Genomic DNA, 55,534 nt, shown 5'->3' with positions numbered 1-55,534 from the left:
CCGCCGCGGCGGCGAGCCGGCGACGGCGGCCGGCAGCGGCCCGGCGGCGGCCGGGGCCGGACCGGGCGGGACCGTCGTGGGGGTCGGTGGGGGCGCTGCCGTCGGTCACGCCGGTGGATGCTGCCGCACCGGCGCGCCCGGGGACAAGCGGGCTAAGCGAAAGCTAAGCCCGCGGCTGCCCGGTCACCAGGCGGCGCCGATGCCGTCCCCCGGGTACCAGTGCCGGGCGGGGGTCTCCCGGTAGGCGAGGAAGCGCCGCCCGGTCCGCTCGGCGTGCTCGGCCAGGACGTTCGTGGCGGTCACGTTGTCGGTGAGCAGCAGCGCGCCGGGGGCGAGGTGCGGCTCGACGGCGGCGAACTCGCTCCGCTCGTGGATCCGGCTGTGGTCGCTGTCGTGCAGGAACAGGTCGACGGGCCGGTCGAGGGCGCGGATCGAGGTGACGGAGTCGCCGATGACCAGGTCGACCACCTCGGCCCAGGGGGTGGCGCGGGCCAGGTAGCCGGCGTCCGGGTTGATGTCGAGGGAGGTGAGCCGGCCGGGGTGACCCTCCGCGGCGTTGCGGAGCAGCGCGGCGGCCAGCACGCAGCTGCCGAGCCCCTTGTCCACGCCGGTCTCCACGACGTGCCGGGGCGTGCGGGCGCGGACGATGGCGTACCAGCCGATCCGGCGGGCGTAGCGGACGTGCCGGTCGGCGAGGCCACGGCGGGACGCGGTGGCGGTGGCGGTCTGGATGTGCCGGCGCAGCTGCTCGTCGCCCTCGATCTCGGCGAACCAGTCGCGCACCCGCCGGACGGGCACGTCGCAGACGAGGCTGACGTACCAGGCCAGGTGGTGCCGGCTCAGCGTGGTGAGGTCGTACGTGTAGTTGTGGTGTTCGCGCGAGGTGAGCAGCCAGCGGGCGGAGGTGGCCAGCACCCGCGCGTCGTGCCGGGCCACCCGGGCCAGCCGCTTGGGGAAGGCGGCGACGGGTGCCAGTGGCGTCCGGGCGACGGCCCGCCGGAGCTTCGATGCGTCCACCTCAGCCGTTGTACCAGTTATGGGGTGCCGGTCGGGCCGGAAGCACCGAACGGATGGGCCGGCCCGACCGGTCGGACGAGGGTCCGCGTGGCCGAGCGCGAATCAGTAGCATCGCGCCCATGTCAGATCCCCAGCGGACCCTCCCCGCGCCGGACACGTCAGACAGCAACTCCGAAGTGGATCCGGGCGGGGCCGGGTCCGGTACCGTCACCGCGCCGCGACGGCGGCGGGGCCGGCGCATCCTGCTGATCACCCTGCTGGTGGTGGCCCTGCTCGGTGCCGGGGGCGTCGGCGCGGCCGCCCTCTACCTGCGGTCGGTGGAGTCGGACATCGATCGGGTCGACGCCTTCGAGGGCGTGCCGCAGGAGGCGCGACCGCCGGTCGCGGCGGCCGGCGCGATGAATATCATGATCCTGGGCAGTGACTCGCGCGACCCGGAGAGCACCGGGGGCTCCCGGTCGGACACCATCATCGTGGCCCACCTGCCGAAGGGCCGGAAGAGCGCCCAGTTGATCTCCATCCCGCGGGACACCTGGGTGCACGTGCCCCGCTCCAAGGACGGCCAGCACGGCAACCGCGACGCGAAGATCAACGCCGCCTACGCCTGGGGTGGCACGCCGCTGATGGTGCAGACCGTCGAGGAGTTCACCAGGGTACGGATCGACCACGTGGCGATTGTCGACTTCGCCGGCTTCAAGGAGATCATCGACGCGCTCGGCGGCATCGACATCGTCTCCGACCGGGATTTCACCTCGATCCACCCGCCGTTCCGGAAGTTCGCCAAGGGCGCGCAGCACATGGACGGTGAGACGGCGCTGGACTACTCCCGGCAGCGCAAGCAGTTCCCGGACGGCGACTTCGCCCGGATCCGCCACCAGCAGCAGGTCATCAAGGCGATCCTCGACAAGGCGGCCTCCGGCGGCATCCTCACCAACCCGGCCCGGCTGAACGACTTCGTCAAGGCGTCCACCTCCTCGGTCTCCGTCGACAAGGGCATGTCGCTGCTGGACATGGCAACCGACCTGCGCAGCCTGCGCGGCTCGAACCTGGCCTTCTTCACCAGCCCCACCAAGGGCACCGGGCGGGTCGGCACGGAGAGCGTGGTGTTCGCGGACACCGCCAAGGTGCGCACGTTCTATGACGCGGTACGTCGCGACGCGGTCCCGGAAATCATGGCCGCCGGAAAGTAGGAGTGCCGACTGTCCAGGCGGCCCTGTGAACGTGGCGGATCAGGCCTTATCCTGCCTTCGCTCCCATCGGTCATCAATGTCGGACGTGGGTGCCACGGGGGAAGGACCAGCAATGCCACGGCAACCGGCGACGGGCCAGCAGACGCCTGCGACCAGGGCACGCGCCGACAGTCCACAGGGGCCGGTCGAGGTGACGGGTGATGCCGGCCGGAGCAGCCCCGGCGTACCGCTGAAGACCTCGGGCCGGCCCGAGGGTGAGCCGCCGGCTGGCGCTGGGCGGCCCGGGCTGGACGCGACGGCGGTCCTGCCGTACGCCGGTTCCCGGGCCTCCCACCGCACCCGCGCGCTGCGGGCCTGGATGATGACGGCGCCGGTCGACGTCGCCGCGCTGCTCGCCCCGCTGCTCATGACCCACCAGTACTGGCGTGGGACGCTGGTGATGGCGGGTCTCACGGTCACCTTCTTCGCGGCGGGCGGGCTCTACCATGCCCGACGCCACGTGAGCATCCTCGACGAGCTGCCCAGCCTCTGCGGCCGGCTGCTGGCCTCGGCCGCCGTGGTGGCGATGATCGCCGCGCTGCGTCACGAGTCCGCCGAGTACGTCCTGGGTTTCACCAGGGGGGTCGGGATCGCCGCCGGGCTGGTGCTCGTCGGCCGGCTGCTGACCCGGGAGTTCGCCACCATCGCCCGCAAGCGGCGGTGGGTGGAGCACAACGCGATCATCATCGGCAGCGGTCCCACCGCCGTGGAGCTGGCCCGCCTGCTGCGTCGCTACCCCCAGTACGGCCTGCGTTTCGTCGGCTGCGTGGATGCCACGTCGCGGCCCGGGTCGGCCGCCCAGCCGCTGATCGGCCGTCTCGACGAGCTGGAGCAGCTGGTCCGGATCGTCGAGTGCGACGTGCTCATCATCGCCGATCCGGAGTGCCCGGAGTCGGTGCTCATGGAGGTGCTGCGCCGGCCCGGGAACGCCGCCTGCGACCTGTGGGCGGTGCCCCGGTTGTGGGGTTCCCGGTCGCACGGCGACCACATCGGCGCGATCCCCATCGTGAAGGTCGGCGACACCACGCTCTCCGGCCCCCGGTGGGCCCTCAAGCGCGCGTCCGATGTGATGTTCGCCTCGCTGGCGCTGCTCCTGCTGAGCCCGGTGCTGCTGCTGTGCGCGCTCGCGGTGCTCATCGACGGCGGGCCGGGCATCTTCTTCCGCCAGGTGCGGATCGGTCGGCACGGCGAGCCGTTCCACATCATCAAGTTCCGCTCCATGCGCCCGGTGGACGAGCACGAGTCCCAGACGAACTGGTCCATCGCGCATGACCGGCGGGTCGGCCCGATCGGTCGGTTCCTGCGGCGCACCTCGCTGGACGAGCTTCCGCAGCTGTGGAACATCCTGCGCGGCGACATGAGCGTCGTCGGGCCGCGGCCGGAACGTCCGTACTTCGTGGAGAAGTTCTCCGCCGAGTACCCGAACTACGCCATGCGCCACCGGGTGCCGGTGGGTCTGACCGGGCTCGCGCAGGTCAGTGGCCTGCGGGGGGACACCCCGATCTCCGACCGCGCCCGGTTCGACAATTACTACATCGAGAACTGGTCGCTGTGGTTGGACGCCAAGGTGCTGCTGCGTACGGTCGCGGAGGTGTTCCGCGCCGGCGGCCGCTGACCCACCGGCGTCCGGGCTGCTCCCCGACCAACGACCATGTTCCGCCCCTGATTCCTGGAGATCTTCTTGCCGGACGTTTCGGTCGTCATTCCCACCACGGGCAGGCCCAGCGTCGCCGAGGCGGTGCGCAGCGTCCGCGCCCAGCGTGCGGTCTCCGTGCACATCGTGGTCGTCTGCGACCTCGCCGAGGTGCCCGCGACCGTCCAGGAGCTGCGCGGTGAGGTGGACGAGGTGGTCTGCACGGGTGGCGGACGGCGCGGCTCGTACGCCCGTAACCTCGGCGTGGCGCACGCCGCGCCGGGCAGCCACGTCGCGTTCCTCGACGACGACGACGCCTGGCTGCCGGGCAAGCTGGCCGCTCAGGTGCCGGCGCTGGAACGACTGGCCGCCGAGGGCTGGCGGCCCGTGGTGTCGTCCCGGATCCTGCAGCGCAAGGCCGGCGGCGCACCGCTGCCGACCGCCGCGCCTGCCACGCTGATCGCCGACGGCGCGCTGCCCGAGGATTACCTGTTCCGCCGGCGCCGGCTCGGCGTCGGCCGGCAGTCGCTGCCCACCTCGACCCTGCTCACCACGGGTGAGCTGGCCAGCGCGTGCCGGTGGGACGAGACCCTGCCCCGGCACCAGGACTGGGACTGGCTGGTCCGGGCCGCGCGCCTACCGGGCGCGAGGATCACCCAGGTGCCGGCGGCCACCGCCGTCTACACCGTGGGCAGCCCGGGGTCGATCTCCGCCGGGGCCGACTGGCGTACGTCGTGGGCATGGGCCAGCCGCTGGGAGGGCGTCTGGGCCCGGGAGACGTTCGCGGACTTCATCGCCGCGCAGACCCTCCGGTACGCCCTGCAGGCCCGCGACTGGGCCGGCGTCCGGGAGATGATGGCGGCGATCCGCCGGAACGCGGCGCCCTCCGCGCCGAACGCCGCGCTGGCCGCACTCGGTATGGTGCCGCGTGCCACCCTCGAGCGGGTCGCGATGCGCCGGTCGCGCACCGCCACCGATACCGCCGTTCCCCGACAGCCGGACGGGTTCCGCTGATGCGCCTGCACTTCGTCCTCCCCCAGTTGGAACCCTGTTATGGGATGGAGCGGGTCGCCGTCCTGCTGATGCGGAGCCTGCGGGCGTCCGGGGTGGCGGTCTCCGCGACCGTGCTGTCCCGGGGGATCCCGCCGGACCTGGACGACCTGGCCGTCGACCGGCTGGCGGTGAGTAGCCGGATCAGCCGGCTCGTGGAGGCCGTCCCGCCGCTGCGGCGTCGGCTCCGGGCGCTGCCCGCCGAGACCGTGATCGTGTCCAGCGGGCTCTGGGCCACGGTGCCCGTCGGGGCGGCGCTGGCCGGCTCCGGCCGCGACTTCATCGCCTGGGAGCACTCCCTGCTGCCGGCCCGGCTCGCCGCCGACCGGAGAGTCCGGGTGCTCGCCCGGATCGCCCGGGCTGCGGCGCTGCGGCCCCGCCTCGTGGTCGCGGTCTCCGAGGGGGTCGCCCGGACGGTTCGCGGGCTCGCACCCGGCCAGCCGGTGAGCACGATCCCGAACCCGCAGCCGGTCGGTGAGTTCGTCCCGCCGCGCCCGGTCGGCTCCGGCGAGGTCCGGCTCGTCACCACCGGCGCGCTACGGCCGCTGAAGAACCACGGGTACGCGCTGGCCGCGCTCGCCCTGCTCCCCGAGCGGTACCGGCTCACCCTCGCCGGGGACGGCGCGGAACGCGACCTGTTGACGAAGCAGGCCGCGGAGCTGGGCGTGACGCACCGGGTCCGGTTCCTGGGCCGGATACCGGACGTCGGAAAGCTGCTCGCCGAGGCGGACGTGCTGGTGCACCCGTCCCGGGCCGAGACCTTCGGGTTGAGCCTGGTCGAGGCGGCCGAGGCGGGCGTCCCGGTCGCCGCCCTGCCGGTGGCCGCGCTGGACGAGCTGGTACCCGCCCTCGTGCCCGGCGTCCTGGCCGCCGAGTCCACGCCGCGGGCACTCGCCGACGCGGTCCTGGCGATGACGGGTGACCGGCGCCCGGGCCGCGCCGACTTCGCGCAGGCCTGGCGGGCACGGTCGGCGACCCTGGACCCCGCCGAGGTCGCCCGCCGGTGGGTGGCGGTGTCGACGCGATGACCATCGCGGACGCCGCCACCGACCGGACCGGGCGGGCGAAGGCCCGGCGGCCCGCCACCGGGCCGCGCGACGGCTTCCTCGGCAAGTCGGCGAAATTCCTCACCGGCACGCTGCTGCGCACCCTCGCCCAGGGCGCGCTCTTCGTCCTGCTGGCCCGCGAGATGCCGATCGGCGAGTACGGGCTCTTCGTCGGCGTCACCGCGCTGATCGCGGTGGTGTCGCCGTTCGCGTCCGCCGGCGTACCGAGCCTGATCTTCCAGAGCCACGCCGACGCACCGGCGGACTGGGCCCGGCACCTCGCCCGCGGCCTGGTGCTGACCCTCACCTTCGGCGCCGGCGCGTCGGTGCTGGTGACCGCCGCGGGCGCCGCCGTCTGGGGCACCCAGATCGATCCGGTCGACGTCGCCGCCCTGGCCGTGGCGGACCTGGTCGCCTGGCGGCTGATCGAGGCGGTGGCCGCCTCCGTCCAGGCGCGCGGAAAGGTCTTCATCGCGTCGGCGATCCCGGCCGTGCTGCACGTGTGCCGGCTGGCCGCCGTGGTGCTGCTCGCCGCCGCCCAGCCGGGACCGGTGACCGTGCACGGCTGGGCCGTCACCTCGGCACTGCTGTCGGCGGTGATCTGCCTGCTGGTGCTGGCGTACGGGTTGCGCGGGGCGGGGCTGCCCCCGGCCACCGGCGCCTTCGGGCAGGTGCGGTCCGGGCTGCTCTTCGCGGTCGGCCTCTCGGCGCAGACGGTCTACAACGACCTCGACAAGGTGATGCTGTCGAAGCTCGGCAGCCCCGAGGGGGCGGCCATCTACGCCGCCGCGTACCGGGTGGTGGACTTCGCCTACACCCCGGGACGGGCCATGGCAGCGGTCGCCTATCCGCGCTTCTTCGAGGCGGGCCGGGACGGCCCACGCGCGGCCCTGCGGCTGACCCGCCGGCTGACGCCCCGTTACCTGGCGTTCAGCGTGCCGGCATCGCTGCTGCTGGTGGCCTGCTCCGGGTTGATGCCGACGGTCTTCGGGGACCGGTACGCGGCGGCCACCACGGCGCTCCAGGGCCTGGCCGCGCTGCTGGTGCTGAAGGCCATCCACTACCTCGCGGCCGACACCCTCTCCGGCAGCCGGCTGCAGGGTCGGCGTACCGTCTGCCAGATCGCGATCGGCGTGATCAACGCCGGGCTCAACGTCTGGCTGATCCCGGCGTACGGCTGGCAGGGCGCGGTCGCCTCCAGCCTGATCTGTGACGCGCTCCTCGGCGTGCTGCTGTGGGGTTGCGTCGTGGTCGCCGTACGGCGTGACCCGGCGCGCGGGCACGGGACGAGCACCATGGAAAGGGCCTGAGTTGACCGTCTTCTTCGCGTTCCTCTTGACGGTGAGCGGCGTGGCGACGGCCGCCTGGCTGGTGGCCGCGCGCGGGAAAGTGGCCGCCGCCTTCGGCGACGGTCGGGGTGCGCTCACGCTCGTCGGCTTCGTGGTGCTGGCCAACGCGGCACCGCTGCTGGCGGGCGAGCACAGCTCCGCGCTGATCGGGCTGCTGGTGCTGGGCCTGCTCGCCTGGGTGGTCGGCACCGGTGGGCGGGACCTGCGCGGCCCGTCCGACGGCTGGTTGCGGCTCGCCTGGTGGTCGGTCGTGCTGCTGCTGCTGTGGTGCCTCGCGGTGGACGCCATCGTCGGCGCCGGCCTGTACGGCTCCCGGCTCGTCTCGTACGCGGCGGCCGGGCTGTTCCTGCTCGCCGGGCTGCTGCTGGCCGCTCGGACGGCGGTGACCACGCGGGCCCTGGCGTACACCGGGCTGGCCGTGCTCGCGCTGCTGACGATCCCGACGCTGTTCGCCGGCACGGACGCCTGGCGGACCTGCACGGGTGGGCAGTTGGAGAAGTGCTCGGTGGCCGGGGCGCTGTTCAAGAGCTTCTTCGAGTCGGAGAACTACGTCGCGATGATCGCGACGTTCACCCTGGTCGCCGGGCTGTGCACGATGCGACGGTGGGAGCTGCTCGCTACGGCGGCCCTCTGCCTCCTGGTCATCGTGGCGACCGGCTCCCGCACCAGCTACCTCGCGCTCGCCGCCGGTGCCGCCTGGCTCGCCGGCAGCTACCTGCTCGAGCGGTGGCGCCGGTTCGAGCGGATCCCGCTCGTTCTCTCCGCCGGCCTGGTCGTGGTCTTCGCGGCCGGCGCCAGCTACCTGATGTGGAGCGCCGACCGTGCCACGCTCAGCAACCGGGGCAACATCTGGGTGCACGCCCGCGAGTACATCGCGGCGCGCAAGGCCACCGGGGTGGGCGTCTCCAAGTGGTACTACCTGCGCGACGTCGGCGAGGCGCCGACCCACTTCTTCCACTCCGGCTACGTGTTGACCATCTTCGCCGGTGGCTTCATCGCGCTGGTGGTCTGGGGGCTCTGGGCGACCGCGCTGCTGCACGGTCGGGTCCGCGACGGCCGGGCGTTCACCGCGAAGGCGCCGTTCGTCCTCCTCCTCATCTACTCGGTCACCGAGGTGGTCTGGAACCCGCTGTCGGTGGACGGGCTGTCCTGGATATTCCTGCTGCTGATGCTGACCAGGGCGGCGGGTAGCCCGCGGGACGCGCTGCCCGCGGTCGGGCCGGTGGACGCCGTGGACCGGCCGGGCGGCCTCGCCGGACTACGCGCGTTCGCCGCCCGCCGTCCCCGCCGGCGGATGACGGCCGGCAGCGCCGGCTGACCGCGCGCTCAGTCCGGCGCCGCGATCGGCAGGCCCTGGAAGGTCAGCAGGCCGACGCCCGAGGCTTTCACCACACACGGCCCCGCACCGGCGTGGCCGAGGTAGCTCACCCCGGTCGCCCCGGTGGCGGGCCCGGACAGCGTCAGCACCAGTTGCCCGCCCGGCCGGTACGTCACGTCGACGACACTCACCCCGCTGCCCTCGATGCGGAAGTCGGCGGCCACGCCGGGCTGCACGGTGAGCGGATCCTCGTCGCGGAGCCGGACCACCACCGCGGTACGGCCCGGGTCGACGAAGGACGCGGAGCGCGGGTTCGGCGGCGCCACCCCGTCGGCCGGCCCCCGGTAGAGGTCGCGGGAGAGCACGGCGAACGCGTGGTCGCCCAGTTCGCGGTAGCCGTGCTCCCAGTCGAAGTGGCAGCCGTCCTGACCGGAGAGCCCGTTCGTGGACAGCACGGTCACCCCGAGGGTGTCGCCCATCCGCCGCTGCGCCTCGCGCAGCCGGGCCGCGCGGCCGTCGCCACACGGCGACGTACGCACCTGGAACACGTAGTAGCGGGTGTCCGGGCCACCGAGTTCCGCCCGCCAGTCCCGCAACAGGGCGGTGAAGCCGGCCACGTGGGCGGCCGCGTTGTCGTTGTCCGCCTCACCCTGGTACCAGAGGACGCCGCGCACGTCGCGAACGACGCCGGCAGCCGTCAGCCGCTGCCGCAGCCTGCCGTAGTTGGTGCGCAGGTCGTTCGGCCTGGTGTCGACCCGCTGGAAGTAGCCGATCGGCCGGCCGTTCTCGGCACCGTTGATGACGGCCACCGGCACCTGGTAGGTGTCCGAGAGCCGGTGCGCCATCCGGATCCCCCACTGCCCGACCGCGCCCGGCTGCTGGGTCAGGTCACCGACGGCGTAGTTCCAGCTCCGGGCCGCCGCGGACCGCGTGCCGTCGACCACCGGCGAGCCGAAACTGCGCAGGTACGGGGACTCCTCGGCCGCCGCCGAGCCGTGCTGCATGGCCGCGACCGCGTTGGACTGTCCCTCGATGACGTAGACGTCGCCGGCCACCACGCCATCCCAGCGGCCGACCCGGCGGGCCACCCCGTCGCCCAGCACCCGCAGCTCGAAGCGGTACTCCCGGAGCGCGGCGGTGATCCGGTGCCGGAGCGAGAACGTGCCGCCGGGGCTGGCCGCCGCGCTGTAATCCCAGCCGTCCGCGCCGCTGGTCACCTTGAGCTGCACGGCGGTCACCCGAGGATCGGTGAACTTCCCGGCCACCTCGACCACGGCGCCGTTCCCGGCGTCCCGGGGGAACAGTTGGCGGTCGGCCGGATGCCGGGTGACGGTGAGGACCGACGGTCGGGCGTACACGGTCAGCCGGCGCTGGGTGAGGCTGCCGGCGTTGGCGGCGAACGTCCAGTCCGGGTTGCCGGTCGGTGCCGGGCCGATGCCCAGCGCGAGCGGGCCGGACGGCGACATGAAGCCGTTGACCGCCAGCACGGTCTGCGGCGACGTGTCGGCCGGTCGGGTTCCGCCGACCAGATGCACCTGGAACGAGCCGTACGCGCGCGACAGCTGCACGTCGTCGTCCGCGTCGTAGCGGTCCGGCGCGGTCCCGGAGATCTGCCCGGTGCCACGCGGGCCGTAGCTGTTGGGCCACATCTCCAGATAGCCGGCGAGCCCGGTGCCGGTGGGCAGCCCCGCGACGTTGGTGGCCACCTCGAGGTCGTTGACCCGCTGCTGCACGATCTGCCCGGCGCGGGTGGGCAGCCCGAGCCGCCGGGCGTCGGTGGTGAACGGTTCCATCGCGGTCCACACCCACTGCGGTCCGGCCGGGCCGTTCAGTTCCAGGCAGTACCCGACCCGGTCGAAGCCGCGGGCCACGGCTGCCGTGCGGTCGAAGACGTACGCCGGGGGCCGCCCGGTCGCCCGCGCCGGCACATCCACCGCGGCGACCGGCGTGAAACCCGCCATGCCGGCGGCGTTCGCCGCACAGCTCGTGCCGTCCAGCGGCACGACCGGCGGCTGCGACCGGGACGCGTCCGGCGCCGACCAGGCAGCCGTCGGCGCTCCCGACCGGTCCGACGGCCAGGCGGCCACGGCGACCGGGGCGAGCAGCAGCACGACCGCTCCCGCCGCGATCCACGCCGTCCGCGGCACAGAACGCAGGCGCTGCGTCACGGAGGGAGCTGAGGGCACCCGTCGAACCTCCAGACCGTTCAGTCAGCGTCGCGGCAAAGGTTATGCGATGGGCGGGCGGCCGGGGGTACGACCGTCGGCACCGTCCGGGCGGGACGTGGCCGCCCGTCGGCGTCTGCCATGATGCGCGCCATGGCCGCAACGAGGACAACAGCACCGGTGGGGGTCCGATCCGCCGGAGTGGACCTGCTCCGGATCGTCGGCATCGCCGCGGTGGTCGTCGGTCACGTGTGGACCGATCCGGTCACCCGGGCGGTCGTCTACCCGTGGCATGTGCCGCTGTTCTTCGTGCTCACCGGCTACTTCTGGACGCCGGGCCGGCCGGTGGCCGGCGAGTTGCGCAAGCGGTGGCGGTCGCTCGGCCTGCCGTACGTCGTCTGGTTCGTCCTGCTGTTCGCGGCGCTGGTGGCGGCCGAACTCGCCACCGGGGAGGTCGCCGACGGTGCCTTCCGCAACGCGCTCTACGGCGGCAGCGCCGCGGTCCGGCCGTTCTCGGCCTTCTGGTTCGTCTCGGTGCTCTTCCTGCTCGCCCTCGCGTACCGCGCGCTGGAGCGGTTTCCGGCGGCCGTCTGGGTGCTCGCCCTGACCGGGCTGGCCGTCGCGTACCTGGCGCCGAAGGTGGTCACCGCGGGTCCGCTCGGCGCCCTCCTGGTGCCGGCCTGCCTGGTGTTCGTACTCGCCGGGCGGCTGCTGCGCCAGCTGCGTCCGCGGCTGTCCGCCGGCACGGCGGTGGTGCTGCTGGCCCTCGGCGCCGGCCTGGTGCTCAGCGGCCTGAGCGACCCGCTGGACGTCAAGGCGGGCGACTTCGGTACGCCCGTGCTCGGCGTGGTGACCGCCGTGCTGATCAGCGGCGGGCTCGTCGTCCTCGCCGAGGAGTTGGACGGCCGGATCGGCGGCGGGCCGGCCCGGACGATCAGCCAGGTGTCCGCCTGCGGGATCGCCGTCGTGCTGAGTCACGCCGCGGTGCTCTGGGTGCTGCACACCCCGCCGACCGGCGGTTGGCCGCACCTGGCCGCCGCCCTGCTGCTGCCCTGGGCGTTCGCGCTGGTGGCGCTCCGCACGCCGGCCAGCCCGTATCTGGTGGGCACGAAGCCGGAGGGCGGCCGCTGACCGGCCGCCCCGTCCGCGCCGCGGGTCAGGCCGCGCTGTTACGCCGCCTGGTCAGGATCACCACCAGGAGGACCAGCCCGGCGACCAGCGCCACGGCCGCCGCGGCGAGCACCGGGACCGCCCAGCCGGGCGCGCCCGACGAGTGCCGCCCGCCGTCGCTGTCGATGGCGGCCTGCCGGTAGACCTGGGCCAGCACGTTCGCCGGCGAGTCCTCGGCCACCTTGCCGAAGCGGTCGGCGGCGGTCGAGTTCTGGCCGGCGAAGTAGGCGTCGAGGCCGCTGCGGTAGAGCTTGTCGCCGTCGCCGAGGGTGTTCTGCACGCCGGCGGTGGAGAGCAGTCCGGCCACGGTGGACACCGGCACGACGAGCCGGTTCGCCTTGTCCGGCCGGAGGATGTCGTTGTCCAGCACGCCCACCACCCGGCCGCTCGGGTCGATGGCGATCCCACCCCACGAGTAGAGCCCGAGGTCGTCGTTGATCCGGTACGCCTGGACCGGCGACTGGGCGTCCACCGCGGTCACCGTCGCCGGCTTGGACGTCACGCTGTAGGTGGCGGAACGGTAGCTGGTGTCGGTGGTGTGGTAGCCGAGGATCAGCAGTGCGGTGTCCGCCGCGATGGTGGCGGAGGGGTTGAGCTCCACCGCGGGCAGGTTGCCCTGTTCGAGCTTGACCAGGGCGAGGTTGCCGGCGTCGAGGGCGAGCGACTGCACGACGGTGCCGGGGATCGCCGGGCTGTCGGTGACGTCTCCCTTGGCGACGTTCAACTGGCCGTAGAGCTTGGCCTCGGGTTCGGTGCCGGGCTCGGTGCCGGTGAAGACGGCCGTCTTCATCCGCGACTTGCTGAAGGCGGCGACGTCCTTGGCGTTGAGGGCGCGCTCGGCGACCATCGCGTTGGCCAGCGCGCCCAGCGCGTTGCCCAGCAGGATGTCCTGGGTGGGACGGACGCACTGGGTGTTGGTGAGGACGTGCCCGTCGGGGTTGACCACGAAGCCACTGCACCGGCGGTTGAAGGTGATCGGGGTCTTGCGCAGCAGGGCATTGTCCGACTTGTTGCGGACGTACCCGGTGAAGATGACCTCGACGAACACCATCGACGGACCCGCCGTCGCCAGCGCCCGCTCCTCCGGGCTGCGCAACGCGGCCTGCGCCCACGGCTTGAGGCCAGGGTTGACCGGGGTAGCGCTGGGGAAGGCGCTGGACGCGGCGGTCGGCGTGGTCGCCGGCGTTCCGCTGTCGTCGCCGGTGACCGCCCAGCCGCCCACCCCGCCGGCCACCACGGCGACCAGGAGGAGCGCGGCGACCGCGGCCCAGAGCCCGGTCTGCCGCGGCGGTCGCGGCGGGGAGGGCTGGATCCGCCGGACCGGTGAGCTGAACGGGTCGACGGGCGGCGCGCTGACCGGCGGCGCGCTGTGCGGGTACGGCTGCTGCGGCGGCCCCGACACCGGGGGCGCCGACACCTGCTGCGGCACGGCCGCCTGGTGCGGCGGCACCGGAACCTGCTGCGGCGGTCCGGAAAACTGCTGGGGTGGCGCGGAGACCTGCTGCGGCGGTCCGGAGAACTGCTGCGGCGGCGCGGAGACCTGCTGCGGCGGTCCGGGCGGCGACGGTGGCCCGGAGACCTGCTGCGGCGGCGCGGAGATCTGCTGCGGCACGGCGGGCTGCTGCGGCGGGACGGGAACCTGCTGTGGCCCGAACGGCGGCTGCTGCACGGGCGCCGGCGGCTGCTGCGGCGGGGACGAGACGGGCTGCGCCTGCCGGGGATCGCCCTGCAGGGCCCACGGGGCGAGCTGCGGTTGCTGCGCGGTGGGCACCTGGAGCATCGCCACCGTGCTGTCCTCGACGGCCTGCTCGCTGCGGATCTCCTGTCCCAGCGCGAAGAAGAGGTGCTCGGCCCCGGGACCGCCGTCGGCGATGTACGCCACCCAGGGCTCCTTCGCCCCGAAGTCCGCGGACAGGTAGGGCCGGCCGCTGCCACCCGGGGCGGCGAGGGTCTCCGCCATGCCGGAGAACGCCTGCCGCCAGGCCGGATCCTGGGCCACCGCCGGGTCGAGCACCGCGACGGTCACCAGCCGGTCCTGCCCGTCGACGGCCCACCAGGCTTTGCCCACCTGGCAAACGCCCATCACCTCGGTGAACCTGTACGGGCCAACCGGCTGCATGCCATGTCTCCTCTGCTTATCCGCCGTGCGGATAGTACAGAGACGATGCCCGCCCGTTCCTCCTCCGGTCGCCCGGCGACCACGCTCCGGGCGGCGCACCCACCGCCCGGTCCGGCCGACGGGTCCGGGCCGCCGTCCGTTCCCTCTCGGAGGCGCGGATTCCGGACGCGCGCCGGACGGCGGTTGCGCGGTGAAAGTTTTCATGCATAGAGTCGCGGCATGAATGAAAGCGGTGCGGCCCCCACCGGCCGCCTGCTCGACCTCTTCCACGGCGTCCGGCTCACCCCCACCCAGCGCCGGATCGCGCACTGCCTGGTGCAGCACGCCGGCGCGGCGGCGTACCTGTCCGCGGCGGAGGTGGCCGAGCTGGCCGGCGTGAGCCAGCCCTCGGTGACCCGGTTCGCGATGGCGCTGGGCCACGACGGCTACCCGGCGCTGCGCCGCCGGCTGCGCGGGCTGACCGCCGCCGACGGCGCCGCCCCGGTCGACGCGGGCAACGCCCTCCAGCGCGCGGTCCGGGCCGAGCTGGGCAACCTGGACCGGCTGGCCGGCGAGCTGGCCGACGCCGGCCGGATCGCCGAGGTGGGCAAGCTGCTCGCGGCCAGCCGGCCGCTGCCGGTGCTCGGCCTGCGCGCCGCCGCACCGCTGGCCGCCTACTTCGCGTACTTCGCCGCGAAGGTGCACCCGGACGTCCGGGTGCTCGACGACGGCGGCAGTCTGCTCGCCGACCGGCTCGACCAGGCCGCCGCCGCCGGGGCCACCGCGCTGCTCGCCTTCGTGCTGCCCCGCTACCCCCGGGAGACCCTGGACGCGCTGCGCGAGGCCCGCGACGCCGGGCTGACCGTGGTGGCGATCACCGACTCCCCGGTGAGTCCCGCCACCGACCACGCCGAGGTGGTGCTCCCCGCCGCCGTCGGCACCGATCTGGTCTTCGACCTGCACACCGCTCCGATGACCCTGGCCATGGTGGTGCTGCAGGCGATCTGTGACGCCACCCCGGCCGAGACCCAGGCCCGGCTCGAGGCGTTCGAGTCGTCCGCCGCCCGCCGCCAGTTGTTCCTCGGCTGAGAGGAGTACGACATGCACCAGCCCGTCCGCGCCGCCCGCGGCACCACACGCACCGCCCAGGGGTGGCCGCAGGAGGCCGCGCTGCGGATGCTGATGAACAACCTCGACCCGGAGGTCGCCGAGCGCCCCGAGGACCTGGTGGTCTACGGCGGCACCGGGAAGGCCGCCCGGGACTGGCCGTCGTACCACGCGCTGGTGCGGACGCTGACCGGGCTGCGCGACGACGAGACGATGCTGGTGCAGTCCGGCCGCCCGGTCGGCGTGCTGCGTACCCACGAGTGGGCGCCGCGGGTGCTGCTGGCCAACTCCAACCTGGTCGGTGACTGGGCGACCTGGCCGGAGTTCCGCCGCCTGGAGCAGCTCGGCCTGACCATGTACGGGCAGATGACCGCCGGCTCGTGGATCTACATCGGCACCCAGGGCATCCTGCAGGGCACCTACGAGACGTTCGCGGCGGTGGCCGCGAAGCTCGCCGGCGCCCGCGGCGACGGGCAGCAGCACGGCGACGGCACCCTGGCCGGGACGTTGACGCTGACCGCCGGGTGCGGCGGGATGGGCGGGGCGCAGCCGCTCGCGGTGACCATGAACGGCGGCGCCTGCCTGATCGTCGACGTGGACCGCAGCCGGCTGGAGCGCCGGGTGCACGACCGCTACCTGGACGAGATCGCCGACGACCTGGACGACGCGGTCCGGCGGGTGCTCGCCGCCAAGCGGGAGCGCCGGGCGCTGAGCGTCGGCGTGGTCGGCAACGCCGCCGTCGTCTTCCCCGAGCTGCTGGTCAAGGGCGTCGAGATCGACATCGTCACCGACCAGACCAGCGCGCACGATCCGCTGTCGTACCTGCCGGTGGGGGTGGAACTGGCCGACGCCCGGGACTACGCGGCGGCGAAGCCGGCCGAGTTCACCGACCGGGCCCGGGCGTCGATGGCCCGGCACGTGGCCGCGATGGTCGGCTTCCAGGACGCCGGCGCGGAGGTCTTCGACTACGGCAACTCGATCCGCGGCGAGGCGCAGCTCGGCGGGTACGAGCGGGCCTTCGACTTCCCCGGCTTCGTGCCGGCGTACATCCGGCCGCTGTTCGCCGAGGGCAAGGGCCCGTTCCGGTGGGCGGCGCTCTCCGGCGACCCGAAGGACATCGCCGCCACCGACCGGGCCGTCCTCGACCTGTTCCCGGAGAACGAGTCGCTGGCCCGGTGGATCCGGATGGCCGGTGAGCGGGTCGCCTTCCAGGGGCTGCCGGCGCGGATCTGCTGGCTCGGCTACGGCGAGCGGGACAAGGCCGGGGTGCGGTTCAACGAGATGGTGGCCTCCGGTGAACTCTCCGCGCCAGTGGTGATCGGCCGGGACCACCTGGACTGCGGCAGCGTGGCCAGCCCGTACCGGGAGACCGAGGCGATGGCCGACGGCTCCGACGCGATCGCCGACTGGCCGCTGCTCAACGCCCTGGTCAACACGGCCAGCGGGGCGTCCTGGGTGTCCATCCACCACGGTGGCGGGGTCGGCATCGGCCGGTCCATCCACGCCGGGCAGGTGTGCGTCGCCGACGGCACCCCGCTGGCCGGGCAGAAGATCGAGCGGGTGCTCACCAACGACCCGGCGATGGGCGTCATCCGGCACGTCGACGCCGGCTACGACGACGCCCGCGAGGTGGCGCGGCGCACCGGGGTCCGGGTGCCGATGGCCGAGGGCCCGGCGTGACCGCGCGACGCGGCCCCGCGGTCACGACCGGCGGGGGCCCGGCGTGACCGACCTGGCCGCGCGCTTCCGGAAGCTGTGGGACGAGATCGCGCCGGTCGGGCGGGACGCGGGCAGCGGCGGTTACCTGCGCTACGCGCTGACCGAGCCGGAGTTGACGCTGCGGCGCTGGTTACGCGAGCAGGCCGACGAGCGGGACATGCCGGTGGTCGAGGACGGCAACGGCAACCTGTTCGCCTGGTGGGGTGACCCGGCCGCCGGGGACGCGGTGCTCACCGGCAGCCACTTCGACTCGGTGCCGCACGGCGGGGGCTACGACGGGCCGCTCGGCATCGTCAGCGCCTTCCTGGCCGTGGACGAGCTGCGGTCCGCCGGGGCCGCCCCGGTCCGGCCGGTGGCGGTGGCCGCGTTCGTGGAGGAGGAGGGCGCCCGGTTCGGCGTACCGTGCCTGGGGTCGCGGCTGCTCACCGGGGAGATTGACGTGGACCGCGCGGCCGGGCTGCGCGACACCCACGGGGTGAGCTTCGCCGAGGCGCTGGGCGACCGGCCGGCGGGCGCCGACCCGGACCTGCTCGGCCGCTTCGCGGCCTTCGTCGAGTTGCACGTCGAGCAGGGCCGGGCGCTGGTCGACCGTGCCGCGCCGGTGGCGGTGGCGAGCGCCATCTGGCCGCACGGCCGCTGGCGGTTCGACTTCTCCGGCGAGGGCAACCACGCGGGTACGACCCGGATGACCGACCGCCGCGACCCGATGCTCACCTACGCGTTCACCGTGCTCGCGGCGAACAAGGAGGCCCGACTGCGCGACGCGCACGCCACGGTGGGCCGGGTGGCCGTGGAGCCGAACGCCACCAACGCCATCCCGACCCGGGTGACCGGCTGGCTGGACGCCCGGGCGGCCGAAACGGAGACGCTGCACGGCCTCGTCGAGGCGGTCCGGGCGAAGGCCGCCGAGCGGGCGAAGCGGGACGGCACCGGGCTGACCTGCACCCAGGAGTCGGCCACCCCGCTGGTGGCCTTCGACGGCGGGCTGGCCGACCGGCTGGCCGGGCTGCTGGCCGCGCCGGTGCTGCCGACCGGCGCGGGACACGACGCCGGGGTGCTCGCGGCACACCTGCCGACCGCCATGCTGTTCGTGCGGAACCCGACCGGGGTGTCGCACTCGCCCGCCGAGTCCGCCACCGACGCCGACTGCGCGGCCGGGGTGACCGCCCTGGCCCGGGTCCTGGAGGAGCTGGCATGCCGCTGACCCGCTGGCTGGCCGAGTACGCCTGGCTGCCCGACCACGCCGAGCCCACTCCGGACGTGCTGATCGAGGCCGAGGACGGCCGGATCGTCGCGGTCACGCCGCTGGTCGGCGGCGGCAGCCCGGCCGCCGGGGTCGAGGTGCTCGGCGACGCCACCCGGCTGCCCGGGCTGACCCTGCCCGGGCTGGCCAACGCCCATTCGCACGCGTTCCACCGGGCGTTGCGCGGGCGCACCCACGGCGGCCGCGGCGACTTCTGGAGCTGGCGGGACGTCATGTACGACGTGGCCGCCCGGCTGGACCCGGACAGCTACCTGGCGCTGGCCCGGGCCACGTACGCGGAGATGGCGCTGGCCGGGATCACCTGCGTGGGTGAGTTCCACTACCTGCACCACGGCCCGGACGGGACGCCGTACGACGACCCGAACGCGATGTCGGCGGCGCTGGTGGAGGCGGCCGCGCACGCCGGCATCCGGCTCACCCTGCTGGACGCCGCCTACCTGACCGCCACCGTGGACGGCGAGCCGCTGGCCGGGGCGCAGCGGCGGTTCGGCGACGGGGACGCGTTGCGCTGGGCGGAGCGGGTGGCCGCCTTCCGGCCGGAGGACGACCACGCCCGGGTCGGCGCGGCCATCCACTCGGTGCGGGCGGTGCCGGCGGAGCAGCTCGCCACCGTCGCCAACCTGGCCGACCGGGCCGGGGTGCCGCTGCACGTGCACCTCTCCGAGCAGCCGGCCGAGAACGACGCCTGCCGGGCCGTGCACGGCTGCACGCCGACCCGGCTGCTGGCCGACCACGGCGTGCTCGGCCCGCACACCACGGCCGTGCACGCCACCCACCCGACCAGTGCCGACGTCGGCCTGCTCGGGGAGAACCGGACCGGGGTCTGTCTCTGCCCCACCACCGAGCGGGACCTCGCCGACGGCATCGGGCCGGCCCGCCGGATGGCGGACGCGGGCACCCCGCTGAGCCTGGGCAGCGACAGCCACGCCGCGATCGACCTCTTCGAGGAGGCCCGCGCGGTCGAGCTGGACGAGCGGCTGCGCACCCGCCGGCGGGGCCACTTCACCGCGGCGGAGCTGGTCGGCGCGGCCACCGTCGCCGGGCACGCCGCGCTGGGCTGGGGCGACGCGGGCCGGCTGTCGGTCGGCGACCGGGCCGACCTGGTCACGGTACGGCTGGACACCGCCCGCACCGCCGGGGTTCCGCCGGTCGGGGCGTTCTTCGCGGCCACCGCCGCCGACGTGACGCACGTGGTGGTGGACGGCCGGACGGTGGTGGCCGACGGCCGGCACCTGACCGTCGACGTGCCGACCGAGCTGCGCGACGCCATCGCGGCGGTGACCTCATGACCGGCTTCGCGGTGCGCCCGGACGGCCCGGCGCGCCCGACCGTGCGCAGCAGCGGCAGCCTGCTGGTGGACAACATCGGCGAGCTGCTCACCAACGCGCCTGGCGCCGAGGGCGACCCGCTGGGCCTGCGCCGGGACGCGGCGCTGCTCATCGAGGACGGGGAGGTGGCCTGGGTCGGGCCGGCCCGCGACGCCCCGCCCGCCGACCGGCGGATCGACGCCGGCGGCGCCGCCGTGCTGCCCGGCTTCGTGGACAGCCACGCCCACCTGGTCTTCGCCGGGGACCGGGCCGCCGAGTTCGCCGCCCGGATGGCCGGCGAGCCGTACACCGGGGGCGGCATCCGGACCACGGTCGGCGCCACCCGGGCGGCCTCCGACGGCGAGCTGCGGGCCACCGTGGCCCGGCTGCGCGGTGAGGCGATGCGGCAGGGCACCACCACCATCGAGATCAAGAGTGGGTACGGGCTCACCGTCGCCGACGAGGCCCGCTCGCTGCGGATCGCCGCCGAGTTCACCGACGACACCACGTTCCTCGGCGCGCACGTGGTCCCGCCCGAGTACGCCGACCGCCCGGACGACTACGTGGGCATGGTGTGCGGGCCGATGCTGGCCGCCGCCGCGCCGTACGCCCGGTGGATCGACGTGTTCTGCGAGCGGGGCGCCTTCGACGTGGACCACGCGCGGGCCATCCTCGCCTGCGGGCAGGCGGTCGGGCTGGGCGTGCGGGTGCACGCCAACCAGCTCGGCCCCGGGCCCGGCGTGCGGCTCGGAGTGGAGCTGGGCGCGGCCAGCGTCGACCACTGCACCCACCTGTCCGACGCCGACGTCGACGCGCTCGCCGCCACCCGGGTCGACTGCATGTGCGCCGAGGGCGGGCACACCGCCACCGTCGCCACCCTGCTGCCCGGCGCCGAGTTCTCCACCCGCTCGCCGTATCCGGACGCGCGGCGGCTGCTCGACGCGGGGGTGACCGTGGCGCTGGCCACCGACTGCAACCCCGGCTCGTCGTACACCTCGTCGATGCCGTTCTGCATCGCGCTCGCCGTACGTGAGATGCGGATGACCCCGGCGGAGGCCGTGTGGGCGGCGACCGCCGGCGGGGCGGCGGCGCTGCGCCGCACCGACGTGGGCCGGCTCGCGCGGGGCGCGCGGGCCGACCTGATCATCCTCGACGCCCCGTCCCACCTGCACCTGGCCTACCGGCCGGGGGTTCCGCTGATCCGCCAGGTCCTGCACAACGGAGTGCCGCAATGTCCACAGTGATCATCCAGCCCACCGGGGTGTCCCCCGCCGACGTGCTCGCCGTGGCCCGCGGCACCGCCAAGGTCGTCCTCGATCCCGCCACGGTGGCGGCGATGGCGACCAGCCGGTCCATCGTGGACGGCATCGAGGCGGCCGGCCGCCCGGTGTACGGCGTCTCCACCGGCTTCGGGGCGCTCGCCAACACCTTTGTGGCGCCGGAGCGGCGGGCCGAGCTGCAGCACGCGCTGATCCGCTCGCACGCCGCCGGCGTCGGTGCGCCCATGCCCCGCGAGGTGGTCCGGGCGATGATGCTGCTGCGGGTACGCTCGCTCGCCCTCGGCCGCTCCGGGGTCCGCCCGCTGGTCGCCGAGGCCCTGGTGGACCTGCTCAACCACGACGTCACCCCGTGGGTGCCGGAGCACGGCTCGCTGGGTGCCTCCGGCGACCTGGCCCCGCTGGCGCACTGCGCGCTGGTGCTGCTCGGCGAGGGCTGGGTGCTCGGCCCGGCCGGCGACCGGCTCCCGGCCGCCGACGCGCTGCGCCGGGTCGGGCTGGAGCCGGTGGAGCTGGCCGCCAAGGAAGGGCTGGCGTTGATCAACGGCACCGACGGCATGCTCGGCATGCTGCTGCTGGCCAGCCACGACGCCCGGCACCTGTTCGCCATGGCCGACGTGACCGCCGCGCTGGCCATCGAGGCGATGCTCGGCTCGGAGCGGCCGTTCCTGCCCGAGCTGCACACCATCCGCCCGCATCCCGGGCAGGCCGCCTCGGCCGCGAACATCCACCGGCTGTTGCAGAACTCGGCCGTGATGGACTCGCACCGCGACGACCTGGCCCACGCCGTGCAGGACGCGTACTCGATGCGCTGCGCCCCGCAGGTGGCCGGGGCGGCCCGGGACACCCTCGACTTCGTCGAGGTGGTGGCCGGGCGGGAGCTGCGGTCGGTGGTGGACAACCCGGTGGTGTTGCCGGACGGGCGGGTCGAGTCGACCGGCAACTTCCACGGCGCGCCGCTCGGCTTCGCCGCCGACTACCTGGCCATCGCCGCCGCCGAGGTGGGCGCCATCGCCGAGCGGCGGGTGGACCGGCTGCTCGACGTCACCCGCTCCCGCGACCTGCCGGCGTTCCTCTCCCCCGACGCCGGGGTCAACTCCGGGCTGATGATCGCGCAGTACACCGCGGCCGGCATCGTCGCGGAGAACCGGCGGCTGGCCGCCCCCGCCTCGGTCGACTCGCTGCCGACCAGCGGCATGCAGGAGGACCACGTCTCGATGGGCTGGGCCGCGGCCAAGAAGCTGCGTACGGTGCTGGACAACCTGACCAGCCTGCTCGCCGTGGAGCTGCTGTCGGCCGTCCGCGGGCTCCAGCTGCGCGCGCCGCTGACCCCGTCCCCGGCCGGCCGGGCGGCGGTCGCCGCGCTCGGTGACGCCATCGGCGAGCCAGGGCCGGACGTGTTCCTCGCCCCGCTGATGGAGGCGGCCCGGGAGGTGGTGCGCGGCCCGGAGCTGCGGGCGGCGATCGAGCGGGAGCTCGGGCCGCTGAGCTGACCGCTCGCCGGGCTCGGCGGCCTGCTCAGGCGACCGGCGGGAGCACCTTTGCGACCAGCTTGGCCAGCTCGCGCAGCGCCTTGCCCCGGTGGCTGATCGCGTCCTTCTCCTCGGGCGTCAGCTCGGCGTTGGTCCGCTCCTGCCCGTCGCCCAGGAAGATCGGGTCGTAGCCGAAGCCGCCGTCGCCGCGCGGGGCGCGCAGCAGCCGGCCGGGCTGGCGGCCGTCGACCAGGTGTTCCTTGCCGCCGGGCAGCACCAGCGCGACGGTGCAGACGAACGCGGCCCCCCGCTGCTCGTCCGGCACGTCGGCGACCTGGTCCAGCACCAGCTGGAGGTTGGCCCGGTCGTCGCCGTGCCGGCCGGACCAGCGGGCGCTGAACACGCCGGGCATGCCGTTGAGCGCGTCCACCGACAGCCCCGAGTCGTCGGCGATGGTGGGCAGGCCGGTACGCCGGCAGCCCTCCCGCGCCTTGATCAGCGCGTTCTCGCCGAACGTCAGCCCGGTCTCCGGCAGCTCCGGGTACTCCTCGACGTCGTCGAGGCCGACCAGGGCGATCCGGTGCGCGCCGAGCGCGCCGTCGAGGATCCGCTGCAACTCGACGAGCTTCTTGCGGTTCCGGGTGGCGAGCAGGACCTTGTTCATGTTCAGCGCCTTCCGCCGCGGGTCAGCCAGGTCATCAGTTCAGCGCCTTCCGCTGCGCGTCGGCCAGTTCATCAGTTCAGCGCCTTCCGCTGCGCGTCGGCCAGCTCCAGGCAGCCCGCCACCCCCAGGTCGAGCAGCGCGTCGAGCTGGTCGCGGGCGAAGATGCCGGCCTCGCCGGTGCCCTGCACCTCGACGAAGTCGCCGGTGCCGGTGCAGACCACGTTCATGTCGACCTCGGCCGCCACGTCCTCCTCGTAGCAGAGGTCCAGCCGTGGCTCACCGGCGATGATGCCGACGCTCACCGCGGCCACCGAACGGTGCATCACCTTCTCCACCTTGCCGGCGAGCGATTTCCGCTCGGCCAGCCAGGTCACCGCGTCGTGCAGCGCCACGTACGCGCCGGTGATCGCGGCGGTCCGGGTGCCGCCGTCGGCCTGGAGCACGTCGCAGTCGAGCACCACCGAGTTCTCGCCGAGCGCCTTCAGGTCGACGCAGGCCCGCAGGCTGCGGCCGATCAGCCGGGAGATCTCGTGGGTCCGCCCGCCGACCCGGCCCTTGACGCTCTCCCGGTCCGAGCGGGTGTTGGTGGCCCGGGGCAGCATCGCGTACTCGGCGGTCACCCAGCCGAGGCCCGAGCCCTTGCGCCAGCGGGGCACCCCTTCGGTGACGCTCGCCGTGCAGAGCACCCGGGTCGCACCGAACTCGACGAGCACCGAGCCCTCCGGGTGGGTGCTCCAGCCCCGGGTCAGCGTCACCGGTCGGAGTTGGTCGGGCCGCCGCCCGTCAGGTCGCGCCATGCCTGCACCCTATGTGGTGCCCGGAGCGAACCGCCCCCGGGTGCCCACCCGGTTCAGTCGTGCCAGCCGACGCTCAACGTCGCGGTGACCGAACCGTCGATGGTGCTCCGCCCGCCACGCGGCAGGGAGGCGACCACGCTGGCGGTGATCTCGAAGCCGTCCCGCTCCCACCGGAAGACGCGGCAGGTGGGCAGGTCGGGATCGGCCAGGCAGGTCCGCATCCGGTCCACGGTGATCGGCAGGCCGGCGTTGACCAGCCACGCCTGGAGGCTCTGCGCCACGTCGACCGGGCAGGTGCCGCGCGGGCAGCGGAGCTCGTAGCTGGCGGCGGCCCACTTGTCGTCCGTCTTCACGCCGGAGGAGGTGAAGCCGGCGGGCACGCCGGCGTCCTCGACCATCTCCTCGCGCTGCTGCTGGAGCTGGCGGGGCTGGTACCAGCCGTTGTAGGTGAACGCGCCGCAGCAGCAGAGACCGAGCAGTAGCGCGCCGACGGCGAGCAGGATGCCCACCACCCGGCCGCCGCCGGAGCGCTTGCGCGGCGCCGGCTGCGGGCCGGCCGGAAAGGGCGCCGGGTACGGCGGGTGCGGCGGACCACCACCCGACCCCGGATACGCCGGTTGCGGCGGCCCGCCGGCCGACCCCGGATACGCCGGTTGCGGCGGACCCCCACCCGACCCCGGATACGCCGGTTGCGGCGGACCCCCACCCGACCCCGGATACGCCGGTTGCGGCGGGCCGGCCGGCGCCGGGTACGGCGGGCTGGCCGGCGCCGGCCTGCCCGGCGCGGGCGGCGGCGGGGCGGGCGGCCAGCCGGACGGCGGGTTCGGGCCGGGTGGGCCGGAGGAGGGGTCGGTCACCCGCGTGATCCTAGGGCGGGTGACCGGGGCGCGGCTGCCCCGCCGGCCGGCCGGCGGCACCACCCCGGCGCGCCGGTCAGATGTCGTAGCAGGCGCCGGGGCGGACCACGTCCAGCGGGCCGGCGTACGCCCCGGCCGCCGCCTCCACCGTGTGCGACTCGCTGCCCCACGCCGGCACCAGATGGGTGAGCAGCAGCCGGCCCACCCCCGCCTTGGTGGCGTACTCGCCCGCCTCCCGGCCGGTGAGGTGCAGGTCCGGCGGGTTCTCCACCCCGTCGAGGTAGCTGGCCTCGCAGAGGAACACGTCGGCGCCCTGGGCCAGGCGCAGCAGCGCGTCGCTAGGCGCGGTGTCCGACGAATAGCAGAGCACCTTGCCGCCGTGCTCCAGCCGCACGCCGTACGTCTCCACCGGATGGTTCATCCGGTCGACCGTGACGCTGAACGGGCCGATCGGGAAGGTGCCCGGTTCGAGGGCGTAGAACTGGTAGACGTCCTCGAGCGTGCCGTCCGGCTGGCCGTAGGCGGCGTTGAGCCGGTCGGGGGCGCCGGCCGGGGCGTACACCGGCATGGGCGGGTACGGGCCGTCCGGGGCGTACCGGCGGACCACCACATAGGTCACCGCGTCGAGCATGTGGTCGCAGTGCAGATGGGTGAGGAGGATCGCGTCGGGCGCGTGCAGCCCGGCGTAGCGCTGGAGGGTGGAGAGCGCCCCGGAGCCGAAGTCGACCAGGAGCGTGAAGCCCTCCGCCTCGACCAGGTAGGCGGAGCAGGGTGACTCGGGGCCGGGGAAGCTGCCCGCGCAGCCCAGGACGGTCAGTCGCATCGGGTTGCCCCGATGTCACGCTTGGTAGTCGACACGCCGGCAATGACTCCGTCGATGATCTCTACCGACGCGTTCGTCACGCTGCGCAGCCTACGCGTCGGCCCGCTCGGGCAAGAATCATCTACCGGAAGTTGTCACTAACGTGACACCCACACACGTCCGGTCCCGGAGCCGGCCGTCGGGCCGGTCGACGCGGTTCGTCGACCGGCCCGACGGTCGGGCGTTCAGGCCCAGAGCTGACCCTCCAGGGCATCCTCGGCGTCGGCCAGGGTGCCGCCGTACGCCCCGGTGGACAGGTATTTCCAGCCGCCGTCGGCGATCACGAATGCGACGTCGGCGCGGCGGCCGTCCCGGATCGCCTCGTGCGCCACCGCCAGGGCGGCGTGCAGGATCGCGCCCGTGGAGAAGCCGGCGAAGATCCCCTCCACCTCGACGAGTTGCCGGGTGCGCAGCACCGCGTCCCGGGTGCCCACCGAGAAACGCCGGGAGAGCACCCCGGCGTCGTACAGCTCGGGAACGTACCCCTCGTCGATGTTGCGCAGGCCGTAGACCAGCTCGCCGTAGCGCGGCTCGGCCGCGACGATCTGGATGTCCTCGACCTTCTCCCGCAGGTAGCGCCCGGTGCCCATGAGCGTGCCGGTGGTGCCCAGCCCGGCCACGAAGTGGGTGATCGTGGGCAGGTCGTGCAGCAGCTCCGGCCCGGTGGTCTCGTAGTGGGCGCGGGCGTTCGCCTCGTTGCCGTACTGGTAGAGCATCACCCAGTCCGGGTGCTCGGCGGCGATCTGCTTCGCGGTGGCGACGGCCTGGTTCGAGCCACCGGCGGCCGGCGAAAAGATGATCTCCGCGCCGTACATCCGCAGCAGCTGGACCCGCTCGGTCGAGACGTTCTCCGGCATCACGCAGACCAGCCGGTAGCCGCGCAGCTTGGCCACCATGGCCAGCGAGATGCCGGTGTTGCCGCTGGTCGGCTCCAGGATGGTGGCACCGGGGCGGAGCCGGCCGGCCTCCTCGGCCGCGCGGACCATGAACAGCGCCGCCCGGTCCTTGATGCTGCCGGTCGGGTTCCGGTCCTCCAGCTTCGCCCAGAGCCGCACCGGCGGCGCCCCCTCGGGCACCGCCGGCGACAGCCGCGGCAGCCCCACCAGGGGCGTGCCGCCGCACGCGTCGAGCAGGCTGTCGTACCGCGTCATGACGCCCGCCCTCAGCGGGCGACGGGCGTGCGGTGCCCGGCCAGGGCGGCGGCCGCCGCGAAGCCGAAGGCGCCGCCGGCCACGGCCGGCAGGATGGTCACGCTGTCGCCGTCGTTGAGCTTGGCGTCGAGCGCGCCCAGGAAGCGGACGTCCTCGTCGTTGACGTAGACGTTGACGAACCGGTGCAGCACGCCGGCGTCGGTGACCAGCCGGGCCCGGAGGCCGCCGTGCCGGGAGTCCAGATCGGTGAGCAGGTCGCCCAGCGTATCACCGCTGCCCTCGACGACCTTCGCGCCGCCGGTGTAGCTGCGCAGGATGGTGGGGATGCGAACCTCGATGGCCATGATGTCTCGTGCTCCTTGTCCGGGTGTGCCAGGTGACGGGTGAGAGTGCGGTGCCGGGCGCTGAGAAGATCAGCGGCCGGAACACTCGTAGTCGACCGTCGCCGGGCTCTGCCCGAACATGTAGGACTGGACGGCGTGCGGGTCCACGGCGGCAGCCACGATCCGGACCGGCTCCTCGGTGACCGCACCGTCGACGATCCGGAAGGAGCGGATCTCCTCGGTGTCGGGCTCACGGGTCGAGACGAGCAGGTAGTGGGCCCCGGGCTCACCGGCGAAGGAGATGTCCGTGCGGGACGGGTAGGCCTCCGTGGCGGTGTGGGAGTGGTAGATGACGACCGGTTCCTCGTCGCGGTCGTCCATCTCCCGCCACACCCGCAGCTGCTCCATCGAGTCGAACTCGTAGAAGGTCATCGAGCGGGCGGCGTTCTCCATCGGGATGTGCCGGGTCGGGGTGTCGCTGCCGGCGGGACCGGCGACCACGCCGCACGCCTCGTCCGGGTGGTCCCGACGCGCGTGGGCCACGATCGCGTCGATGATCGACCGGTCGATGCTCAGCACGCCGCCCAGCCTAGCGCCTGGCCCTCCCGAGCGGCGAGGGTGGCGACCGTCACCACTCAGTCGATCAGGGCGTTGAGCAGGGATTCCTGCAGATAGCCGAGATACGCGTAGACCGACAGTTGGAACACCCGCGACGAGCTGGGGTCCTCGGCGACCGCGTCGTCGAGCTCCTCACCCAGGTCGGTGCCGTCCTTGATCTCCAGGCGTACGCCCATCGCCAGCCGGGCGTCGTTGAGCGCGCGCAGCCACGCCTCGGCCGCCTCCGCGTCGAGGCGTACCTCGCCGCCGGCCTCCCCGTCGGGCAGCGCGGCGAGGATCGCGCCGGCCTGGTCGATCTTCGCGGTCTTCAGATCGCCCTCGGTGTAGCGGCGGAACTCCGCGGTGCTCGCCGCGTCGTCCGGGTAGACCTCGGGGAAGAGCCGGCCGACCACCGGGTCGGTGTGGTCGAAGCCGTCGGTCAGCAGGCCGACCACCTCGGAGGCCACCTTGCGCAGCACCCGCACCTCGTCGACCGCGAAGGTGGCGACGTAACGGTCGCCGTGGCGACGGAACATGCTCACAACGCCGTCCTTGTCCGCACCCGCGGGCCTGCCACCGGCCCTCTCCTCGCCCTCACGACCGCTCCACGGTCGCCCAGAGCCCGTACGCGTGCAGCTGCGAGGCGTCGTGCTCCATCCGCTCCCGGGCCCCGCTGGAGACCACCGCCTTGCCCTTGTGGTGCACATCCAGCATGAGCTGCTCGGCCTTCTCCCGGCTGTATCCGAAGAGTTTCTGGAACACCCAGGTCACGTACGTCATGAGGTTGACCGGATCGTCCCAGACGATGGTCACCCACGGCCGGTCGGAAGCCGGCACCTGGTCGGTGTCCGGCGTCTCGACCGGTGCAACCTGTGGAGCCGCCATGCCCCCCATCGTGCCACCGGATCCCGGGAACCGAGGAACCGGAACGCCGCGCCCGCCGGGATCACCCTCCCGGGCCGCGCACCGCCGCCCGGCCGGTCGGGCGGCGGCCGCCCCGTCAGGCGAGCAGAATGCCGTGGTCGACAGCATCGGCGAGCACCGCGCCCAGCGACAGACGGATCACCTCGAAGCGGCGGGACACCTCGCGGGACAGTTCCAGCTCCACCTCGCGCAGGGCCCGCTGGGCCCAGGAGCGCGCCCCGTTCGGATCGTCGTTGCCGGGCAGCCGCCAGTGCTGCCAGCAGCCACCGGAGAGGGCCACCCCGACCGGGGGCAGCACCTCGTCGCGGTCCGCGCCGGGGAAGCCGGCGAGCGCCTCGAACGCGCCGCCACCGGCCAGCCCGGCCACCCCGGCCGTGCTGGTGACCAGGAGCACCTTGTCCAGCTCCCGGCCGGCCGGGTAGTCGGCGAGGCCCCACCGCACGGCGTGCGTGATCCGCCGGCGTACCCCCTCGGCCAGCGGCGCCCCGAAGGCCCGGGCGGCCGTCTCGTCGACGACGCTCCGGGCCGCCTCGTCGCACTGTGCGGTGGCCAGCAGCGACAGCGCCTCCATCTCGCGGTCGAGCAGCTGCGGCAGGCCGGCGCAGCCGACCCCGAAGACGATCTCCTGCACCACCCGCAGGTGGATGTTGGCCAGCTCCAAGGCGAGGTGCTGGCGGATCCGCTGGGCGCAGGCCCGGGTCCGCCGGTCCAGCCGTTCCACGAGGTCACCGACATCCAGGCCGGGCACGACGGGCACCTTGCCGTGCGCGCCGGGCGGTTCCGGCGGGCGGACGCTGGACCGCCGCAGACCCTCGTCCGCGGCCCAGCCGACCAGCGCCCGGCGCAGCGGCGCGTGGTCGGTCGGCAGCACCGCGTGCCAGCGGGCGGCGGCCAGGTCGGGCACCGCGGAGAGCAGGGCGGCCCGGTGCGCGGCGAGGCAGACCTCCACCGGGTCGACCGGCCGCCCGGCGGAACGGGGAGCGGTGCCGCCCCGGCGGACGGCCGACGGCTCGGACGCCCCCGAGTCGTCCGTCACCGCCGGGCCGTCCACCGGGGCCGTCCAGCCGGCCGCACCGGGGGTGACGGTGAAGTGCACCTCCACCCGGGCCCGGGCGACCTCGCTGAGCAGGGTCAGCTCCGCAGCCGTGAACGCCTGGTCGGCGGAGATGACGAAGAGCAGCGCGCCGGCCCGGCCCACCGTCTCCAGCAGCACCCGGTTGCCGGCGACGCCGAGCGCGCCGGTGTCCGGCGTGTCGAGCATCGAGAAGTGGCGCAGCAGCGGGTTGGGCAGGCTCAGCTCCACCCGGCGCGGCGGCCGGGCCAGTGCCGGCCCGGCCGCGAGCGGGTCGACCCCGTAGGAGTGGGGTTGCCGGTAGCCGGGCACGTACGCCGCCCGGGTCGCCACCCGCGCGTGGTTGACCAGCAGGTAGCTGCCCTCGGGCGCGACCAGCATGCCCGGGTCCACGTCGAGCAGGCCGGCGAGCAGCTCGCGCCGCCCGGCGCCGGCCGGGCCCGCGACGACGACCGCGAGCGGCTCCTCGGGGCTGGGCTCGCCGGCGCCGAGCCGGGTGGGCAGCGGCACGCAGCGCGGCGAATCGCCGGTCCGGCCCGGGTTGGGCAGGTCGACCGGCGACAGAGGACCCGGCTTCATCAGGTGGCCTCCCGATCCGGCGACCGGGGGTGTGGACCGGCCGCATGGGGGGACCCGGTGGTGACACACCGGATGTCGGAAGAGTACGGCTGTCGGGTGTCCGACACCGAACAGGCACGATACTCACCGGTAATCGAGCGATTACTCAACTTCGGTGCGTGACGATGCGACCGCATACGGAACAGCGTCGATATGCTGCAGCGATGAGTCGCTGGGACTTCGTCGGCCGCACGGACGAACTGCACCGCCTGCTGTCGGCGATCGGCGGTCCGGACGGGCGCGGCCTGCTCTTCAGCGGCAGTGCCGGGGTCGGTAAGAGCCGGCTGCTCCGGGAGGGGGTGGCCGCGCTCTCCCCCGACCGGTACGCCATCTGGTCGGTCTCGGCCAGCGCCACCACCGCGGCGCTGCCCTTCGGCGGCCTCGTCCAGGTCCTCCCCGCCGAGCAGCCGCAGGGGCTCTCCCCCGCCGGCATCCTGCGCTGGGCGGTGGACCTGCTCCAGGAACAGGCCGCCGGCCGGCCGATCGTGCTCGCCATCGACGACGCCCACCTGCTCGACCCGCCCTCGGCAGCGCTGGTCCACCTCATCGCCCGCGCCGAGAACACCACCGTCATCGGCACCCTGCGCAACGGCGAGCAGATCCCGCTGCCGATCCGGGCCCTGTGGACCGACGACCTGGTCGACCTGGTCGAGTTGGGCCCGCTCGGTCCGACCGAGACGACCGGGCTGCTCGCCGCCATCCTCAACGGGCCGGTCGACGCGGGCACCGCCGACCGGCTCTTCCGGCTCTCCGCCGGCAACGCGCTGCTGCTGCGCGAGCTGGTGCTGGCGGTCTCGAGCAGCGGCGAGCTGAGCCGCACGTACGGCATCTGGAAGTGGACCGGCCGGCTGGAGCTGGCACCCAGCCTGACCGACCTGATCGACACCCGGATCGGCCAGCTCACCCCCGGCGTGCGGTCGGTGGTCGAGCTGGTCGCCTTCGGCGAGCCGCTCGGCCTGCAACTGCTGCAACGGGCCGTCGACCCGGACGACGTGGAGACGGCCGAAGAGCGCGGCCTGATCAGCATGGTCCACGACGACCGGCGGCTGAACGTCCGGCTCGCCCACCCGCTCTACGGCGAGGTGATCCGGCGGCACTGCCCGGTCAGCCGGACCCGCCGGCTCCAGGCGACCCTGGCCGACCTGCTCGAGCAGGTGGGCAAGCGCCGCCGCGACGACCTGCTGCGGGTCGCCGTGTGGCGGCTCGATTCCGGTACGGCCCAGGACCCGGCGCTGCTGCTCGACGCCGGCGCCCAGGCCTTCGGCCGGTACGACGTGCCGCTGGCGACCCGGCTGGCCCGGGCCGCGCTGGAGGCCGACGGCGGCTTCTACGCCGCCGAGCTGCTCGCCACCATCCTCATGTTCGCCGACCGGTCGAGCGAGGCGATCGAGGTGCTCGACTCGGTCGCCGGGGAGATCCACGACGACCGGCGGCGCGGCCGCTGGCTGACCGTGCGGGGCATGGTCAGCTACTGGGGACTGAGCCGCGAGTCCACCGTGGAGGAGATCGCCGCCCAGGGCGCCGCGCTGGCCGACCCCGCCGACCAGGCCCGGGTCCGCGCCTTCGAGGCGATCATGCGGCTGCACCGGCTGGACACCGGCGCCGCGCTGCGGCTGGCCCAGGCCGTGCTGGACCGGCCGGCCGCGCCGGTGGCCGCGCGGGAGCTGGCCCGCTGCACCATCGCGCACCTGCAGGCCGCCCAGGGGCAGTACCGGCGCAGCGCCACCGCCGTCGCCCGGGTGCAGGCCGAGGCGGCCCGCTGGCGGAACGACATGCCCTATCTCCAGCTCGCCATGGAGCTGGCCCGGGGCACCCGGCTGGCGCTCTCCGGCGACCTGACCGGCATCGACGCGATCGTCGCCGACGAGTTCGCCGACCTGGCCGGCGCCGGCGACTTCCGGCTCGGCACCGGCTACCTGGCCATCCTCCAGGCGTACGTGGCCCGGCTGCGGGGGCGCAGCGACGAGGCGCTCAAGACCAGCCTCGGCGCCTGCGCGGTGCTGGCCACCAGCCAGGTGTACGCCGGCCTGGCGCACGCCGAGCGGGCGCAGGCCGCCGCGCTGCGCGGTGACGCCACGCACGCCGCCGAGGCGATGGCGGAGGCGGACCGCACCCACGCGCCCGGCATGGCGGTGCTCTACCCCTGGCTGGAGCAGGCCCGGGGTGCGGTGTACGCGGCCGCCGACGACCTGCCCGCCGCCGTCAAACACCTCTGCGCGCTGGCCGACCGGCTCCGCGCGGACGGCTTCGCCGGCCACGAACTGCTGGTCCTGCTCGACCTGGTCCGCCTCGACCAGGCCGCCGCGCCGGTCGGGCCGACCTGCACCGACGGCGGCCGGCGTACCGTGGCGCAGCGGCTGACCGAGCTCTCCGAGCGGGTCGACGGGATGCTGCCGCCGCTGGCCGCCCGCTATGCCCGCGCGGCCGCCGACGGCAGTCCCGCCGACCTGCTCGCCGTCGCCGACGACTTCGCCGCCCGCGACCTGGTGGTGTACGCCGCCGAGGCCGCCGCGCTGGCCGTGCAGCACGCCGGGCGCGACGGCACCGGCCCGGCCCGGGAACGTCTCGCCGCCCTGCTGCGCCGCGGCGACCGGCTCGCCACCCCGGCGCTGCGCCAGCTCCGCCCGACGCTCAGCGACCGGGAGTGGGAGATCGCCCGGCTCGCCGCCGAGGGCGTCACCAGCCGGCTCATCGCCGAGCAGCTCCACCTGTCCAGCCGCACGGTGGAGAACCACCTCCAGCGGGTCTACAGCAAGCTCGGCGTGGCCGGCCGGGCCGAGCTGCGGGCCGCGTTGCGGTCGATGCCGGGGCACGACGGCACCGATCCGGCCTGAACTCTAGGCTGGAGGCCGTGAGCACCCTTCGCCCCGCGCTGCTGACCGACCACTACGAGCTGACCATGGTCAGCGCCGCCCTGCGCGACGGCACGGCCGACCGCCGTTGTGTCTTCGAGGTGTTCAGCCGGCGGCTGCCGGCCGGCCGCCGCTACGGAGTGGTGGCCGGCACCGGCCGGCTGATCGAGCTCATCCGCGACTTCCGGTTCCAGCCCGAGGAGATCGACTTCCTGCGCCGTACCGGCGTGGTGGACGACCGGGCCGCCGAGTGGCTGGCCGGCTACCGCTTCACCGGCGACATCGACGGGTACGCCGAGGGCGAGCTCTTCTTCCCCGGGTCGCCGATCCTCACCGTCTCCGGCGGCTTCGCCGAGTGCGTGGTGCTGGAGACGCTGGCGCTGTCGGTGCTCAACCACGACAGCGCGGTCGCCGCGGCGGCGGCCCGGATGGTCACCGCGGCCCGGGGGCGGGCGCTGATCGAGATGGGCTCCCGCCGGGCGCACGAGGAGTCGGCGGTGGCCGCGGCGCGGGCGGCGTACCTGGCCGGCTTCCGGTTCACCTCCAACCTCGCCGCCGGCCTGCGGTACGGCATCCCCACCGCGGGCACCGCGGCGCACGCGTTCACCCTGCTGCACGACGACGAGCAGGCCGCCTTCGCCTCGCAGGTCGCCACGCTGGGCAAGGACACCACCCTGCTGGTCGACACGTACGACATCAGCCAGGGCATCCGGAACGCGATCGCGGTGGCCGGGCCGGAGCTGCGGGCCGTACGGATCGACTCCGGGGACCTCGCGGTGATCGCCCAGCAGTCGCGGGAGCTGCTCGACTCGCTCGGCGCCACCGAGACGAAGATCATCGTGTCGGGTGACCTCGACGAGTACGCCATCGCCGCGCTGGCCGCCGAGCCGGTCGACATGTACGGCGCCGGGACCGCCGTGGTGACCGGCTCCGGCGCGCCCACCGCCGGCCTGGTCTACAAGCTCGTGGAGGTGGAGGGCCGCCCGGTGGTCAAGCGCTCCGAGCACAAGGCCACGATCGGCGGCCGCAAGGTGGCCGTGCGCCGGCACAAGCCGACCGGCACCGCCACCGAGGAGGTCATCGTGCCCCAGGGCGTGCCGGACCGGCAGCCGAACGACCGGCTCCTCCAGCGCTCCTTCGTGGCGGCCGGCGAGCCGGTGCCGCTGCCCACCCTCGACGAGTCGCGGGAACACCTGCGGCAGTGCCTGATCTCCATCCCCTGGGAAGGGCTGAAGCTCTCCGGCGGCGACCCCGCCGTCCCGGTGACCGTCGTACCCGCGAGCTGAGGAGGGACCGTTCCATGGGCAACGCCCTGATCATCGTGGACGTGCAGAACGACTTCTGCGAGGGTGGCTCGCTCGCGGTGGCCGGCGGGGCCGGCGTGGCGGCGGGCATCTCCCGACTGCTGGCCGCCGAGCCGGGCCGGTGGGAGCACGTGGTGGCGACGAAGGACTACCACATCGACCCGGGCGCGCACTTCGGCGATCCGCCGGACTACGTCGAGTCCTGGCCGCGGCACTGCGTGGTGGGCACCGCCGGGTCCGAGTTCCACCCCGACCTGGTGACCGACCGGCTCGAGGCGATCTTCCACAAGGGCGAGCACGCGGCCGCGTACTCCGGTTTCGAGGGGCACGCCGCCGACGGCGAGTGCCTGGCGGACTGGCTGCGCCGGCACGACGTCGACCGGGTCGACGTGGTGGGCATCGCCACCGACCACTGCGTGCGGGCCACCGCGCTGGACGCCGCCCGGGAGGGGTTCGACACCACCGTCCTGCTGGACCTGACCGCCGCCGTGGCTCCGGAGACGCTGGACGTGGCGCTGCGGGCGCTGGACGGCGCCGGGGTCACCATGGTCGGCGAGCCTGTGATCAGGAACCCTTGACCGGCTAATCGGTTGCCGCTGTCGTACCTCCCGTCGAGGATGTCGCGGGAGGTACGGACCGTCGTGAACCTGAAGCCTTACCGGGAGGCACTCGCCCTGCCCGGTCTCCGCTCGCTGCTGCTGATCTCGGTGCTGGCGCGCATCCCGCTCACCGCGACCGGGGTGACGCTCACCTTCCACGTCCTGCTCGACCTCGGCCGCGGCTACGGCGCGGCCGGCCTGGTCGGCGCGGCGTCCACGGTCGGCAACGCGATCGGGGCCCCGCTGCTCGGGCGGCTGGTCGACCGGCGCGGGCTGCGCCCGGTGCTGGTGCTGACCACCATCGCCGAGGGCGTCTTCTGGACGACCGCGCCGGCGTTGCCGTACCCCGTGCTGCTGCCGGCGGCGTTCCTGGCCGGGCTGGTCGCCCTGCCGGTCTTCTCGGTGGTCCGCCAGTCGGTCGCCGCGCTGGTGCCGGCCGAGCGGCGCCGCCCCGCGTACGCGCTGGACTCGATGTCGGTCGAGCTGTCGTTCATGGTCGGCCCGGCGCTGGCGGTGGCCCTCGCGGCGGCCGTGTCGCCGCGGCTCACCATGTGGGCGGTGGGCGCCGGGATCGTCGCCTCGGGGATCGGCTTCTGGCTGCTCGACCCGCCCACCCGCAGCGCCGACGAGCCGGCCGGCCCGCACCCACGGGTGCCCCGCCGGCAGTGGGTCACCCCCCGGCTGCTCGCCGTGCTCGCGGTCAGCCTGGCCACCACGCTGGTGCTCGGCGGCACCGACGTGGCCGTGGTGGCGGTGCTGCGGGCCGGCGGCGAGGTGGGCTGGACCGGCGTGGTGCTGGCCGGCTGGGCGGTGGCGTCGCTGGCGGGCGGCTTCGCGTACGGCGCGCTGACCCGCTCCCCGTCCCCGCTGGTCCTGATGGCGGCGCTCAGCCTCGCCACCATCCCGGTCGGGCTGGGCGGGGCGCACTGGTGGCTGCTCTGCCTCGCGCTCGTGCCGGCCGGCGCGCTCTGCGCGCCCACCATCGCCTCGACCGCCGACGCGGTGAGCCGGCTGGCCCCCGCCGCCGTACGGGGTGAGGCGATGGGCCTGCACGGCTCGGCCGTCACCGTCGGCATCGCCCTCGGCGCGCCGCTGGCCGGCACGGTGATCGACGCGTCGGCGCCGCTGTGGGGCTTCGTGGCTCCCGGCGTGATCGGCCTGCTGGTCGCCATCGTGGTGCTCCCGGTCGCGCTGGGCCACCGCCGCGAGCCGGCCGGCCCGGCCGCCGGGGAGCCGGTGCGGGTCGGGGTCTGACCGCTCGCCGGCCGGTGCGGGTCGGGATCCGACCACCGGCCGGCCGGGGCCGGCGGTCCGTCCGGCCGGTCGCCGTAACAGCTTCGACACGGTGCCGGGAAGGGGGACAACCCGGCGCCCGGCTTCTCGACAGAATGGGAGCGCTTCCACCACCGCGTCTCGAGGAGTTGCCGTGAACCGTGCCGTTCCACGCCTCGTTGCCGTGGCCACGCTGTCGATGGCGATGGCCGCCTGCACCAGCAGCAGTGCCGAGCCTCCGGCGCCGACGGCGTCGGCCGGGCTCAACACCGGGGCCGACTGTCCCGGGCTGGCCGAGCGGGGCCGGCGGATCGTGTTCGGTCAGGCGCTCGGCACCGAGCTGGGCGGCCTCGTCCTGGGCACCGGTAGCACCGGGGTGGTGCTGGCGCACATGGCCGGCGGCGACGTCTGCCAGTGGTTGCCCTACGGGCGGGAGCTGGCCGACCGGGGCTACCGGGTGCTCGCCTTCGACTTCGCCGGGTCCGGCTCCTCCCCGGGCAGCGGCGTGTCCCGGGCCGAGCAGGTCCAGGCGGCGGCCGCCACGCTGCGCGCCGAGGGCGCCGGCCGCACGGTGCTGATGGGCGGGTCGATGGGCGCGACCTCGGTGCTGGCCGCCACCCCGACGCTGGACCCGGCGCCGGCCGCGGTCATCGCGCTCTCCCCGCCCACCGCCTACGGTGACGCGGACGCCAGCGCGGCAGCCCCGAAGATCACCGTCCCGGTCTTCTACGGCGCGGGCGAGCTGGAGGCGAACTTCCCGGACGAGGCGCGGCAGCTCTACAACGCCACGCCGAAGACCACCCAGCGGCAGCTGGTGCTGGCACCGAGCAACCAGCACGGGTTGTTCCTGGTCGACCCGGGCACCGGGGAGGCCGGGATCCGGGATCAGGTGAAGGCGTTCCTGGACCGCCACGCGCCGACGGCCTAACCGTCCCCGACCAGCCGCGCCGACGGCCTGGCCGTCCCCGACCAGCCGCGCCGCCCCGGTCGAACCCGGACCCCGCGCGGTGCGGGCCGGCAAGCACACACGGAACGGGCCCCTTCGCCACCGGAGAAGGTGGGGAAGGGGCCCGTTCGACGAGCGGTCAGCGCCGGTCGACGCTACCGGCGGTGTCCTCCTGGTAGCTGGCGCCACCGTCGGACTCGCTGGTCAGCGGCTTGGCGCCGCCCTCCGGCGGGCCGGCCAGGGTCTGCCCGGCGGCCAACTCGGGGAACTTCAGGTCGAACGCCGGGCGCTCGGAGCGGATCCGCGGCATCCGGTCGAAGTTACGCAGCGGGGGCGGGCAACTGGTCGCCCACTCCAGCGAGTTGCCGTGACCCCACGGGTCGTCGACCTCGACCACCGGCCCGGTCTTGTACGACTTCCAGCAGTTCCAGATGAACGGCAGGGTCGAGATGCCGGTGATGAACGCGCCGATCGTGGAGATCGTGTTCAGCGTGGTGAAGTCGTCGCTGGGCAGGTAGTCGGCGTACCGGCGGGGCATGCCCTCGTTGCCCAGCCAGTGCTGGATCAGGAACGTGGTGTGGAAGCCGATCATGGTCAGCCAGAAGTGGATCTTGCCGAGCCGCTCGTCGAGCATCCGGCCGAACATCTTCGGGAACCAGAAGTAGATGCCGGCGAAGACGGCGAACACGATCGTGCCGAAGAGCACGTAGTGGAAGTGCGCCACCACGAAGTACGAGTCGTGCAGGTGGAAGTCGAGCGGCGGGCTGGCCAGGATCACGCCGGTCAGGCCACCGAAGAGGAAGGTCACCAGGAAGCCGATGGCGAAGAGCATCGGCGTCTCGAAGGTGATCTGCCCCTTCCACATGGTGCCGATCCAGTTGAAGAACTTCATGCCGGTCGGCACCGCGATCAGGTAGCTCAGGAAGCTGAAGAAGGGCAGCAGCACCTGGCCGGTGGCGAACATGTGGTGCGCCCAGACGCTCATCGACAGGGCGGCGATGGCGATGGTCGCGCCCACCAGGCCCTTGTAGCCGAAGATCGGCTTGCGGGAGAAGACCGGGATGATCTCGGTGATGATGCCGAAGAACGGCAGCGCGACGATGTAGACCTCGGGGTGCCCGAAGAACCAGAACAGGTGCTGCCAGAGCATCGGGCCGCCGGTGGCCGGGTCGTACACGTGGGCGCCGATCAGGCGGTCCGCGGCGAGCGCGAAGAGCGCGGCGGCCAGCAGCGGGAAGATCAGGATCGCCAGCAGGCTGGTGACCAGCATGTTCCAGGTGAAGATCGGCATCCGGAACATGGTCATGCCCGGCGCGCGCAGGGTCAGGATCGTGGTGATCAGGTTAACCGCGCCGAGGATGGTGCCCAGACCGGAGATGGCCAGGCCCATCACCCACATGTTCGCGCCGACGCCCGGCGAGTGCTCGGCCGTGCTCAGCGGCGTGTAGGCCGTCCAGCCGAAGTCCGCGGCGCCACCGGGAGTGAGGAAGCCTGCGGTGGCCATGGTGCCGCCGAACAGGTACAGCCAGTACGCGAAGGCGTTCAGCCGGGGGAACGACACGTCCGGCGCGCCGATCTGCAGCGGCACCACGTAGTTCGCGAAGGCGAACACGATCGGCGTCGCGAAGAACAGCAGCATGATCGTGCCGTGCATGGTGAAGAGCTGGTTGTACTGCTCGGGCGACAGGAACTGCAGGCCCGGACGCGCCAGCTCGGCGCGCATGATCAGGGCCATCAGGCCGCCGATCATGAAGAACGCGAACGCGGTGACCATGTACATGATCCCGATCTGCTTCGCGTCCGTGGTGCGCAGCAGCCGCGCGATGGCCGACCCCTTGACCGGCTCGCGGACCGGCCAGGGCCGGGTCACGACCGGCTTGGGTGCGACGGTGGTCACGAGTGGCCTCCGGTTCTCGGTTGTCCCGCTCGGCACGCGCTCATCCTGCGCAGCCGTCATCCGTAGGGAGGATAGTCCCCGGTAGGACGGGACGCCGCGTGGGGTGGGCGGCTACGATCTTCCGCCCCCGGGGCGGCGTCAGAGCGGGCCGACCAGCAACCGGTAGTGCTCCTGGAAGATCCGTCCGCCGCGCCCGCGCAGCAGCGGGTCGCGCAGCGCCGGCGGCACGTCCCGGGTCCGGTTGCGGTCCCGGGTCCGGTCCCGCACCCAGCGGGTACGCGGCCGGCGCCGGCTCTCGTACGCGATCAGCGCGGCGTCGACGCTGCTGGCGGCCTTGAGCGACTCGGCGAGCACCACCGCGTCCTCGAGTGCCATGGCGGCTCCCTGGGACAGCGTCGGCGCGGTGGCATGGGCCGCGTCACCGACGAGCAGCACCCGGCCGTGGAACCAGCGCCCCAGCTCCACCTCCTCGGTGAGCTCGGCGTGCACGTCGTCGAGCGCGGCCAGCACCTCGGGCACCGGGCCGCCGTAGTCGGCGAAGAGCTCGTGCAGCCGGGCCAGCGGGTCCGCCGGGACCGTGCTGCCCGCCTCGTCCGCATAACAGTGCAGCCGCCCGGCGCCGATCGGGGCCACCAGGAAGCCGGCGCGCTGGCCGAGCAGCGCGGTCCAGTCGGTGACCCGGGGCCCGCCCCGGACCACGGCCCGGTAGACCACCTGGCCGGCGGGGCGCGGCGGGCCGCCGAGCGCGGCCAGGGTACGCACCGCCGAGCGCGGCCCGTCGGCGCCGATGACCAGGTCGTACTCGGCGCGGGTGCCGTCGGTGAAGGCGACGGCGACGCCGCCGGGCAGCGGATCGACGCTGCGCACCTCGGCGCCGTGCCGGACGGCGCCGCCGGCGCCGGTGAGCAGCACCCGGTGCAGCTCGGCGCGGGGCAGCGCCCGGCACTCCCCGACCCCGGACCAGAGGGCATCGAGGTCGACCTCGCAGAGCGGCACGCCGGCCGCGTCGAGGAAACGCTGCCGGTGGATGACCTCGCCGAGGGGGCGGACCGGACCGTCCAGGTCCAGTCGGCGCAGCGCCCGGGCCGCGTTGCCGGGCAGGTAGAGCCCGACGTCGCCGCGCTCGGTCGGGGGAAGTTTCTCGGTCACATCCGGCCGGAACCCCGCCAGGCGCAGCGCCCGCGCGACGGCGAGACCGGCGATGCCCGCGCCGACGACGAGGATGCGCAGGGGGGAGCCACCCATGGTGGTGTACGCCTCCGGAGGGGTTCGGCACGCGTTGGAGGCAAGACACTACTCCCCGCAATCAGCGCGCGGTAGACCCACATCGGCGGTGGCGGCCGGCCCCTCGGTACGCCGTGCCGATCCCACCCGGCGCAACTCCCACCCCGGCCGGAGACGGCGAACGGCGGGTCGGACATGGCCCGACCCGCCGTTAGGCTGCCCCGCGCCGGCGACCGGGTGGCCGCCGGCGCGGGAAGGATCACTCGCCCGACGTCGGGTCCCGCACCACCTGGGTGTCGTAGAGCGTCCGCACCTGGGCGTCGGTCATCGCACCCTGGTACGTGCCGACCTCGTCGATCGTGCCGAACAGCAGGTTGGCATCACCGATGCCGCTGCCGACCCTGAGCGGGCCGTTCGCCTGCCACGGCTGCCAGGCGGCGTTGAGCGGGATGCTGGACGTCGCGCTGCTGGTCTCCGACCGGTAGATCTCGCCGTCGACGTACAGCTTGAGCTGGCGGTGCCCGACGTCCAGCACGCCCACCAGGTGGTGCCAGCTCGCGTCCGGGTCCTGCGCCGGAGCGGCCACGATGGTGGAGCCGGTGCCGCCGTCCTGGGTGGCGGCGTCCTTGAGCATCTTGAACTTCCACTCGCCGCCGTTGTCCGGCAGGTAGTAGAGGTAGAAGCCGTTGTTGACGCTGCCCTCCTGGGCCAGCACGGTCTGCGGCACATCGGTCCGGTCCAGCTTGACCCAGGCCGACACGGTGAACGACTGGTCGGTGCGCAGCACCGGGGTGTTCTGCCAGATCGTGTACTGCAGACCCGCGGCGTCCGGCGCGGTCACCCCCTTCTTGTAGGCCGTCCGGGCCCACTCCCGGGTCCCGGTCTGGCCGTCGATGGTGTTGTCCAGGGCCAGGCCGGTGTCCCGCAGGCCGTCGGCCAGCGGGTCGGCGCCCCGCTGCAGCGCCAGCCAGCGGTCGAAGCCGGTGAGGTCGCCCGCCTGGCAGGTGTCGGCCAGATCCTGGATGAAGCACCCGGCAGAACGGGCGAAACTCCACTGGCCGACGGTGGTCGGGGTCAGCATCCCGGGCTCGTCGACGCCGCCCGAGTCGGGATCCGACTTGAGCTGGCCGGTGAAGTCGTGATCCACCAACACCCGGTCATAGACCTGCACGTCGGCGATCGAGCCCTTCCAGTACTTGTTCTTGGCGCCGTCGACCCAGCCACGGCCCACCGCGAACACCCCGTTGGCCTGCCACGGCGTGCTCGGCCCGGCCGACTCCATGGCCGGCTGGTCGTCGACGTACAGCCGGATCTTGCCGGCCGCCCGGTCGTAGACGCCGACCAGGTGCACCCACTTGCCGACCTCGCTGACCTCGATGGTCTGCGTGGCCGCCCGGGTGACGCTGGACTGGGCCGAGTTGTTCTTCATGCTGAACGACCACTTCGCCACCGAGTCCACCATCCGGGTGCCCAGCTGGAAGCCGGCCGCGTCGGCGCCGTCCTGGGCCAGCGCCACGGTGTCCCAGGTCGGCATCGCCGGCAGCCGCAGCCAGGCCGCGACGCTGAACGACTGGCTGGTGTCGACCACCGGCATGGCGGTCTGCGCCTCGCTGGTGGTGCCGTTCATCGTGGCCACCGAGCCACCGATCAGGTGCGTGTCACTGGACCAGGTCAGGTTGCTGGCCGTCAGCGGGCTGTCCTTCACCAGCGGACCGGCCCCGTCCGTGTCCCCGTAGCCCGACTGCTGGTCGGCCAGCGCCGCCGCCTGGGTCTGGCCGGGGTAGGTCTCCAGCGTCCACCGGGCCACCGCCGGCCGGGGCCGGCCCACGATGAACTCCGCGCTGCCGTAGCCCTCGTTCAGGGTGCCGTCGACCGCCGAGGCGTACAGGATGTTCGTGCCGTACTTCGGCGCGGTCAGGGTCACCGTGGCCTGCTTGACGCCGTTGACCGTGGTCGCCGCCACGCTCGTGGTGGCCCCCGTCCAGCCGTACTTGAAGCTGGTCACGTCGGTGGCCGTCGAGGAGATCTTGAACGTGCCGGGCTGGCCCGGACCGGCCGGCGGGGTCACCACGGTGACCGTGACCGGAGGCACCGTGGTGTCCGCCTTGAACTGGCACCAGGCCGACCAGCCGCTCCACTGCGAGTAGGGCGCCGGGTCCACGGCGGTCACCCGGAACGCGTACGTCTTGTCCTTGACCAGGGCGACGGCGGCGGTGACCGCCCGGCCGTTCGCCGGCGCGGACACGTTCGCCGGTTTCGGCTTGCGGGCCGGGTAGGTGTCGGTCACCGTGCCCATGCCGCCGGAAGGCACCTCGATCCACTCGTAGGTGCCGGTCAGCGCCTGGGTGGTGTCGGCGTCCGGGTAGACCGCCGAGAAGGTCGGGCTGAGCGTGCCGATGGTGGTCACGCCGGAGGTCGCGCAGGCCACGCCGGCGATCTGGAAGTTGGTCGGCTTGCCGGGCCGGGAGTCGTAGTCGACGATCAGCTTGGCCTTGCCCGGGGTGAACTTCTTCCAGCGGTCCTGCGCCGTCTCGTACTGGCCCTCCGGGTTGCAGGCGCAGAAGCCGACGGTGAGCGTGCTCCAGCTGCCGGTCGCGGCGGCCTGGACCTGGCTCTTCACCCCGCTGCCGGTGAAGTTCATCGTCATGTCGGGCTGCGGCGAGTCCGAGCATCCGCTGCCCTTGTTCGCGTGCCCCTCCGCGGAGTCCATCCAGGACTTCAGCTTCATGCCGGAGTAGGACGCCTTCATGGTCGCGTTGATCACCGGCACCAGGTACATGTGCGCCCAGGTGTTCCCGCACGACCAGGAGTGGTAGAGGTTCATCTGCACGTACGCCGAGTAGATGTACTTGCCCTTCAACGACACCGAGCCGTTGGTGGTGGGGAACTCGAAGTACGACCGGAACCGCGACCCGACGCACGGCCCGTCCGGGCTGTAGCCGACCCGGGCCACCGAGTAGTCGGTGTTGGTGCAGCCGTCACTGGTCGCGTAGGCCCACCGCGACTTCGCCACCGACCAGGCCGGGTCGACGTAGACCGGGTAGGTGGCCCCGGCCAGCAGCGCGGCGTCCGGCACCAGCCGCAACTCGCCCTTGGCGACCCGGGTGGCGACGGCCGCGGTGCGCGCGCCGTCCCCGGCGGTCAGCGCGTCCGACCGGCCCCGGGCGGCCTCGTGCGCGGCCGCCGCGGCGCGCTTCGGCAGCGCGGAGTCCCACATCACCGCCGGCTGCGACCGGGCGATGGCGGTGGCGCCCGCCGCGGCGGTCAGCGAACCGTCCGCGTGCCGGGACAGCGTCACGTCGCCGCCGGTCTTCAGCGCGATCTCGCGGACCGCCGGGTTGGCCGCCGCCGACGGGCTCTTCACCACCAGCACGTGGGTGAAGCCGGTGTGGGTGGCCCGTACCACCAGGTCGACGTCCGGCAGCACGCCCGCGTAGGTGGCGGAGTCCCCGGACACGGTGGGCGTCGGCAGCCGACCGGGCCAGGAGAAGGTCAGCGACCGACCGGCCCGCTTCAGGCTGATCAGGGGCCGGTCCCCGCCGGCCGAGAACGCCACGTCGGCCACCGAGGCGACCGGGCGCAGCAGGCCGTCCGCGCCGGCCCGCAACGACAGGTCGACGTCGGCCCAGGTGCCGTCGGCACGGCGGGTACGCTGCGGCTCGACCGCCGACTCGAACCGCAGCCGGCCGTCCGGCTGGGCGGTCACCTGGGTGTACTCCGACCGCGACGAGCCGACCACCACGGGCCGGCCGCACGCGGCGGCCGTCGCCACCGCTTCCCGCTCGGAGGCTTTGGAGTCGGCACAGACCGGTGCGGCGGCGGCGCGGGCCGGCGTCGGGGTCGCGGCGGTGACGGCGACCATGCCGGCCGCGGCGGCCAGGGCCACGGCGGTCAGTCCGGCCAGGCGGTGACGGATCGGGTCGGGACGGCCTGTCCCGCTCCGGTTTTCGGGCAGGGTCCAGCGTTGCGCCATGTGCACTCCCCCGTGTCAGGCATTGAAGATCAGCGACACCGTATGTGGACGGTGAAAGGGTGGTCAATCGGCCGTTCAGCGCAGTCGCGAAGGGTGACCGCGCCCCCCGGCACGCAGACGCGGAGGGTGAGGGCGCCGCCCGGCGCGCAGACGCGGACGGTGACCGCGTCCCGGCGCGTACGCCCGGCCTGCGGCGGCTCACCGAGCGTGGAAAGACCAGGGCGATTCGGTCGGCGCAGTTGCACAACGGTTTTAGACATGTGAATGTGTTGAGGAACCATGGGAGCGCTCCCGGACGTACCCCACCACACCTTCCGGCGCCCCGCGCCGAGCCAAGGAGCATCATGAAGCGTCCACTCAGGGCGATCGCGGCCGCCGGCCTGCTGGCCGCCAGCTCGATCGTCGCCATCGTCCTCGGCGGCACCGCCTCCGCCGACACCCAGATCTGCGACCAGTACGGATCGACCACCATCGGCGGCAAGTACGTGGTGCAGAACAACCGCTGGGGCACCACCGCCCAGCAGTGCATCAACGTCACCTCGAGCGGTTTCTCCATCACCCGGCAGGACGGGACCGGCAACACCAGCGGCGCCCCGGTCTCCTACCCGTCGATCTTCGTCGGCTGCCACTACACCAACTGCTCGCCCGGCACCAACCTGCCGGCCCAGGTGAAGAACATCGGCAGCGCGCCGAGCAGCATCAGCTACAACTACGTCAGCGGCGCCGTCTACGACGCCGCGTACGACATCTGGCTCGACCCCAGCCCCAAGAAGGACGGGGTGAACCAGATGGAAATCATGATCTGGTTCAACCGGCAGGGCCCGATCCAGCCGATCGGCTCCGTGGTCGGCAACGCCAACATCGCCGGGCGGACCTGGGAGGTCTGGCGGGGCAGCAACGGCTCGAACAACGTCATCTCGTACGTGGCGCCGTCCCCCATCAGCAGCCTGAGCTTCGACGCCATGGCGTTCATCGCCGACACCCGCAACCGGGGCGCGATCACCAACGACTGGTACCTGACCAGCATCCAGGCCGGCTTCGAGCCGTGGCAGGGCGGCGTGGGTCTGGCCGTCAACTCCTTCTCGCAGAGCGTCAACACCGGCGCGACCCCGCCGCCCACGACGGCTCCGCCGACCACCACCCCGCCACCGTCGGGCGGCAGCGGCTGCGCGGTGAAGTACACCGCGAACGCCTGGAACAACGGCTTCACCGCTGACGTCCAGGTCACCAACACCGGCGGCAGCACCATCAACGGCTGGACGCTCAGCTACAACCTGCCCTCCGGGCAGACCATCACCAGTTCCTGGAACGCCACCGTGACCCAGAGCGGATCCGCGGTGACCGCCCGGAACGTCGGCTACAACGGCACGCTGTCGCCCGGCGCCTCCACCAGCTTCGGCTACCAGGGGACGTTGAACGGCTCGTACTCCTCGCCGACCAGCTTCTCCCTCAACGGAACCACCTGCGCCCGGTCCTGATCAGGGGCGTACGACACGGGGGCGCGGTCCGGACGGACCGCGCCCCCGCTGCCGAACCGTCAGCCGCCGAGCGCGTCGATGTCGCGCATCTCCTCGGCGGTGAGCGAGAAGCCGAAGACGTCGGCGTTGGCCCGGATCCGCTCCGGGGTGACCGACTTGGGGATCACCACGATCTCGTGGTCGATGTGCCAGCGGAGCACCACCTGCGCCGGGGAGACGTCGTGCGCCTGGGCGATCCGGACCAGCACGGGATCCGACAGGTCGCTGGTCTTGAACGGGCTGTAGCCCTCCAGCACCACCCCCCGGTCCCGGTGCGCCGCGTGCACCTGGCGGTCGTACAGCGACGGGCTCCAGCGGATCTGGTTGACCGCCGGGGTCTCCTCGGTGGCCTGGATGAGCTCGTCGATCTGGCTGATGCTGTAGTTGCTCACCCCGACGGCCCGGGTCAGGTTCTCGTCCCGGGCCGCGAGCATCTCGCGCCAGGCGGGGATGCTGTCGCCGGCCGCGGACGGCGGCCAGTGGATCAGCCACAGGTCGACGTGGTCGGTGTCCAGGGCGGCCAGGCTGGCCTCGATGGTCTGCCGCTCCCGGCCCACCCGGTCGGGCGGCAGCTTCGTGGTGATGAAGAGGTCCTCGCGGCGCAGCCCGCTCTCCGCGATGGCCCGGCCGACCTCCTTCTCGTTGCCGTACATGGTGGCGGTGTCGATGTGCCGGTAGCCGGCGTCCAGGGCGGCGAGCACCGCGTCGTACCCGGCCTCGCCGGTGGCCTGCCAGGTGCCGAAGCCGAGCAGCGGCATCCGGACGTCGCCGGTGAGCGGGACGGTGGGCTGGTCGAGGTCCATACCGACGCTTCTACCCCGGTACGCCGCAGCCATGCCGGCCGCCCGGCGCGCGCGGAACGAGACAGAAAGGGCGGGAACCGGGCGATCCGGCCTGTCCTGCCGGAGAATACGGGCGTGGGCGACCGGCTGGAGGAGTACCGGCGGAAGCGGGACGCCGCGCGTACCCCGGAGCCGGTGCCGGCGGCGACGACCGAGCGGAAGCGGGGCGCGCGGCGCCAGCTCCGGTTCGTCATCCAGCAGCACCACGCCCGGAGCCTGCACTGGGACCTGCGGCTGGAGCACGACGGCGTGCTGGCCTCCTGGGCGGTGCCGCGCGGGCTCCCCCGCGACCCCGGACGCAACCACCTCGCCGTGCACACCGAGGACCACCCGATGGAGTACCTCACCTTCCACGGCGAGATCCCGGCCGGCGAGTACGGCGGCGGCCGGATGATCGTCCACGACACCGGGACGTACCGCGCGGAGAAGTGGCGCGACGACGAGGTGATCGTGGTGCTGGACGGGCAGCGGACGAAGGGCCGGTACGTGCTCTTCGCCACCGGGGGCCGGGGCCGGGACTGGATGGTCCGCCGCACCGACCCCGCGCCGGAGGGCTGGACGCCGATGCCGGAGCTGGTCCGCCCGATGCACACCACCGCCGCGAGCCGGCTGCCGAAGGACGAGGCCGCCTGGGGGTACGAGCTGCGCTGGGACGGCGTGCGGGCGATGGCGTACGTCTCCGGCGGGCGGCTGCGGCTGCTCGGCGACACCGACGAGGAGATCACCGGCGGGTACCCGTGGCTGCGCGCGATGGCCGAGGAGCTGGCGCCGGTCGAGGCGGTGCTGGACGGCGTGCTGGTCCGGATCGACCCGGGTGGGCGGATGAAGGCGCCCACCAAGCGCGACGGCCAGTTCCTCGCCGTGGACCTGCTCTGGCTGGAGGGCGCGACCAGCCTCGACCTGCCGTACGCGCAGCGCCGGGAACTGCTCGACGGCCTGGCGCTGACCGGCCCGCACTGGCAGACTCCGCCGTGGTTCCCGGGCGTCGGCGCGGACGCCCTGCGAACCGCCCGTGACCAGGGGCTTCCGGGGGTGGTGGCGAAGCGCCTCGACGCCCCGTACGAGCCGGGTCGGCGCAGCCGGCACTGGCTGAGCATCGACCAGAGCTGAGGAGCACCGTGCACCTGACGCACCTGGAATGCCCGCGCTGCGGTCGGGAGCATCCGGCGGGCGAGCCGCAGAACCTCTGCGGGTGCGGCTCGCCGCTGCTCGCCCGCTACGACCTGGCGGCGGTGGCCGCGTCGGTGACCCCCGAGCAGTTCGGGCTGCGCCCGGCCGACCTGTGGCGCTACCGGGAGGTGCTGCCGGTGGCGGACCCGCGCTTCGTGACCACGCTGGGCGAGGGCTGGACGCCGCTGCTGCGCGCCCCCGACTACGGCCAGGAGATCGGGATCCCCGACCTGATCGTGAAGGACGAGGGGTTGACCCCGACCGGGTCGTTCAAGGCCCGCGGCGCGGCGGTGGGCGTGAGCCGCGCCCGGGAGCTGGGCGTCGAGCGGATCGCCATGCCGACCAACGGCAACGCCGGGGCGGCCTGGGCGACGTACGCGGCCCGGGCCGGGCTGGGCGCGACCATCGCCATGCCGCTGTCCGCGCCGACCATCTGCCGCCGGGAGTGCGTCGCGGCCGGGGCGGACCTGCGGCTGGTGGACGGGCTGATCAGCGACGCCGGCCGGTGGGTGGCCCGGCTGGTCGCCGAGTCGGCCGGGCGGGTCTTCGACGCCGGCACGCTGCGCGAGCCGTACCGCCTGGAGGGTAAGAAGACCATGGGGTACGAGATCGTCGAGCAGCTCGGCTGGCAGGTGCCCGAGGTGATCATCTATCCCACCGGGGGCGGGGTGGGGCTGATCGGCATCCACAAGGCGCTGCACGAGCTGCGCGAGCTGGGCTGGGTGGAGGACCGGCTGCCCCGCCTCGTGGCGGTGCAGTCGACCGGCTGCGCACCGATCGTGCGGGCGTTCGCGGCCGGCGAGCCGCGCGCCACGCCGTGGGCGGAGGCCAGCACCGTGGCGTACGGCATCACGGTGCCGGCCCCGCTCGGCGACGAGCTGATCCTGGCGGCGCTGCGGGAGAGCGGCGGCACCGCGATCGCGGTGGACGACGCCGAGATCCTCGCCGACCTGCGGGATTTCGCCGCCCGGGAGGGGCTGCTGCTCTGCCCGGAGGGGGCGGCCTGCCTGACCGCCGCCCGGCACCTGCGGGCGGGCGGCTGGATCCGGGCCGGCGAGCGGGTGGTGGTGTTGAACACCGGTGCCGGCCTCAAGTACCCGGAGACGGTGGACGTATCGGCCGTGCCGATGGCGTGACCGCGCCAACCGCCGCTGACTGGCGTCCGCCCGGCGGCGCACCGCACGCACGATGCCCGCCGCCAGCCAGGGCACGTCAAGTGGCTCGGTAAGCAACGCCACCGGCTCGGGCCGCTCCAGCGGCTGTGGTGGTTTTCCTAGCTCGGGCAGCTCGGGGTCTCCTGTGGAAGTCGGGGCCTCCGGTAGAAAGCGACGAGCAACCGTGCCCAAGCGCGACACCGATCACTTACCGCAACAATGACGCAGCGTTACAGCGCACCACTCCACGGCCTTCCGCGCCCCCGCATCAATGCCTCAAACCCGGGGCAATTCACCCTTGCGCCAGCCGTCATCGAGTCCACCTCTTCCCGCCTTTGCTCTGCAGCCACCGACGCATCAGTAACCGAGCGTCCACCGCTGCGTAGAGGGCTGCAGAGCAAAGGCAGCGAAGGAGGGTGGCATGCGCGCCCCGGCTCGTTACAGCGAGTGATGGTGGCGCGGTACCCGTAGGCGAGGTGGGCCAGGTGGCGCGGTGGGCGAGGTGGGCGAGGTGGGCGAGGTAGGCGAGGTGGGCGAGGTGGGCGAAGTAAGCCAGGCGCCGTCGCAGGGCCTGACAGCGGGCAGGCATGAGACCCGCTGGATGCGCCGGGGGCCTCCTCGGCAGGCCAGGCCGGCAGAGAGATCAAGGTCAATGGCCGCGGTGTGCAGGACTGTCGCAGGTCAACCGCTGGTCGGGTCGGTCAACCGCCAGGCCGCGTTGATCAAGCCGATGTGCGACAGCGCCTGCGGCAGGTTGCCCAGCTGGGCCCCGCTGTTCAGGTCGATCTGCTCGGCGAGCAGGCCCACGTCGTTGGCCTGCCCGAGGACCCGCTCGAACAACGCCCGGGCCCGCTCCGGCTCCCCCGCCAGCACCAGGCACTCCACCAGCCAGAACGAGCAGAGCAGGAAGCCGGCCGGGTCGGTGTCCCAGCGGCGCACCAGGCCGTCGTCGGTGCCCAGGTCGCGCTCCACCACGGCGATGGTGGAACGCATCCGCGGGTCGGTGGCCGGCAGGAAGCCCATCACCGGCAGGACCAGCACCGACGCGTCCAGCTCCGCCGAGCCGAACGCGCCGGTGTACGCGCCCGTCCGCTCGTGCCACCCCTCGCGCAGCACCGTCGCCCGGATCTCGTCCCGGACGGCCGCCCACCGGCGCGGGTCGGCCCGCTCCCCGAGCCGGGGCGCCAGCCGCACCGCCTTGTCCAGCGCCACCCAGCAGAGCACCTTGGACGAGACGTAGTGCCGCTCGGCATCCCGGGTCTCCCACATGCCGCAGTCCGGCAGCTGCCAGGTCGACGCGACCTGTCCGGCCAGCCCGACGACCATCTCCCGCACCTCCTCGGCGAAGGTCTCGCCGAGCTGGTCGTGCAGCCGCCACACCGCCGCGATCACCTCACCGGGCACGTCGAGCTGCCGTTGCTGCCAGGCGTCGTTACCGATCCGCACCGGCCGGCTGCCGGCGAAGCCGGACAGGTGCCCGGCGACGTGCTCGGCGAGGTCCCGCTCCCCCTCCAGCCCGAAGAGCACCGGCACCGGCTCGTCGCCGATCCGGCCGATCGAGCGGGCCGCCCAGGCGAACAGCCGGGACGCCTCGGTCGGGCAGGCCGCCACCCAGAGGGCCCGCATGGTCATCGAGAAGTCGCGCAGCCAGGAGAAGCGGTAGTCGTAGTTCCGGTCGCCGCCGATCAGCTCCGGCAGGGAGGTGGTCGCCGCGGCGGCCACCGCGCCGCTGCGGGCGTACGTGAGGCCGGTGAGCACGGTCGCGCTCGCCCGCACCTGCGGGATGTAGTCCCCCTGGTACCGGTGCGACTCGCGGAACGCCTCCCACGCCTGGACCGTCTCGGCCAGCGCCCGGAGCGGGTCGAGCCGGACCGGCGGGTCCCGGTGCACCGCCGCGTACGCCAGGTCGAAGCCGACCGTCTGGCCGGCGGTCACCTCGAAGGTGTGCGTGACCTGCGCACCGTCGGGGTGCAGCGCCTGACCCGTGCCGCGCAGCACCAGCGCCACCGGGCCGGCGGTGGCCAGCACCCCGCCGCCCGGCTGCCCGTGCAGGTACGGGGTGAGCATCCCGTACTCCGGCCGGGGCACGAAGTCGAGCCGCATCGGGACCCGCCCGGAGAGCCCTTCGACCACCCGGACCAGCACGGCGGGCGAGTTCCGGCCCAGCTCGTGTCCCCGGGCCCCCGGTTCGGCGGCGAGCGCGTCGGTGACCGCGACGCTCCCCTCCGGGGTGTGGTGGACCGTGCGCAGCACCAGCGTGTCCGGCCGGTACGCCCGCTCGACCCGGCTCGCCGCGAGCGGGGCGAGCCGCCAGTGCCCGCCGGCGGGGTCGAGCAGGCGGGCGAAGACCGAGGGCGCGTCGAACCGGTCCGGGCACCACCAGTCGACCGACCCGTCCCGCCCGACCAGGGCCCCGGAACGGCAGTCGGAGAGGAATCCGTAGTCGGATATCGCCGGCTGGTGCACCGGCACCGGGTACCCGGACCGATCGCGTTCAGGCGGGCCGCTCAGGCGGTGGGCGGCTCGTCCTCCCCGGCCTCCTCGGCCGCGTCGGCCTCCTCCTTGGTCTTGTGCACCGCCCCGTCGGCGTGCTCCGGGGGACCGTAGACCGTGTAGAGGACCAGCGGGTTGGGGCCGGTGTTGACGAAGTTGTGCTTCGTCCCGGCGGGCACCACCACCAGGTCGCCGGCGACGACGTCCTTCTTCTCCCCGGCCACCCGGGCCTCGCCGGTGCCGCTGACGAAGGTGAGGATCTGGTCGATGTCCTCGTGGACCTCCTCGCCGATCTCGCCACCCGGCGGGATGGTCATGATCACCAGCTGGGTGTGCTGCCCGGTCCACAGCACCCGGCGGAAGTCCGGGCTCTTCTCGGCGACGGTCGCGATCGTGAAATGCTCCATGACGCGCACATACCCGGTGCGCCGTCGGCTCACGCCGGGACTCGCAGATGGTGGAATTCGCCACGCACCCGGGGTTTGGATCCCGTCCGGACGGGCATCTGGTGGCACAGGACCGGTGTAAGCCTGTGCCGGTCGAGCCAAGTCCCCGCTGGCGTACCGCCGTACGGCTGCGGCGGTGGGAGACGGCCAGAGCGCGGCGACGTTACGGCCCCGGCCGGACGGCGCCGTGCGCTCGTGTGCGCGCCCGCCCCGCCGCCCGCTCAGGTGAGGACGGCCAGGTGGAACGGGCGGTCCAGGTGCCCCCCGCCGACGTACGTCTCGACGAAGACCGCGTTGGGGATGCCGCTGCGCGGCGCCACCGTGATGGCGCCCTGGGGCGCGAGCCCGCCGCCGGCCGCGACGCCGACCGTGCCCACGTAGCCGGCCGCCGTGACGTCCTGGTCGAAGGCGACCTGGTACATGCCGGCGGCCAGCCGGGTGGCCGAGGTGACGCCGAGCCCGCGGACCAGGGTGCCGTTCGCCTCGACCACGGCGAACAGCACGCGGGCGCTGGCCGGCAGTCCCACCGCGGTGCAACTGGCGATCTCGGCGTCCGCGTGAGCGAGCTCCGCCGACCGGGGCGCGGGCTGATCGCCGGATCCCCGTCTGGATCTCGTGCTGGACATGAGGTCTCCCGAGCGCCGACTCCCGCCGGCGCCAAAGCGCAGATGTCGTGACAAGGGGGATCGACGGTGATCGCCCCGATGTCATCGAAGTTATGCGGTGTCGCACCCCCGCAGCCACCTGCGGCGCCGTCAGATCATGGACTTTCAGCGATCCACGGAACCCGCCTTGACCTGCGGAAACATCAATCGTGCCGGGTTGCCGTGGGTCGCCCGTCGACGCAGCGCAGGCGCAGCTCGTACTCCCCCTCCGGGCCGACGAAGCGCACCTCGACGTGCTCGTCCGGCCCCCGGTCGGCGTCCTTGGCCTGGTAGCCGGGAGCGGGCGACCAGGAGATTAGGCGGATCCCGGCCGGGCCGCACTCGGCCACCGCCGTACCGCCCGCGGTGGCGAAACCCCGCCGGCCGGCGGCGGGCGGCCCGCCGCTCGGCGTGGGACCTGCCGCCCCGGTCGTCGGCGTCGCCGTCCCGGTCGTCGGCGTCGCCGCCCCGGTCGGGGTGGCCGCCGTGGTCGGGCCGCCGGTCGGTGCGGCCGCCGCGGTCGGGCCGCCGGTCGGTGCGGCCGCCAGCGCCCGCTCGACGTCCCCCTGGTCGAGTACGCCGCCGGGGGTGCCGGTGATGCCCTCGCCGACCAGCCGGATCGCGCCGAGCCCGACGAGGGTGGCGACCACCGTGGCGGCCAGCCAGCCGGCGGCGGCGGCGAGGATCGGACGACGGCCCATGCGTCGAGTCTGACCGAGGCGAGGTTGCGCCCGGCACCGGGGAACGCTAAGCGAGGGTTAACGGGGGAAGCCGCCGGCGGTTGCCGGGGCTAACCTGCCAACCGTGGTCCGGCTGCTGCTCATCGAGGACGACCTGACGATCCGTACCCCCCTGCTCCGGGCGCTGCGCGAGCGCGGCCACGCGGTCGCCGCCGCCTCGACCGCGCTGGCCGGCCTGCGCGACGCGCTGGACGACCGGCCCGATCTGGTCGTGCTCGACCTCGGACTGCCCGATCTGGACGGCCGGGAGCTGCTGCGGATGCTCCGGGCGGTCAGCTCGGTGCCGGTCATCGTGGCCACCGCCCGCGACGACGAGACGGAGATCGTCCGGATGCTCGACGCCGGCGCGGACGACTACCTCGTCAAACCATTCACCGCCGCCCAGCTCGATGCCCGGGCCCGGGCCGTGTTGCGCCGCACCGCCGGCGACACCGCGACGGCCGACCCCACGCTGGTGGTCGGCGGGCTGCGGATCGACCCGCGCTCGCGGCAGGTCAGCCTGGACGGCGTACCGGTCGAGCTGACCCCGCGGGAGTTCGACCTGCTGCACCACCTGGCCGGGCGCGCCGGGCAGGTGGTCACCAAGCGGGAACTGCTCACCGAGGTCTGGCGGATCCCGTACGGCGGCGCCGACAAGACCGTCGACGTGCACCTGTCCTGGCTGCGGCGCAAGCTGGGCGAGCGCGCTCAGGAGCCACGCTACCTGCACACCGTGCGCGGGGTCGGGGTGCGGCTGGCGGCCCCCGGGGACGGCCGGTGAGGGGCCGGCTGGCGCTGCTCGTCGCCGCGGTCAGCGTGCTGGTCCTGACCGCGTTCCTGGTGCCGCTGGCGCTGCTGGTGCGGACCGTCGCGGCGGACCGGGCGACCGTACGCGCCACCGCCGACGCGCAGAGCCTGGCCCCGGTGGTCGGCACGGCCGACCCGGACACCGTCCGGCTGACCGTCGAGCAGCTCACCGCCGCCTCCGGCCGCCAGATCAGCGTCTTCCTGCCGGACGGCACGGTGCTCGGCACGCCCGCGCCGCGTACGCCGGCGGTGGCCCTCGCCGCCCGGGGGCAGAGCCTGACCGCCGAGTCGGCCGGCGGGCGGGAGGTGGTCATCGCGGTGCAGGGCCGACCGGACGGGACCGGGGTGATCCGGACCGTGGTGCCCCGCTCGGAACTGACCGCCGGGGTGGCCCGGGCGTGGTTGGTGCTGGCGCTGCTCGGCGTGCTGCTGGTGCTGGTCGGGCTGGTCGTCGCCGACCGGCTGGCCGCCACCCTGGTCCGGCCGATCGCCGCGCTCTCCGCGGTCTCCCACCGGCTCGCCAACGCCGAACTGGACGCCCGGGTGGAGCCGGCCGGACCGGCCGAGCTGCGCGAGGTGGCGGGCGCCCTGAACCACCTGGCCGGGCGGATCCAGGTGCTGCTGCGCGAGGAGCGCGAGCAGGTGGCCGACCTGTCGCACCGGCTGCGTACCCCGCTGACCGTGCTGCGGCTGGAGGCCGAGTCGCTGCGCGACCCGGATGACGCGGCCCGGCTCACCACCGCGGTCGACGGGCTCGAACGGGCGGTCACCGGGGTGATCCGGCAGGCCCGCTGGCGCACCGGGCCGCCGGGCCGCGGCGCCGGCTGCGACGCGGCGGCCGTGGTCGGCGAGCGGGTGGCGTTCTGGTCGGTGCTCGCCGAGGACACCGGGCGGACGGTCACCCTCGACCTCGCGCCCGGCCCGCTGCCGGTCGGGGTGGGCGGCGACGAGCTGGCCGATGCGGTGGACGCGCTGCTGGGCAACGTCTTCGCGCACACCCCGGACGGCACGCCGTTCACCGTGCGGCTCGCGCCGGATGCCGCCGGGGTGCTGCTGACCATCGCGGACGCCGGGCCGGGCCTGCCGGCCGGCGCGGCCCGCCGGGGGGCCAGCGGGGCCGGGTCGACCGGGCTGGGCCTGGACATCGCCGACCGGGCCGCCCGGGCCGCCGGCGGCCGGCTGGAGCTGGGCAGCGGGCCGGACGGCGGCGCGCTCGTGCGGCTCCGGCTGGGCCCGCCGCGGTCTTAACCCGGGCTTAGAACCGGGGTAGCGCGGGGCTATCCGGCCCCGACCGATCCTCGATGACACGACCGAGGAGAGGTGGAGATCATGCGACGTACTTCCCTGGTGCTGGCGGCGGCCGGCGGGGCCGCGGTGCTGGCCGTCACCGGCGCCGCGCTCGGCGGGCAGGTGGCCGACCGCTCCCGCCCGGCCGCCGTGGGGGCGAGCACGACAGCCGACGACCGGCCCCCGGCCGCGGCCGGTGACGACAGCCCCACCACGGCCGCCGACCGCGCCCCGACCGGCACCGCCGCGCCCGGCACGGCCGGAGCCGGCGGGGTGGACCCGCGCGCGGCCGGCACGGTGGC

General features: G+C 74.0%; 44 protein-coding genes and 1 pseudogene. 24 read left to right on the top strand and 21 right to left on the bottom strand.

Going from position 1 to position 55,534, the window contains the following annotated elements:
- Nucleotides 1-183: 183 nt before the first annotated feature.
- On the bottom strand, nt 184-1,017 hold the full coding sequence (locus LQ51_RS25415; RefSeq protein WP_046569911.1) for a class I SAM-dependent methyltransferase: 834 nt from the start codon (nt 1,015-1,017) through the stop codon (nt 184-186).
- Nucleotides 1,018-1,136: 119 nt separating this feature from the next.
- On the opposite strand from LQ51_RS25415, the gene LQ51_RS25410 reads away from it, so the two are divergent.
- The 6 genes from LQ51_RS25410 (at nt 1,137) to LQ51_RS25385 (ending at nt 8,642) form a co-directional block, all read left to right on the top strand.
- A complete protein-coding gene (locus tag LQ51_RS25410; protein WP_046569909.1) occupies nt 1,137-2,207 on the top strand; it encodes an LCP family protein in 1,071 nt (356 codons plus the stop codon).
- Between the two features lie 190 nt (nt 2,208-2,397).
- Complete coding sequence (locus LQ51_RS25405) at nt 2,398-3,861, top strand: sugar transferase (RefSeq protein WP_369799893.1); 1,464 nt, start codon at nt 2,398-2,400, stop codon at nt 3,859-3,861.
- A 66-nt stretch (nt 3,862-3,927) separates the two neighbouring features.
- Nucleotides 3,928-4,893 (top strand): glycosyltransferase family 2 protein, encoded by a 966-nt coding sequence (locus LQ51_RS31515; protein WP_052745052.1) that lies wholly within the window; start codon nt 3,928-3,930, stop codon nt 4,891-4,893.
- Nucleotides 4,893-5,957, top strand: a complete 1,065-nt coding sequence (locus LQ51_RS31510) for a glycosyltransferase (RefSeq protein WP_197087906.1) — start codon at nt 4,893-4,895, stop codon at nt 5,955-5,957. The genes LQ51_RS31515 and LQ51_RS31510 overlap by 1 nt, the downstream gene beginning before the upstream one ends.
- A complete protein-coding gene (locus LQ51_RS25390; RefSeq protein ID WP_156313222.1) occupies nt 5,954-7,285 on the top strand; it encodes a lipopolysaccharide biosynthesis protein in 1,332 nt (443 codons plus the stop codon). The genes LQ51_RS31510 and LQ51_RS25390 overlap by 4 nt, the downstream gene beginning before the upstream one ends.
- A gap of 1 nt (nt 7,286) precedes the next feature.
- Nucleotides 7,287-8,642 (top strand): O-antigen ligase family protein, encoded by a 1,356-nt coding sequence (locus LQ51_RS25385; protein ID WP_046569905.1) that lies wholly within the window; start codon nt 7,287-7,289, stop codon nt 8,640-8,642.
- Nucleotides 8,643-8,650: 8 nt separating this feature from the next.
- On the opposite strand, the gene LQ51_RS25380 is transcribed toward LQ51_RS25385, so the two are convergent.
- The gene (locus LQ51_RS25380; protein ID WP_156313221.1) at nt 8,651-10,810 is read right to left on the bottom strand and encodes a sialate O-acetylesterase; all 2,160 of its coding nucleotides are present in this window, start codon (nt 10,808-10,810) and stop codon (nt 8,651-8,653) included.
- A 177-nt stretch (nt 10,811-10,987) separates the two neighbouring features.
- Between LQ51_RS25380 and LQ51_RS25375 the strand changes: the two genes are divergently transcribed.
- Complete coding sequence (locus LQ51_RS25375) at nt 10,988-11,938, top strand: acyltransferase family protein (RefSeq protein WP_197087905.1); 951 nt, start codon at nt 10,988-10,990, stop codon at nt 11,936-11,938.
- A gap of 25 nt (nt 11,939-11,963) precedes the next feature.
- On the opposite strand, the gene LQ51_RS25370 is transcribed toward LQ51_RS25375, so the two are convergent.
- Entirely contained in the window at nt 11,964-14,096 is a 2,133-nt protein-coding gene (locus LQ51_RS25370) for a trypsin-like peptidase domain-containing protein (RefSeq protein WP_046569901.1), read from the bottom strand.
- 219 nt (nt 14,097-14,315) lie between these two features.
- On the opposite strand from LQ51_RS25370, the gene LQ51_RS25365 reads away from it, so the two are divergent.
- Genes LQ51_RS25365 through hutH form a run of 6 tightly spaced genes read left to right on the top strand, consistent with a single transcriptional unit; the run spans nt 14,316 to nt 22,242 of the window.
- Nucleotides 14,316-15,164: a MurR/RpiR family transcriptional regulator gene (locus tag LQ51_RS25365; protein ID WP_046569898.1), complete on the top strand. Its 849-nt coding sequence runs from the start codon at nt 14,316-14,318 to the stop codon at nt 15,162-15,164.
- A gap of 12 nt (nt 15,165-15,176) precedes the next feature.
- A complete protein-coding gene (hutU, locus tag LQ51_RS25360; RefSeq protein WP_046569896.1) occupies nt 15,177-16,862 on the top strand; it encodes a urocanate hydratase in 1,686 nt (561 codons plus the stop codon).
- A gap of 43 nt (nt 16,863-16,905) precedes the next feature.
- Nucleotides 16,906-18,105, top strand: coding sequence for an allantoate amidohydrolase (locus LQ51_RS25355; RefSeq protein WP_046569894.1), 1,200 nt, complete (start codon nt 16,906-16,908; stop codon nt 18,103-18,105).
- On the top strand, nt 18,102-19,454 hold the full coding sequence (locus LQ51_RS25350; protein WP_046569919.1) for a formimidoylglutamate deiminase: 1,353 nt from the start codon (nt 18,102-18,104) through the stop codon (nt 19,452-19,454). The genes LQ51_RS25355 and LQ51_RS25350 overlap by 4 nt, the downstream gene beginning before the upstream one ends.
- A complete protein-coding gene (gene hutI, locus LQ51_RS25345) occupies nt 19,451-20,716 on the top strand; it encodes an imidazolonepropionase (protein ID WP_046569891.1) in 1,266 nt (421 codons plus the stop codon). The genes LQ51_RS25350 and hutI overlap by 4 nt, the downstream gene beginning before the upstream one ends.
- Nucleotides 20,704-22,242, top strand: a complete 1,539-nt coding sequence (gene hutH, locus LQ51_RS25340; protein ID WP_046569889.1) for a histidine ammonia-lyase — start codon at nt 20,704-20,706, stop codon at nt 22,240-22,242. Before hutI ends, hutH begins: the two co-directional genes overlap by 13 nt.
- Nucleotides 22,243-22,267: 25 nt before the next feature.
- Here the strand turns inward: hutH and rdgB are convergent, their stop codons facing one another.
- The 10 genes from rdgB to LQ51_RS25285 form a co-directional block, all read right to left on the bottom strand.
- The gene (gene rdgB, locus LQ51_RS25335) at nt 22,268-22,885 is read right to left on the bottom strand and encodes an RdgB/HAM1 family non-canonical purine NTP pyrophosphatase (RefSeq protein WP_046569887.1); all 618 of its coding nucleotides are present in this window, start codon (nt 22,883-22,885) and stop codon (nt 22,268-22,270) included.
- Between the two features lie 71 nt (nt 22,886-22,956).
- Nucleotides 22,957-23,682, bottom strand: coding sequence for a ribonuclease PH (gene rph, locus LQ51_RS25330; protein WP_046569885.1), 726 nt, complete (start codon nt 23,680-23,682; stop codon nt 22,957-22,959).
- A 53-nt stretch (nt 23,683-23,735) separates the two neighbouring features.
- On the bottom strand, nt 23,736-24,194 hold the full coding sequence (locus LQ51_RS25325) for a hypothetical protein (protein ID WP_046569884.1): 459 nt from the start codon (nt 24,192-24,194) through the stop codon (nt 23,736-23,738).
- A gap of 421 nt (nt 24,195-24,615) precedes the next feature.
- The gene (locus tag LQ51_RS25315; RefSeq protein ID WP_046569880.1) at nt 24,616-25,362 is read right to left on the bottom strand and encodes an MBL fold metallo-hydrolase; all 747 of its coding nucleotides are present in this window, start codon (nt 25,360-25,362) and stop codon (nt 24,616-24,618) included.
- Between the two features lie 224 nt (nt 25,363-25,586).
- Nucleotides 25,587-26,552, bottom strand: a complete 966-nt coding sequence (locus LQ51_RS25310) for a PLP-dependent cysteine synthase family protein (RefSeq protein ID WP_046569874.1) — start codon at nt 26,550-26,552, stop codon at nt 25,587-25,589.
- Nucleotides 26,553-26,563: 11 nt separating this feature from the next.
- Nucleotides 26,564-26,896: a MoaD family protein gene (locus LQ51_RS25305; RefSeq protein WP_046569869.1), complete on the bottom strand. Its 333-nt coding sequence runs from the start codon at nt 26,894-26,896 to the stop codon at nt 26,564-26,566.
- A gap of 69 nt (nt 26,897-26,965) precedes the next feature.
- A complete protein-coding gene (locus LQ51_RS25300; RefSeq protein ID WP_046569867.1) occupies nt 26,966-27,454 on the bottom strand; it encodes a M67 family metallopeptidase in 489 nt (162 codons plus the stop codon).
- Between the two features lie 56 nt (nt 27,455-27,510).
- On the bottom strand, nt 27,511-28,008 hold the full coding sequence (locus LQ51_RS25295) for a DUF2017 domain-containing protein (protein WP_197087907.1): 498 nt from the start codon (nt 28,006-28,008) through the stop codon (nt 27,511-27,513).
- Between the two features lie 58 nt (nt 28,009-28,066).
- Nucleotides 28,067-28,357: an ATP-dependent Clp protease adapter ClpS gene (clpS, locus tag LQ51_RS25290; protein WP_046569865.1), complete on the bottom strand. Its 291-nt coding sequence runs from the start codon at nt 28,355-28,357 to the stop codon at nt 28,067-28,069.
- 115 nt (nt 28,358-28,472) lie between these two features.
- Nucleotides 28,473-30,047 carry a P-loop NTPase family protein gene (locus LQ51_RS25285; protein ID WP_046569864.1) on the bottom strand — a complete coding sequence of 525 codons (1,575 nt, stop codon included), beginning with the start codon at nt 30,045-30,047 and terminating at the stop codon, nt 28,473-28,475.
- A gap of 203 nt (nt 30,048-30,250) precedes the next feature.
- Between LQ51_RS25285 and LQ51_RS25280 the strand changes: the two genes are divergently transcribed.
- The 5 genes from LQ51_RS25280 to LQ51_RS25260 all read left to right on the top strand — a co-directional run bounded on the left by LQ51_RS25280 (nt 30,251) and on the right by LQ51_RS25260 (nt 37,041).
- Nucleotides 30,251-32,920 (top strand): LuxR C-terminal-related transcriptional regulator, encoded by a 2,670-nt coding sequence (locus LQ51_RS25280; protein ID WP_046569863.1) that lies wholly within the window; start codon nt 30,251-30,253, stop codon nt 32,918-32,920.
- Nucleotides 32,921-32,937: 17 nt separating this feature from the next.
- On the top strand, nt 32,938-34,224 hold the full coding sequence (locus LQ51_RS25275) for a nicotinate phosphoribosyltransferase (RefSeq protein ID WP_046569861.1): 1,287 nt from the start codon (nt 32,938-32,940) through the stop codon (nt 34,222-34,224).
- A gap of 14 nt (nt 34,225-34,238) precedes the next feature.
- On the top strand, nt 34,239-34,820 hold the full coding sequence (locus tag LQ51_RS25270) for an isochorismatase family protein (protein WP_046569860.1): 582 nt from the start codon (nt 34,239-34,241) through the stop codon (nt 34,818-34,820).
- A gap of 39 nt (nt 34,821-34,859) precedes the next feature.
- Nucleotides 34,860-36,095: an MFS transporter gene (locus LQ51_RS25265; RefSeq protein WP_046569858.1), complete on the top strand. Its 1,236-nt coding sequence runs from the start codon at nt 34,860-34,862 to the stop codon at nt 36,093-36,095.
- A gap of 172 nt (nt 36,096-36,267) precedes the next feature.
- The gene (locus LQ51_RS25260) at nt 36,268-37,041 is read left to right on the top strand and encodes an alpha/beta hydrolase family protein (protein ID WP_156313219.1); all 774 of its coding nucleotides are present in this window, start codon (nt 36,268-36,270) and stop codon (nt 37,039-37,041) included.
- A 157-nt stretch (nt 37,042-37,198) separates the two neighbouring features.
- On the opposite strand, the gene ctaD is transcribed toward LQ51_RS25260, so the two are convergent.
- The 3 genes from ctaD to LQ51_RS25245 all read right to left on the bottom strand — a co-directional run bounded on the left by ctaD (nt 37,199) and on the right by LQ51_RS25245 (nt 44,153).
- Entirely contained in the window at nt 37,199-38,956 is a 1,758-nt protein-coding gene (gene ctaD, locus LQ51_RS25255) for an aa3-type cytochrome oxidase subunit I (RefSeq protein WP_046569854.1), read from the bottom strand.
- Between the two features lie 138 nt (nt 38,957-39,094).
- Nucleotides 39,095-40,201, bottom strand: coding sequence for an FAD-dependent monooxygenase (locus LQ51_RS25250; protein WP_046569852.1), 1,107 nt, complete (start codon nt 40,199-40,201; stop codon nt 39,095-39,097).
- A gap of 238 nt (nt 40,202-40,439) precedes the next feature.
- Entirely contained in the window at nt 40,440-44,153 is a 3,714-nt protein-coding gene (locus LQ51_RS25245; RefSeq protein WP_052745049.1) for a LamG domain-containing protein, read from the bottom strand.
- A gap of 344 nt (nt 44,154-44,497) precedes the next feature.
- On the opposite strand from LQ51_RS25245, the gene LQ51_RS25240 reads away from it, so the two are divergent.
- Complete coding sequence (locus LQ51_RS25240; protein WP_046569851.1) at nt 44,498-45,631, top strand: glycoside hydrolase family 12 protein; 1,134 nt, start codon at nt 44,498-44,500, stop codon at nt 45,629-45,631.
- A 59-nt stretch (nt 45,632-45,690) separates the two neighbouring features.
- Here the strand turns inward: LQ51_RS25240 and LQ51_RS25235 are convergent, their stop codons facing one another.
- On the bottom strand, nt 45,691-46,473 hold the full coding sequence (locus LQ51_RS25235) for an aldo/keto reductase (RefSeq protein WP_046569850.1): 783 nt from the start codon (nt 46,471-46,473) through the stop codon (nt 45,691-45,693).
- Nucleotides 46,474-46,587: 114 nt separating this feature from the next.
- Here LQ51_RS25235 and LQ51_RS25230 point away from each other — a divergent pair, with 114 nt between their 5' ends.
- Nucleotides 46,588-47,622 carry a DNA polymerase ligase N-terminal domain-containing protein gene (locus LQ51_RS25230; protein WP_046569849.1) on the top strand — a complete coding sequence of 345 codons (1,035 nt, stop codon included), beginning with the start codon at nt 46,588-46,590 and terminating at the stop codon, nt 47,620-47,622.
- 8 nt (nt 47,623-47,630) lie between these two features.
- A complete protein-coding gene (locus tag LQ51_RS25225) occupies nt 47,631-48,818 on the top strand; it encodes a threonine synthase (RefSeq protein WP_046569848.1) in 1,188 nt (395 codons plus the stop codon).
- A gap of 699 nt (nt 48,819-49,517) precedes the next feature.
- Here the strand turns inward: LQ51_RS25225 and LQ51_RS25220 are convergent.
- From LQ51_RS25220 to LQ51_RS25205, 4 genes are all read right to left on the bottom strand, one after another.
- Entirely contained in the window at nt 49,518-51,302 is a 1,785-nt protein-coding gene (locus tag LQ51_RS25220; RefSeq protein ID WP_046569913.1) for a glycoside hydrolase family 15 protein, read from the bottom strand.
- A gap of 41 nt (nt 51,303-51,343) precedes the next feature.
- Nucleotides 51,344-51,736, bottom strand: a complete 393-nt coding sequence (locus tag LQ51_RS25215; RefSeq protein ID WP_046569845.1) for a cupin domain-containing protein — start codon at nt 51,734-51,736, stop codon at nt 51,344-51,346.
- A 260-nt stretch (nt 51,737-51,996) separates the two neighbouring features.
- On the bottom strand, nt 51,997-52,302 hold the full coding sequence (locus LQ51_RS25210) for a hypothetical protein (RefSeq protein WP_231605876.1): 306 nt from the start codon (nt 52,300-52,302) through the stop codon (nt 51,997-51,999).
- A 281-nt stretch (nt 52,303-52,583) separates the two neighbouring features.
- On the bottom strand, nt 52,584-53,120 hold the full coding sequence (locus LQ51_RS25205; protein WP_046569842.1) for a hypothetical protein: 537 nt from the start codon (nt 53,118-53,120) through the stop codon (nt 52,584-52,586).
- Between the two features lie 103 nt (nt 53,121-53,223).
- On the opposite strand from LQ51_RS25205, the gene LQ51_RS25200 reads away from it, so the two are divergent.
- The 3 genes and pseudogenes from LQ51_RS25200 to LQ51_RS25190 all read left to right on the top strand — a co-directional run.
- Nucleotides 53,224-53,919 carry a response regulator transcription factor gene (locus LQ51_RS25200; protein WP_046569840.1) on the top strand — a complete coding sequence of 232 codons (696 nt, stop codon included), beginning with the start codon at nt 53,224-53,226 and terminating at the stop codon, nt 53,917-53,919.
- Complete coding sequence (locus tag LQ51_RS25195; protein WP_046569838.1) at nt 53,916-55,193, top strand: sensor histidine kinase; 1,278 nt, start codon at nt 53,916-53,918, stop codon at nt 55,191-55,193. The genes LQ51_RS25200 and LQ51_RS25195 overlap by 4 nt, the downstream gene beginning before the upstream one ends.
- A gap of 81 nt (nt 55,194-55,274) precedes the next feature.
- Nucleotides 55,275-55,534 (top strand): annotated as a pseudogene (locus LQ51_RS25190) (hypothetical protein); the annotation flags it as partial.

The organism is Micromonospora sp. HK10 (assembly GCF_000982955.1).
Taxonomy (GTDB): Bacteria; Actinomycetota; Actinomycetes; order Mycobacteriales; family Micromonosporaceae; genus Micromonospora.
This window is presented reverse-complemented; position numbering and strand designations above follow the sequence as displayed.

Coding starts and splice junctions, on each gene's coding strand:
- LQ51_RS25310 (WP_046569874.1), bottom strand. CDS start 26,552: ATGACGCGGTACGACAGCCTGCTCGACGCGTGCGGCGGCACGCCCCTG.
- LQ51_RS25410 (WP_046569909.1), top strand. CDS start 1,137: ATGTCAGATCCCCAGCGGACCCTCCCCGCGCCGGACACGTCAGACAGC.
- hutH (WP_046569889.1), top strand. CDS start 20,704: ATGTCCACAGTGATCATCCAGCCCACCGGGGTGTCCCCCGCCGACGTG.
- LQ51_RS25285 (WP_046569864.1), bottom strand. CDS start 30,047: ATGAAGCCGGGTCCTCTGTCGCCGGTCGACCTGCCCAACCCGGGCCGG.
- LQ51_RS25365 (WP_046569898.1), top strand. CDS start 14,316: ATGAATGAAAGCGGTGCGGCCCCCACCGGCCGCCTGCTCGACCTCTTC.
- LQ51_RS25305 (WP_046569869.1), bottom strand. CDS start 26,896: ATGGCCATCGAGGTTCGCATCCCCACCATCCTGCGCAGCTACACCGGC.
- LQ51_RS25235 (WP_046569850.1), bottom strand. CDS start 46,473: ATGGACCTCGACCAGCCCACCGTCCCGCTCACCGGCGACGTCCGGATG.
- rph (WP_046569885.1), bottom strand. CDS start 23,682: ATGGCGCGACCTGACGGGCGGCGGCCCGACCAACTCCGACCGGTGACG.
- rdgB (WP_046569887.1), bottom strand. CDS start 22,885: ATGAACAAGGTCCTGCTCGCCACCCGGAACCGCAAGAAGCTCGTCGAG.
- LQ51_RS25295 (WP_197087907.1), bottom strand. CDS start 28,008: ATGTTCCGTCGCCACGGCGACCGTTACGTCGCCACCTTCGCGGTCGAC.
- LQ51_RS25245 (WP_052745049.1), bottom strand. CDS start 44,153: ATGGCGCAACGCTGGACCCTGCCCGAAAACCGGAGCGGGACAGGCCGT.
- hutI (WP_046569891.1), top strand. CDS start 19,451: ATGACCGGCTTCGCGGTGCGCCCGGACGGCCCGGCGCGCCCGACCGTG.
- LQ51_RS25370 (WP_046569901.1), bottom strand. CDS start 14,096: ATGCAGCCGGTTGGCCCGTACAGGTTCACCGAGGTGATGGGCGTTTGC.
- LQ51_RS25270 (WP_046569860.1), top strand. CDS start 34,239: ATGGGCAACGCCCTGATCATCGTGGACGTGCAGAACGACTTCTGCGAG.
- LQ51_RS25250 (WP_046569852.1), bottom strand. CDS start 40,201: ATGGGTGGCTCCCCCCTGCGCATCCTCGTCGTCGGCGCGGGCATCGCC.
- hutU (WP_046569896.1), top strand. CDS start 15,177: ATGCACCAGCCCGTCCGCGCCGCCCGCGGCACCACACGCACCGCCCAG.
- LQ51_RS25390 (WP_156313222.1), top strand. CDS start 5,954: ATGACCATCGCGGACGCCGCCACCGACCGGACCGGGCGGGCGAAGGCC.
- LQ51_RS25205 (WP_046569842.1), bottom strand. CDS start 53,120: ATGGGCCGTCGTCCGATCCTCGCCGCCGCCGCCGGCTGGCTGGCCGCC.
- LQ51_RS25240 (WP_046569851.1), top strand. CDS start 44,498: ATGAAGCGTCCACTCAGGGCGATCGCGGCCGCCGGCCTGCTGGCCGCC.
- LQ51_RS25280 (WP_046569863.1), top strand. CDS start 30,251: ATGAGTCGCTGGGACTTCGTCGGCCGCACGGACGAACTGCACCGCCTG.
- LQ51_RS25215 (WP_046569845.1), bottom strand. CDS start 51,736: ATGGAGCATTTCACGATCGCGACCGTCGCCGAGAAGAGCCCGGACTTC.
- clpS (WP_046569865.1), bottom strand. CDS start 28,357: ATGGCGGCTCCACAGGTTGCACCGGTCGAGACGCCGGACACCGACCAG.
- LQ51_RS31510 (WP_197087906.1), top strand. CDS start 4,893: ATGCGCCTGCACTTCGTCCTCCCCCAGTTGGAACCCTGTTATGGGATG.
- LQ51_RS25315 (WP_046569880.1), bottom strand. CDS start 25,362: ATGCGACTGACCGTCCTGGGCTGCGCGGGCAGCTTCCCCGGCCCCGAG.
- LQ51_RS25265 (WP_046569858.1), top strand. CDS start 34,860: ATGTCGCGGGAGGTACGGACCGTCGTGAACCTGAAGCCTTACCGGGAG.